49 protein-coding genes and 1 pseudogene (1 of these 50 running past the window's edge) are annotated in these 57,671 nt (G+C 71.7%); 15 read left to right on the top strand and 35 right to left on the bottom strand.

Features of this window, described 5'->3' with window-relative positions:
- The 10 genes from ACGF12_RS21485 to ACGF12_RS21440 all read left to right on the top strand — a co-directional run.
- Positions 1 to 108, top strand: partial view of an SCO family protein gene (locus ACGF12_RS21485; RefSeq protein WP_393032226.1) — the final stretch only. Its footprint begins 579 nt before the window's first position; 108 of the gene's 687 nt are visible here — the last part of the coding sequence; its start codon lies beyond the left edge, outside the window; its stop codon occupies positions 106 to 108.
- Positions 105 to 641, top strand: a complete 537-nt coding sequence (locus ACGF12_RS21480; RefSeq protein WP_393032223.1) for a copper chaperone PCu(A)C — start codon at positions 105 to 107, stop codon at positions 639 to 641. The genes ACGF12_RS21485 and ACGF12_RS21480 overlap by 4 nt, the downstream gene beginning before the upstream one ends.
- A 13-nt stretch (positions 642 to 654) precedes the next feature.
- Complete coding sequence (locus ACGF12_RS21475; RefSeq protein ID WP_393032220.1) at positions 655 to 2,664, top strand: FixH family protein; 2,010 nt, start codon at positions 655 to 657, stop codon at positions 2,662 to 2,664.
- Positions 2,661 to 3,932, top strand: coding sequence for an iron uptake transporter deferrochelatase/peroxidase subunit (gene efeB, locus ACGF12_RS21470; protein ID WP_393032217.1), 1,272 nt, complete (start codon positions 2,661 to 2,663; stop codon positions 3,930 to 3,932). The genes ACGF12_RS21475 and efeB overlap by 4 nt, the downstream gene beginning before the upstream one ends.
- 132 nt (positions 3,933 to 4,064) lie before the next feature.
- Positions 4,065 to 5,000, top strand: coding sequence for a prephenate dehydratase (gene pheA, locus ACGF12_RS21465; RefSeq protein ID WP_393032214.1), 936 nt, complete (start codon positions 4,065 to 4,067; stop codon positions 4,998 to 5,000).
- A 521-nt stretch (positions 5,001 to 5,521) separates the two neighbouring features.
- Positions 5,522 to 6,796, top strand: coding sequence for a serine--tRNA ligase (gene serS / locus ACGF12_RS21460; RefSeq protein WP_393032211.1), 1,275 nt, complete (start codon positions 5,522 to 5,524; stop codon positions 6,794 to 6,796).
- Complete coding sequence (locus ACGF12_RS21455) at positions 6,793 to 7,629, top strand: HAD family hydrolase (protein ID WP_393032208.1); 837 nt, start codon at positions 6,793 to 6,795, stop codon at positions 7,627 to 7,629. Before serS ends, ACGF12_RS21455 begins: the two co-directional genes overlap by 4 nt.
- Before the next feature lie 44 nt (positions 7,630 to 7,673).
- Positions 7,674 to 8,324: a hypothetical protein gene (locus ACGF12_RS21450; protein ID WP_393032205.1), complete on the top strand. Its 651-nt coding sequence runs from the start codon at positions 7,674 to 7,676 to the stop codon at positions 8,322 to 8,324.
- 91 nt (positions 8,325 to 8,415) lie between these two features.
- Positions 8,416 to 9,147, top strand: coding sequence for a FadR/GntR family transcriptional regulator (locus ACGF12_RS21445; RefSeq protein ID WP_393032202.1), 732 nt, complete (start codon positions 8,416 to 8,418; stop codon positions 9,145 to 9,147).
- Between the two features lie 96 nt (positions 9,148 to 9,243).
- On the top strand, positions 9,244 to 10,482 hold the full coding sequence (locus tag ACGF12_RS21440; protein ID WP_393032199.1) for a CynX/NimT family MFS transporter: 1,239 nt from the start codon (positions 9,244 to 9,246) through the stop codon (positions 10,480 to 10,482).
- 4 nt (positions 10,483 to 10,486) lie between these two features.
- On the opposite strand, the gene ACGF12_RS21435 is transcribed toward ACGF12_RS21440, so the two are convergent.
- The 7 genes and pseudogenes from ACGF12_RS21435 to ACGF12_RS21405 form a co-directional block, all read right to left on the bottom strand.
- Positions 10,487 to 11,203: an ABC transporter permease gene (locus ACGF12_RS21435; RefSeq protein WP_393032196.1), complete on the bottom strand. Its 717-nt coding sequence runs from the start codon at positions 11,201 to 11,203 to the stop codon at positions 10,487 to 10,489.
- A 79-nt stretch (positions 11,204 to 11,282) separates the two neighbouring features.
- Positions 11,283 to 12,200 carry an ABC transporter ATP-binding protein gene (locus tag ACGF12_RS21430; RefSeq protein ID WP_387618980.1) on the bottom strand — a complete coding sequence of 306 codons (918 nt, stop codon included), beginning with the start codon at positions 12,198 to 12,200 and terminating at the stop codon, positions 11,283 to 11,285.
- Positions 12,201 to 12,254: 54 nt separating this feature from the next.
- Positions 12,255 to 13,154, bottom strand: coding sequence for an ABC transporter permease (locus tag ACGF12_RS21425; RefSeq protein WP_393032192.1), 900 nt, complete (start codon positions 13,152 to 13,154; stop codon positions 12,255 to 12,257).
- On the bottom strand, positions 13,138 to 14,163 hold the full coding sequence (locus ACGF12_RS21420) for an ABC transporter ATP-binding protein (protein WP_393032189.1): 1,026 nt from the start codon (positions 14,161 to 14,163) through the stop codon (positions 13,138 to 13,140). Before ACGF12_RS21420 ends, ACGF12_RS21425 begins: the two co-directional genes overlap by 17 nt.
- Before the next feature lie 413 nt (positions 14,164 to 14,576).
- Complete coding sequence (locus tag ACGF12_RS21415; protein WP_393032187.1) at positions 14,577 to 15,158, bottom strand: hypothetical protein; 582 nt, start codon at positions 15,156 to 15,158, stop codon at positions 14,577 to 14,579.
- A 397-nt stretch (positions 15,159 to 15,555) separates the two neighbouring features.
- On the bottom strand, positions 15,556 to 15,711 hold the full coding sequence (locus tag ACGF12_RS21410) for a hypothetical protein (protein ID WP_393032290.1): 156 nt from the start codon (positions 15,709 to 15,711) through the stop codon (positions 15,556 to 15,558).
- Between the two features lie 109 nt (positions 15,712 to 15,820).
- Positions 15,821 to 16,201 (bottom strand): annotated as a pseudogene (locus ACGF12_RS21405) (SIMPL domain-containing protein); the annotation flags it as partial.
- Between the two features lie 63 nt (positions 16,202 to 16,264).
- Between ACGF12_RS21405 and ACGF12_RS21400 the strand changes: the two are divergent.
- On the top strand, positions 16,265 to 16,627 hold the full coding sequence (locus ACGF12_RS21400; RefSeq protein WP_393032184.1) for a hypothetical protein: 363 nt from the start codon (positions 16,265 to 16,267) through the stop codon (positions 16,625 to 16,627).
- Here ACGF12_RS21400 and ACGF12_RS21395 read toward each other — a convergent pair whose 3' ends face one another.
- The 3 genes from ACGF12_RS21395 to ACGF12_RS21385 form a co-directional block, all read right to left on the bottom strand.
- The gene (locus tag ACGF12_RS21395; RefSeq protein ID WP_393032181.1) at positions 16,628 to 21,547 is read right to left on the bottom strand and encodes a DUF3320 domain-containing protein; all 4,920 of its coding nucleotides are present in this window, start codon (positions 21,545 to 21,547) and stop codon (positions 16,628 to 16,630) included.
- Positions 21,548 to 21,817: 270 nt separating this feature from the next.
- A complete protein-coding gene (locus ACGF12_RS21390; RefSeq protein ID WP_393032178.1) occupies positions 21,818 to 23,053 on the bottom strand; it encodes a hypothetical protein in 1,236 nt (411 codons plus the stop codon).
- A 53-nt stretch (positions 23,054 to 23,106) separates the two neighbouring features.
- Positions 23,107 to 23,418: a hypothetical protein gene (locus ACGF12_RS21385; RefSeq protein ID WP_393032175.1), complete on the bottom strand. Its 312-nt coding sequence runs from the start codon at positions 23,416 to 23,418 to the stop codon at positions 23,107 to 23,109.
- A gap of 84 nt (positions 23,419 to 23,502) precedes the next feature.
- On the opposite strand from ACGF12_RS21385, the gene ACGF12_RS21380 reads away from it, so the two are divergent.
- A complete protein-coding gene (locus ACGF12_RS21380; RefSeq protein WP_393032172.1) occupies positions 23,503 to 24,390 on the top strand; it encodes an LLM class flavin-dependent oxidoreductase in 888 nt (295 codons plus the stop codon).
- Positions 24,391 to 24,620: 230 nt separating this feature from the next.
- Positions 24,621 to 25,349: a class II aldolase/adducin family protein gene (locus tag ACGF12_RS21375; RefSeq protein WP_393032169.1), complete on the top strand. Its 729-nt coding sequence runs from the start codon at positions 24,621 to 24,623 to the stop codon at positions 25,347 to 25,349.
- A 6-nt stretch (positions 25,350 to 25,355) separates the two neighbouring features.
- Here ACGF12_RS21375 and ACGF12_RS21370 read toward each other — a convergent pair whose 3' ends face one another.
- Complete coding sequence (locus ACGF12_RS21370) at positions 25,356 to 25,586, bottom strand: hypothetical protein (protein ID WP_393032166.1); 231 nt, start codon at positions 25,584 to 25,586, stop codon at positions 25,356 to 25,358.
- 164 nt (positions 25,587 to 25,750) lie between these two features.
- On the opposite strand from ACGF12_RS21370, the gene ACGF12_RS21365 reads away from it, so the two are divergent.
- Positions 25,751 to 26,593 carry an HAD family hydrolase gene (locus ACGF12_RS21365; protein ID WP_393032287.1) on the top strand — a complete coding sequence of 281 codons (843 nt, stop codon included), beginning with the start codon at positions 25,751 to 25,753 and terminating at the stop codon, positions 26,591 to 26,593.
- A 40-nt stretch (positions 26,594 to 26,633) separates the two neighbouring features.
- Here the strand turns inward: ACGF12_RS21365 and ACGF12_RS21360 are convergent, their stop codons facing one another.
- From ACGF12_RS21360 to ACGF12_RS21250, 23 genes are all read right to left on the bottom strand, one after another.
- The gene (locus tag ACGF12_RS21360; protein WP_393032163.1) at positions 26,634 to 27,542 is read right to left on the bottom strand and encodes a phosphate ABC transporter ATP-binding protein; all 909 of its coding nucleotides are present in this window, start codon (positions 27,540 to 27,542) and stop codon (positions 26,634 to 26,636) included.
- A gap of 23 nt (positions 27,543 to 27,565) precedes the next feature.
- Positions 27,566 to 28,462 (bottom strand): class E sortase, encoded by an 897-nt coding sequence (locus ACGF12_RS21355; RefSeq protein WP_393032160.1) that lies wholly within the window; start codon positions 28,460 to 28,462, stop codon positions 27,566 to 27,568.
- On the bottom strand, positions 28,459 to 30,303 hold the full coding sequence (locus tag ACGF12_RS21350) for a substrate-binding domain-containing protein (protein ID WP_393032157.1): 1,845 nt from the start codon (positions 30,301 to 30,303) through the stop codon (positions 28,459 to 28,461). The genes ACGF12_RS21355 and ACGF12_RS21350 overlap by 4 nt, the downstream gene beginning before the upstream one ends.
- A 38-nt stretch (positions 30,304 to 30,341) precedes the next feature.
- On the bottom strand, positions 30,342 to 31,622 hold the full coding sequence (gene pstA / locus ACGF12_RS21345) for a phosphate ABC transporter permease PstA (protein ID WP_393032154.1): 1,281 nt from the start codon (positions 31,620 to 31,622) through the stop codon (positions 30,342 to 30,344).
- A gap of 55 nt (positions 31,623 to 31,677) precedes the next feature.
- Complete coding sequence (gene pstC / locus ACGF12_RS21340) at positions 31,678 to 32,709, bottom strand: phosphate ABC transporter permease subunit PstC (protein ID WP_393032150.1); 1,032 nt, start codon at positions 32,707 to 32,709, stop codon at positions 31,678 to 31,680.
- 409 nt (positions 32,710 to 33,118) lie between these two features.
- Positions 33,119 to 35,698 (bottom strand): hypothetical protein, encoded by a 2,580-nt coding sequence (locus ACGF12_RS21335; RefSeq protein WP_393032147.1) that lies wholly within the window; start codon positions 35,696 to 35,698, stop codon positions 33,119 to 33,121.
- Positions 35,699 to 35,981: 283 nt separating this feature from the next.
- On the bottom strand, positions 35,982 to 36,572 hold the full coding sequence (locus ACGF12_RS21330; protein ID WP_393032144.1) for a hypothetical protein: 591 nt from the start codon (positions 36,570 to 36,572) through the stop codon (positions 35,982 to 35,984).
- Between the two features lie 93 nt (positions 36,573 to 36,665).
- Positions 36,666 to 36,917: a hypothetical protein gene (locus tag ACGF12_RS21325; protein ID WP_393032141.1), complete on the bottom strand. Its 252-nt coding sequence runs from the start codon at positions 36,915 to 36,917 to the stop codon at positions 36,666 to 36,668.
- The gene (locus ACGF12_RS21320; protein WP_393032139.1) at positions 36,899 to 37,030 is read right to left on the bottom strand and encodes a hypothetical protein; all 132 of its coding nucleotides are present in this window, start codon (positions 37,028 to 37,030) and stop codon (positions 36,899 to 36,901) included. The genes ACGF12_RS21325 and ACGF12_RS21320 overlap by 19 nt, the downstream gene beginning before the upstream one ends.
- A gap of 13 nt (positions 37,031 to 37,043) precedes the next feature.
- Entirely contained in the window at positions 37,044 to 38,075 is a 1,032-nt protein-coding gene (locus tag ACGF12_RS21315; protein WP_393032136.1) for a PstS family phosphate ABC transporter substrate-binding protein, read from the bottom strand.
- An 83-nt stretch (positions 38,076 to 38,158) separates the two neighbouring features.
- Positions 38,159 to 39,199 carry a PstS family phosphate ABC transporter substrate-binding protein gene (locus tag ACGF12_RS21310; protein ID WP_393032134.1) on the bottom strand — a complete coding sequence of 347 codons (1,041 nt, stop codon included), beginning with the start codon at positions 39,197 to 39,199 and terminating at the stop codon, positions 38,159 to 38,161.
- A 319-nt stretch (positions 39,200 to 39,518) separates the two neighbouring features.
- Positions 39,519 to 39,923, bottom strand: a complete 405-nt coding sequence (locus ACGF12_RS21305) for a hypothetical protein (protein ID WP_393032131.1) — start codon at positions 39,921 to 39,923, stop codon at positions 39,519 to 39,521.
- Positions 39,913 to 40,326, bottom strand: coding sequence for a hypothetical protein (locus tag ACGF12_RS21300; protein WP_393032128.1), 414 nt, complete (start codon positions 40,324 to 40,326; stop codon positions 39,913 to 39,915). Before ACGF12_RS21300 ends, ACGF12_RS21305 begins: the two co-directional genes overlap by 11 nt.
- 145 nt (positions 40,327 to 40,471) lie before the next feature.
- The gene (locus ACGF12_RS21295) at positions 40,472 to 42,280 is read right to left on the bottom strand and encodes a GAF domain-containing protein (RefSeq protein ID WP_393032125.1); all 1,809 of its coding nucleotides are present in this window, start codon (positions 42,278 to 42,280) and stop codon (positions 40,472 to 40,474) included.
- A gap of 61 nt (positions 42,281 to 42,341) precedes the next feature.
- Positions 42,342 to 45,992 (bottom strand): thiol reductant ABC exporter subunit CydD, encoded by a 3,651-nt coding sequence (gene cydD / locus ACGF12_RS21290; RefSeq protein WP_393032122.1) that lies wholly within the window; start codon positions 45,990 to 45,992, stop codon positions 42,342 to 42,344.
- A gap of 4 nt (positions 45,993 to 45,996) precedes the next feature.
- Complete coding sequence (gene cydB, locus ACGF12_RS21285; protein WP_393032119.1) at positions 45,997 to 47,040, bottom strand: cytochrome d ubiquinol oxidase subunit II; 1,044 nt, start codon at positions 47,038 to 47,040, stop codon at positions 45,997 to 45,999.
- Positions 47,041 to 47,078: 38 nt separating this feature from the next.
- Complete coding sequence (locus ACGF12_RS21280) at positions 47,079 to 48,623, bottom strand: cytochrome ubiquinol oxidase subunit I (protein ID WP_393032116.1); 1,545 nt, start codon at positions 48,621 to 48,623, stop codon at positions 47,079 to 47,081.
- A 355-nt stretch (positions 48,624 to 48,978) separates the two neighbouring features.
- Positions 48,979 to 50,340, bottom strand: coding sequence for an oxygenase MpaB family protein (locus tag ACGF12_RS21275; RefSeq protein WP_393032112.1), 1,362 nt, complete (start codon positions 50,338 to 50,340; stop codon positions 48,979 to 48,981).
- A complete protein-coding gene (locus ACGF12_RS21270; RefSeq protein ID WP_393032109.1) occupies positions 50,333 to 50,944 on the bottom strand; it encodes a Uma2 family endonuclease in 612 nt (203 codons plus the stop codon). The genes ACGF12_RS21275 and ACGF12_RS21270 overlap by 8 nt, the downstream gene beginning before the upstream one ends.
- Positions 50,945 to 51,043: 99 nt before the next feature.
- A complete protein-coding gene (locus ACGF12_RS21265) occupies positions 51,044 to 52,249 on the bottom strand; it encodes an RNA-guided endonuclease InsQ/TnpB family protein (RefSeq protein ID WP_393032106.1) in 1,206 nt (401 codons plus the stop codon).
- Between the two features lie 132 nt (positions 52,250 to 52,381).
- Positions 52,382 to 53,893 carry a sensor histidine kinase gene (locus ACGF12_RS21260; RefSeq protein ID WP_393032103.1) on the bottom strand — a complete coding sequence of 504 codons (1,512 nt, stop codon included), beginning with the start codon at positions 53,891 to 53,893 and terminating at the stop codon, positions 52,382 to 52,384.
- Between the two features lie 12 nt (positions 53,894 to 53,905).
- On the bottom strand, positions 53,906 to 54,733 hold the full coding sequence (locus ACGF12_RS21255; RefSeq protein WP_393032101.1) for a response regulator transcription factor: 828 nt from the start codon (positions 54,731 to 54,733) through the stop codon (positions 53,906 to 53,908).
- A 204-nt stretch (positions 54,734 to 54,937) separates the two neighbouring features.
- A complete protein-coding gene (locus ACGF12_RS21250; RefSeq protein WP_393032097.1) occupies positions 54,938 to 55,432 on the bottom strand; it encodes a carboxymuconolactone decarboxylase family protein in 495 nt (164 codons plus the stop codon).
- 223 nt (positions 55,433 to 55,655) lie between these two features.
- Between ACGF12_RS21250 and ACGF12_RS21245 the strand changes: the two genes are divergently transcribed.
- Positions 55,656 to 56,714, top strand: coding sequence for an LUD domain-containing protein (locus tag ACGF12_RS21245; protein WP_393032092.1), 1,059 nt, complete (start codon positions 55,656 to 55,658; stop codon positions 56,712 to 56,714).
- A 27-nt stretch (positions 56,715 to 56,741) separates the two neighbouring features.
- On the opposite strand, the gene ACGF12_RS21240 is transcribed toward ACGF12_RS21245, so the two are convergent.
- Positions 56,742 to 57,476 (bottom strand): helix-turn-helix domain-containing protein, encoded by a 735-nt coding sequence (locus ACGF12_RS21240; protein WP_393032089.1) that lies wholly within the window; start codon positions 57,474 to 57,476, stop codon positions 56,742 to 56,744.
- Positions 57,477 to 57,671: the final 195 nt, after the last annotated feature.

Here is a 57,671-nt window from a genome sequence, read left to right as displayed (position 1 = left end):
GCCTTCCTCCCCTCGGACGACAAGGCGCACGTGCTCTACATGAGCGGCACCGAGGAGAAGACCTACGAGCACGACCTGCCGCTGCTCGCCAAGGGGGTCTCGGCGTGACCGAGCGAAGCGAGGTCACCATCGAGAGGAGCGTGTCGACGACGGGCAGCCGACGGTTCCGCCGGTCGGCCCTGCTGGGCGCCGTGGTCGCCACCGCCCTCGGCGGCGGCGCCATCCTGGCCGCCTGCGGGACGGGCGGCCAGGGCAGCGCCGGCGACGCGGGCCCGGCGAAGCTGAGCGTGGCCGACTCCTACATCCCGCTGCCCCCGGCCGGCGGGATGGGCGCCGGCTACCTGACCGTCCGCAACGACGGCGGGCCGGACCAGCTGGTCAAGGTGACCAGCCCGGCCGCCGACTCGGTCACCATGCACCGCTCGACCACGTCGACCATGGAGCAGGTGAACAGCCTGGACGTGCCCGCGCACGGCGCGTTGCAGCTCGCCCGCGGCGGCACCCACCTGATGATCATGGGGTGGCAGAAGGCGCCCGCCCTGGGCGACGAGCTGGAGCTCGACCTCACCTTCGCCAAGTCCGGCACCATCTCGGTCAAGGTGCCGGTCAAGGAGCTCACCTACCGGCCCGGCCAGAGTTAGGGAATCCGCCAGCATGCAGAAGGCCTCGCACCGCCGGACCGCCCCCCTACGCATCGCCCCCCGACGCATCGTCGGAGCGCTCGGAACGCTCGGCGTGCTGCTCGCGCTGATGCTCGCCGGCGCCGGGCCGGCCTCCGCGCACGCCACCCTGGACTCCACCGACCCGCGGCAGAACTCGGTGGTCGCCACCGCCCCGCAGGCGGTCACACTGACCTTCAGCGAGACGGTGTCGCTGTCCAGCGACTCGGTCCGGGTGCTGGACCCGGCCGGCAAGGCCGTGGACGCCGGCAACCCGGCGCACGCCGACGGCCAGGGCAACACCGCCCGGGTCGCGCTGAACAGCGGGCTCGCCAACGGCACGTACACGGTGGCCTGGCGGGCCGTCTCGGAGGACTCGCACCCGGTCGGCGGGGCGTTCACCTTCTCCATCGGTGCCCCCTCGGACACCTCGGTGTCCGCCACCGCGCTGCAGGGCGCCAAGGCAGACGGCCTGGTCTCCGCGCTGTACGGCACCGGGCGCACCGTCGCGTACGCGGCGTTCGCGCTGCTCGCCGGGGTGGCCGCGTTCGTACTGATCTGCTGGCCGGCCGGCGCGACCCGGCGTCCGGTGCAGCGACTGCTGATGACCGGCTGGACGGCGCTGCTGGCCTCGACCGTCGCGGTGCTGATGCTGCGCGGCCCGTACGAGCGCGGCTCGGGCATCGGGAAGGCGCTCGACCTGTCGCTGGTGCGCGCCACGCTGGACGAGCGGATCGGCACCGCGCTGGCCGCCCGGCTGCTGCTGCTCGCGGCGGGCGGGATCTTCCTGTCGCTGCTGGTCGGGCAGTTGGGGCTGCCGCAACGGCCCGCCCCCGCGAAGGCCGGGGAACCCGACGAGGACGCCGAAGCCGCCGAGCTGCGCGAGCTGGAGCAGCGGGCCGCCGAGCGCCCGCAGCGCGAGGCCCGGCTGGGCCTGGGCGTGGCCGGGCTGGTGCTGGCGGTCGCCCTCGCGGCGACCTGGGTCGGCGCCGACCACGCCTCGGTGGGCATCCAGATCTGGCTGGCGCTGCCGTTCGGCGTCCTGCACCTGATCGCGATGGCGCTCTGGCTGGGCGGGCTGGCCTCGCTGCTGGTCGGGCTGCGCGAGGGCGTCGGCGCCGAGGTGGTGGACCGCTTCTCGAAGGTCGCCTTCGGCTCGGTGGCCGTGCTGGTCGTCACCGGGATCTACCAGTCCTGGCGGGGCCTGGGCAGCTGGGGCGCGCTGACCGGCACCGAGTACGGGAAGCTGCTGCTGGTGAAAACCGGCTGCGTGGTCGTCATGCTCGGCGTCGCCTGGATCTCCCGCACCTGGCTGGCCCGGCTGCGCTCGGCCCCGGCCGAGGCGGCGGAGGTCGAGCGGGCCGAGGTGCGCGAGCCGGTCGACGTCGCGGCGCACAACGGGGACCCGGTCCGGCAGGCGCAGCTGGCCCGGCAGCAGGCCGCCCGGGCGAGCGCCGGACGCGACCGCGGGCTGACCCCGACCCGGGCCGGGCTGCGCCGCTCGGTGCTGGTCGAGGCGCTGGCCGCGGTGGCGGTGCTGGTGGTCACCACGATGCTCACCAACTCCCCGCCCGGGCGGGTGGCGGGCGAGATCAAGGCGGCCGGGAACGCCGCCCCGGTGGCCGGCGGATCCGCGGCGGCTCCGCAGACCGAGCCGGGCCGCACGGTGGAGCTCAAGCTGCCGTACGACACCAAGGGCCGGACGCCGAACGCCAAGGGCACCGCGACGGTCACCCTGAACCCGGCCAGGACCGGCCCGAACGAGGTGAAGCTCGCGCTGGACGGCACGGACGGGAAGCCGGTGGACGTCCCGGAGGTGCAGCTCGCCTTCACCCTGCCGGACCGCGACCTGGGCCCGCTGCCGGTGGCGCTGACCCCGGAGGGCACCGGCCGCTGGAGCGGCACCACGCAGCTGCCGCTGGCCGGCACCTGGGTGGTCTCGGTGCAGATCCGCTCCTCGGACATCGACCAGACCACCCCGACCCAGCAGTTCAAGGTCGGGTGAGCGCGGTGGACCAGAAGGAGAAGGGCCCGGCGGGCTTCACCCGCCGGGCGCTGCTCGGCACGGCCGGCGCCGGACTGCTGGTCGGCGCCGGGGCCGGGGCGGCCGGGGCGGCCTACGACCGCCCGTCCGACGACCGGGCGGGCCGGGCCGGCCAGGGCGGCACGCTCGGCGCGGGCCGGGTGCCGTTCCGCGGCGAGCACCAGGCCGGCATCCTCGAACCGCAGCAGACCAGGGTCCAGCTGGCCGCCTTCGACCTGGCCGACGGGGCCGGCCGGGACGGGCTGCGCACCCTGCTGCAACGCTGGACCAAGGCGGTGGACCGGCTGACCGCCGGGGAGCCGGCCGAGGAGTTCGACAACCAGGTCGCGCTCGATGCCGGGCCCTGCTCGCTCACCGTCACGGTCGGCTTCGGCGCCGCGCTGTTCGACAAGGCCGGGCTGTCCGACCGCCGCCCGGCGGCGCTGGAACCGCTGCCCGCCTTCACCGGCGACGCGCTGGACCCGGCGCGCGGCGACGGCGACCTGTTCGTCCAGATCGGCGCCGACGACGCCCTGGTGGCGGTGCACGCGCTGCGGACGCTGCAGAAGCTGGCGGCCGGGACGGCCGCGCTGCGCTGGCAGGCGGCCGGCTTCGCCCGGACCCCCGGGGCCACCGCGCGGCCGATGACCGGACGCAACCTGATGGGCCAGATCGACGGCACCAACAACCCCAAGCCGGACGAGGACGGTTTCGCCGGCAAGGTGTTCTGCGCGGCCGGCGGGGACCAGCCGGCCTGGCTGGCCGGGGGCTCGTACCTGGTGTTCCGGCGGATCCGGATGCTGCTGGACCACTGGGAGGAGCTGCCGGTGGAGCGGCAGGAGCGGGTGATCGGGCGGCGCAAGGCGGACGGTTCGCCGTTGAGCGCTCCGGCCGGCTCCGGCGAGGGCACCGCGGTGGACCTCTCCGCACAGGGCCAGGACGGCGCTCTGGCGATCCCCTCCGACGCCCACGTGCGGGTCGCGGCCCCGGCCGGCAACGGCGGGGCGGCGATGCTGCGGCGCGGCTTCTCGTACCACGACGGTCTGCTGCCGGACGGCTCGCCGGACGCCGGGCTGCTCTTCCTCGCCTTCCAGGCCGACCCGCGCAAGGGCTTCACCCCGGTGCAGCGCAAGCTCTCCCGGGGCGACGGGCTCTCCCGCTTCCTGCGGCACGAGGCGAGCGGGCTGTACGCGGTGCCGCCGGGCGTGCCGGCCGGAGGTTACCTCGGGCAGCAGCTGCTGGAGGGGTAGTTCGGCAACTACGGTCCCGGCCACTGAAACGCTTTCATGCCGGGGCCGCGGAATCGTTATGGTGACTGTTTCGGCGAACCCCGCTCATGCGGCACCCCGCTCAGGAACCGTCCCACTGGCAACGGAGGCGTCATGTCGGCCACCCGCTACACCTACCTCGGCCCGGCCGGCACCTTCACCGAGGCGGCTCTGCACACGCTGCCCGAGGCGGCGACCCGGGAGCTGGTGCCGCTGTCCTCGGTGGCGCTGGCGCTGGACGCGGTGCGCGGCGGGGAGGCGTCCGGGGCGTTCGTGCCGATCGAGAACTCGGTGGAGGGCGCGGTCACCGCGACCAACGACGAACTGGCCGCCGGCGCGCCGCTGATGATCTACCGCGAGGTGCTGCTGCCGATCTCCTTCGCGCTACTGGTGCGGCCGGGCACCGAGCTGTCCGGGATCAAGACGGTGACCAGCCACCCGGTGGCCCAGCCGCAGGTGCGCCGCTGGCTGGCGGCCAACCTCCCGGACGCCACGTGGGAGTCGGCCGCCTCCAACGCGGACGGCGCCCGACTGGTCGCCGAGGGCCGGTACGACGGGGCGTTCGCGGGCGAGTTCGCGGCGCCGATCTACGGGCTGGACCCGCTGGTCAAGGAGATCGCGGACGCGCAGAGCGCGACCACCCGGTTCGTGCTGGTCGGCCGCCCGGGGCGGGTCTCCTCGCCGACCGGCGCGGACAAGACCTCGATGGTGGTCTGGCTGCCGGACGACCACCCGGGTGCGCTGCTGGAGCTGCTGCAGGAGTTCGCGGTGCGCGGGGTGAACCTGATGCGGATCGAGTCCCGGCCGACCGGCGAGGGACTGGGCAACTACTGCTTCCTGATCGACTGCGAGGGCCACCTGTCCGAACGCCGGGTGGCCGAGGCGATGATGGGCCTCAAGCGGATCAGCCCGCAGGTGCGGTTCCTCGGTTCCTATCCGCGCGCCGACCGCCAGGTGTCCAAGCACCGGCGGCCGGGGACCTCGGACGAGGATTTCGCCGCGGCGGCGGACTGGCTCTCCCGCGCGCTCGACGGGCGCGGGGACATCTGAGCCCGGACATCCGGGCGACATCTCTTGTCTTTCTGACCTTTTCCGACTGTTATCGACCGGGCCGATCAGCCGGGGCGGGTGACCGTTCCCGTCGTCCACAGGGGCGCCCGGAGCCGGAGGCCGCTGTCCACAGGCCTCCCCACTGTCCACAGGCGAAAGTTATCCACAGGCCTGGGGATGAGTCGACAAACCGGTATAGCCATTGCCCAGAACTGGTCGGACCATCGGTTTGCGTCGCAGAGATGACTAATCGGACCAGAGTCACTCGCTTGCCCGCAAATCACCCGTCCGAGTGCTTCAATTCCCTCACCCGAGAGGGTCGAATGAGGTTTGAAACCTCAATTCCGTGGTTCCGGTGAGCGGACGCTGATCCTCCCCATCAATCCACAGCCCCGGCCCCAGAGCTGTGGATAACCGGGTCCCGGAGAGTTCCCCACAGGAGTTATCCACAGGCTCGGGCGAGTTATCCCCAGGGGGAAACCGGTACCGGTGGAGGAACGCCCGCCCGGTACGCTAGCCCTGTGATTGACCTTCGCCTGCTCCGTGAGGACCCTGACCGAGTACGCGCCTCGCAGCGCGTCCGTGGCGAGGACGTCGACGTCGTCGACGCCCTCCTCTCCGCCGACGAGCGGCGCCGGTCCTCGGGCAGCCGCTTCGACGAACTGCGCAACGAGCAGCGGGTGCTCGGCAAGCAGGTCGCCCAGGCCAAGGGCGAGGAGAAGGCCGCCCTGCTGCAGCGCACCAAGGACCTGGCCGCCGCGGTCAAGGCCGCGGACGCCGAGCAGAGCGCGGCCAAGGAGGAGGCGGACCGCCTGCTCCGCTCCCTGGCGAACCTCATCGACCCGGCCGCCCCGGTCGGCGGCGAGGAGGACTTCGTCACCCTGGAGGAGATCGGCACCCCGCGCGACTTCGCCGCCGAGGGCTTCGAGCCCCGCGACCACGTCGAGCTGGGCCAGCTGCTGGGCGCGATCGACACCGAGCGCGGCGCCAAGGTCGCCGGTGCCCGCTCCTACTACCTGACCGGCGTCGGCGCGCTGCTGGAGCTCGCCCTGGTCAACATGGCGATCTCCCAGGCCACCGCGGCCGGCTTCATCCCGATGATCACCCCGGCCCTGGTCCGCCCGGCCGCCATGGACGGCACCGGCTTCCTCGGCCAGGCCGCCGAGAACGTGTACCACCTCGGCGACGAGGACAAGTACCTGGTCGGCACCAGCGAGGTCCCGCTGGCGGCGTACCACATGGACGAGATCATCGACGCCGAGAAGCTGCCGCTGCGCTACGCCGGCTACTCGTCCTGCTTCCGCCGCGAGGCCGGCACCTACGGCAAGGACACCCGCGGCATCATCCGCGTCCACCAGTTCGAGAAGGTGGAGATGTTCGTCTTCACCACGCCCGAGGACGCGGAGAACGAGCACCGCCGCCTGCTCCAGTGGGAGAAGGACTTCCTCAACGCGCTGGAGCTGCCGTACCGGGTGATCGACGTCGCCTCCGGCGACCTCGGCTCCTCGGCCGCGCGCAAGTTCGACATCGAGGCCTGGATCCCCACCCAGGGCAAGTACCGCGAGGTCACCTCGACCTCCAACACCACCGAGTACCAGGCCCGCCGCCTGTCGATCCGGATGCGCGAGGAGGGCAAGACCCGCCCGCTCGCCACCCTGAACGGCACCCTGGTCGCCGTCCCGCGCACCATCGTGGCCATCCTGGAGAACCACCAGCAGGCCGACGGCTCGGTCGTCGTGCCCGAGGCGCTGCGGCCGTACCTCGGCGGACGCGCCGTCATCGAGCCGGTCAAGTGACCTCCAGCGCACACCCGAACGGTGGCGACCTGCCCTACCGGCTGGTCGCCACCGATCTCGACGGCACCCTGCTGACCAGCGAGGAGACCGTCTCCGAGCGCACCCGCGCCGCGCTGGCGGCGGCCGTCGGCGCGGGCGCGCTGCACATCATCGTGACCGGGCGCTCGGCCGTCTGGGCCCGCCCGGTCTTCGACGAGATCGGCTACACCGGGATAGCGGTCTGCGGCCAGGGCGCCCAGGTCTACGACGCGGGCGCGCACAAGCTGCTCACCTCGCTCACCCTGGACCGCCGGCTCGCCGCGCTCGCGATCGAGAAGATCGAGGCCGAGACCGGCCCGCTGGCCGTCGCCGCCAACCAGGACGGCCTGGACGGCCAGGTGCTGGCCGGCCCCGGCTACGAACTGCTGATCGGCTCAGACCTGCCGGTCGTCCGGGTCGAGCGCGACGAACTGCTCGCCTCCCCGGTCAGCAAGCTCTACATCCAGCACCCCGGCCTGACCGACGACGCCCTCGCCGAGGCCGCCCGGCACGCCGCAGGCGGACTGGTCGGCGTGGTGATGGCCGGAGCCGGCGTGGTCGAACTGCTGCCGCTGGGCCTGTCCAAGGCCACCGGCCTGGCCGTCGCCGCCCGCCGCCTGGGCGTGCGCGCCGCCGACACCATCGCCTTCGGCGACATGCCCAACGACGTCCCGATGTTCGGCTGGGCCGCGCACGGCGTGGCCATGGCCAACGCGCACGAGGAACTGCTCGCCGTCGCCGACGAGGTCACCGCGAGCAACGACGAGGACGGCGTCGCCGCCGTCCTGGAGCGGCTCTACTCGGCCCTGCCGTAGATCGTTCGAGGACGCTAGAATCCCGCCGGGGGGATTCCATGCTGATGTCAAGTTCCGTACGGGCCAAGACCGTTGTGGCCGCCGTCGCCGTTGCCGCGCTGTCGGCGGGGTGCACGTCGTCCGCGAAGGCCCCGGCCGCCGGCGGGTCGCCCGGCGCCCGAGGGCCGCAGCCGGCTCAGCAGTTCACGGTGCCCGCGCCGACCTGCAAACCTCCCGCGGGCGGCGCCCCCGGCGACACGGACTACACCAGCTCCACCCTCTTCATGGTGCAGAACTCCGTCACCACCTGGTCGTACCAGGAGAACCCCGCGGGCGAGAGCTCCGGTCACACCCTCACCAGCGGCGAGGAGAAGCGCGGCCGCGGGCCGGGCCTGGAGTACCGGATCGCCCACTGCGCGGACGGAGCGCCCACGGCCGCGATCATGGGCCTCCTGACGCGCGCCGCGAGCCAGGTCGACTCCCCGCCCGCGACGCTCGCCGAGTGCGCCACCCGCACCCCGGCGATGCCGTACACGAAACTGTCCACGCCCATGCCGGTCGCCGACCTGATCGGCAAGAAGCTGTGCGGCAGCGACGACCCGGACAACAACGCGTACTACTTCGCGATCGAGGCGGCCGGGCCGCCGAACGCCAACGGGGCGCCCGACCTGCGGATCACCTTCGTCGCCTACGGGACGCCATCCACCGACGACTGATCGTCCAAGGCCCGAGCAGTTGTAGGATGACCGGGCAAGTGGTTGTAGGATGACCGATGACCGATCAGTGGTGTGCGAAGGGAGGCCCGGCATGAGCGGCGACGGCACTGGACTGCAAGCCGCCGGGCGGCGTTCCCTGGTGGACACCGCGATCGACCGGCTGCGCGAGCAGCTGGCCGGCGGGGCCTGGCCGGTGGGGTCGCAGATCCCCACCGAGCACGAGCTGGCCGAGCAGCTGCAGGTCGGGCGGAACACCGTGCGGGAGGCGGTCCGGGTGCTGGTGCACGCCGGAATGCTGGTCTCCCGGCAGGGCGAGGGGACCTTCGTACGGTCCACCAGCGACCCGGCGGCGGTGCTGCGCGGCGTCCAGCGCTCGGGCATCCGGGACGTCCTGGAGGTCCGCGCCGCGCTGGAGACCGAGGGCGCCCGGCTGGCCGCGCTGCGGCACACCCCCGAGGACGTCCGGCGGATGCGGGCCGCGCTGGCCCGTGAGGCCGAGGTCTTCGCGACCCACCCCGAGCGGGCCGCCCGCGAGGCCACCGTCGAGCACGACCTGGAGTTCCACACCGCCGTCGTCGAGGCCGCGCACAACCCGGCCCTGGCCGAGGTGTACCGCTACTTCGGCGCCTCCGTGCGCGAGGCGATGACCTCCGCCTTCGGCGACCACGAGATGCCCGAGGCGTCCGTCGCCACCCACGAGGCGCTGGTGGACGCGATCGAGAGCGGCGACCCGGACCGCGCCGAGGCCGCGTGTCGGGCGCTGCTCGCCGAGCCCACCGCGGCCGTCGAACAGCTGCTCGCGGCCATCGCGGCCCGGAAGTAGGACGGCGCAAGCCCCCTTCCGTCCTCCCCGCGGCCGGCCGGGCCCCGCTCCGTCGTGCCCGCGCCGCCCCCTGATCCACGAAAGAACAGCACACCCATGGCCGTCACCCGTGCCCAGCAGCCGGTTGTCACCACTCCCGCCCCGCTCCCCGTCCGCAGCCGGCTGGCGCACCCCGCCCTGCTGCTGACCGGCATCGTGCTGGTCGCGCTGAACATGCGCGCCTGCCTCGCCGCGATCTCCCCGATGGTCGGCGAGATCCAGCGCACCTTCGGGCTGTCCACCACCGCGAGCGGGCTGATCACCACCGTCCCGGTGCTGTTCCAGGGCGTCGGCGCCCCGCTCACCCCCCGGCTGACCCGCCGCTTCGGCGCCGAACGGGTGGTGCTCGGCGCGGTGCTGGTGCTGGGCGCGGGCGTGCTGCTGCGGGTGCTGCCCTCGGTGTACGCGCTGTACGCGGGCTGCGTGGTGATCGGCGTGGCCATCGCGGTGCTGAACGTGTCGATGCCGGGCCTGGTCAAGCGGGAGTTCCCGGACCGCGCGGCGACCATGACCGGCGTCTACTCGACCACCATGCTGGTCGGCGCGACCCTCGCCGCCGGAACCTCCGTCCCGCTGGAGCACGCGCTCGGCGGCGGCTGGCGGGCCTCGCTCGGCGCCTGGTCGCTGCTCGCCCTGGTCGCGGCGGTGGCCTGGCTGCCGCAGGTGCTGCGCTCCCGGCAGGAGAAGGCGGCGGTGGCCGCGGCCACCCAGCCGGGCAAGCCGATCGAGGGCATCTGGAAGTCCCCGCTGGCCTGGCAGATCAGCCTGTTCATGGGCATCTCGTCGCTGCTGGTCTACATCCTGGTCGCCTGGATGCCGACCATCCTGGCCGACCACGGCATGGACCGTGGCCAGGCCGGCCTGGTCTTCGCCTTCTCCAACCTGCTGCAGGTGGCCGGCGCCTTCCTGGTGCCGCTGATGGCCGGCCGGATGACCAACCAGCGCGCCCTGGCGGTGACCATGGCGGCCCTGAACGGACTCGGCATCGCCATGCTGCTGGTCGCGCCGGTCTCCGCCGCCTGGGCGTCGGCGGCCGTCCTCGGCGTGGCCCAGGGCGGTTCGCTGGGCCTGGGCCTGGCGTTCATCGTGCTGCGCACCGGCACCGCGGCCGGCGCCGCCCAGCTGGGCGGGATGTCCCAGGCGATCGGCTATCTGGTCGCCGCGGCCGGCCCGGTCGGCGCCGGTGCGCTGCACCAGCTCACCGGCGGCTGGGAGGCCACGCTGATGCTGATGCTGGTGCTGGTCCTGGTGGTCGGCGCGGCCGGCTTCGGCGCCGGGCGCAACCGGACCCTCTGAACCATCACTCCTCCGCGGCGAGGGTCAGCCCGGCGAGCTTCACCGAGGCCAGCACGGCCGCCGCGACGGTGACCACCAGCAGCAGCGGCACGGCCACGCCGAACGAGACGTCGGCGCCGACCGCGGTGTCCCCGGCCACCGCCTCGGCGACCGCCCGGCCCCACTGCTGGATGCTCAGCGTCCGGGCGCCCTCGACGAAGTTGCCGATCAGCGACTCCCAGATCAGCGCGTACGCCAGCCCGGCCACCACCGCGTGCCGGGTGACCGCGCCGAGCAGCAGGAACAGCGCGCTGTACGCGACCCCGGAGACCAGCACCGCGACGGTGTAGCCGAGCGCCACGCCGTCCTTCGTGCCGTACAGCAGCAGCCCGGAGACCAGCGTCGGGACGGCGGCGAACACCCAGACGGTGCCGATCGCGACGGACAGCTTGGTGGTGACGATCTGCCGGCGCGGCAGCGGCTTGGCCAGCAGGTAGACGATCGAGCCGTCGTCGATCTCGGTGGCGATCACCCCGGTGCCGACCACCAGGCCGAGGATCGGGACGAGGGTGCCGAGGTCCAGCTGGCCGAGGATCTTCACGGTCAGGTTGTGGGCGTCGCCGCTCGACCCGGCGGCGATCGCCGAGACGATCAGCAGCAGGGCCGGGGCCACCAGCAGCAGGGCGCCGCGGCGGCGGCCGAGCAGGCCGCGCAGGGTCAGCCTGGCGACGGTCGGGTTCATGGTCGGTCGGCCCCTTCCTGGGTCCGGTTGGTGACGTGGATCAGGTGGAGGGCTCCAGCGCCGGTCTCGCTCCGCTCGCTCATGCCGAGACCAGGTACGAGAAGACGCTCTCCAGCGACTCGTCCGCCGGGGAGACGGTGTAGAGCCGGATGCCGGCCTCCCGGGCGACCCGGGGCAGCAGGGTGGTGAAGCCCTGGAAGTTCACCGCCTCGATCCGCAGCGCCCGCTCCCGCTCGTCCACCTCGATGCCGGTGGTGGAGCCGTCGGCGATCAGCGCGGCGGCGAGCCGGCGGTCGTCGCTGGAACGGACCAGGTAGCGGTGCGGGCGGTCGGTCATCAGCCGCCGGATCCGGCGGAAGTCGCCCGAGGCGGCGTGCCGCCCGGCCACCACGACCTCGATGTGCCGGGCCAGCTGCTCGACCTCCTCCAGGATGTGGGAGGAGAACAGCACCGTCCGGCCGTCCGCGCCGAAGCGGCGCAGCAGCTCCATCAGCTGGAGCCGCTGGCGCGGGTCCATGCCGTTGAAGGGCTCGTCCAGCAGCAGCACGGCCGGGTCGTGGACGAGGGCCGAGGCCATCTTGACCCGCTGCTTCATGCCCTTGGAGTACGTCCCGGTGCGGCGGTCCTTGGCGGAGGCCATCTCGACCAGGTCCAGGGCGCGCCGGGCGGCGGCGCCGGGCTGGGGCAGGCCGTGCAGCTCGGCGTTGGCGAGGACGAACTCCCAGCCGGTCAGGTAGTCGTACATCGACTCCCGTTCCGGGACCAGACCGATCTGCCGGTACACCTGCTGGTTGCGCCAGATCGGCGCGCCGTCCAGGGTGACCGCGCCGCTGGACGGGGCGAGGAAACCGCTCATCATGTGGATGAGGGTGGACTTGCCCGCGCCGTTGGGCCCGAGCAGGCCGGTGATGCCGGGGCCGATCGACATGGTGATGTCGTTGACCGCGACCACGTTCCCGAACCAGCGGGAGACCTTGTCGATGCTGATGGTGGCCATGCCGCCCTCTCAGACGTTCCTGCTCGGACGTTCCTGCTCAGACACTGCGGTTAATCAGACGCGGCTGTAGCGGCGCAGCAGGAGGCGGTACGAGCCGACCACCATCGCCACCGCGACCAGCGCGAACACCACCAGGCCCAGCCCGCCCGGGGCGTGCCGGCGGTCGAGTCCGGTGCCGAGGTCGAACACCTCGTTGACCACGGCCTCCACCAGGCCGTTGGGCGAGATCAGCGCGGTCCACTGGGCGGCGTCCGAGCTGCCGGGAGTCGGGTTGCTGATGCCCACCGCGATCGCGGCCACCGCCGAACTGACCGCCAGGTAGCCCATGATGGCCGCCACCCCGAAGCCCCGGCGCGGGGTGCTCGCCGCGATCACCAGCGCGACGGAGGTCGGCACCAGGGCGTACAGCGCGGCCGCCGCCAGGCCGTACAGGAAGTGGCCGGTGTTGTGCGCGAAGTCCATCCCGCCGAGCAGCGCACCGATGTACAGCACCAGCAACGGTGCCGCCATCAGCAGGAGTTGGGCGCAGGCCATGGCGGCGAACTTGGCCCGGACGTAGTCGGTGCGGGTGATCGGGCGGGAGAAGTAGAGCGGGACGGTGTGGTACCGGAGGTCCCGGGAGAGCAGCACCGGCGCCTGGGAGGCCAGGAAGACCGAGACCACCAGGCCGAGGCTGGAGAGGTAGCCGGCGTACTCGACCGGGAGTTCGTCCCGCTTCATGGAGAGCGCGACCGCCACGAAGATCACCGCGGGGACGGTGACCACGCCGAGCATCAGCATCGGCAGCACCTTGGACCTGCCGGAACGGCCGAGGCCGTAGGCGGCACGCAGACTCTGGGTGAAGAGCGCGCGGGTCGCGTAGGCGCGGCCGAGCCGGGGGCCGGTGTAGCCGCGGTAGCCGATGTCGTGGATGACACCGGTGTCGGCGGGCCTGGTGTCAGGAGGCTGCGGCATCGTCCGTCCCTCCCCTGCTGTCCTGGTCCTGCTGGGTGTCGGTGAAGAGTTCGGCGACCCGGTGGCGGCGCTGCTCCAACCGGACCAGGCCCAGGCCCAGTTCGGCGACGGTGTCGCGGATGATGTCGTAGGTGTTCTCACCGGCCAGCCGGACCAGCAGCAGGTGCGAGCCCTCGGACTGGACGGTGAGGCCAGCCGCGGCGAGGCGTTCGCGGACCTCGGTGCCGGGCTCGGTGCCGGGCTCGGTGCCGGCGTACTCCGGGGCGTCGGTGACCTCGACCGCAAGGACGGCCGTCGCCTCGGTGAAGGAGGCGGTGGAGGAGGAGCGCAGCAGCTTGCCGCCGTCGATGACGACCAGGTGGTCGCAGGTGCGCTCCAGCTCGCCGAGCAGGTGGGTGGTGACCAGCACCGAGATCCCGAAGTCGGTGTGCACCCGGCGGATCAGCCCCAGCATCTCGTCCCGGCCGGCCGGATCGAGGCCGTTGGTCGGCTCGTCCAGCAGCACCAGCCTGGGGTCGTGCACCAGCGCCTGGGCGAGCTTGACCCGCTGCTTCATGCCGGTCGAGTAGCCGCCCATCGGGCGGTACCGCTCCTCGTACAGGCCGACGTGCCGCAGGGTGTCCGCGGTGCGCTCACGGGCGGCGGTGGCGGGCAGTCCCGCCATCCGGGCCATGTGCACCACGAACTCGGTCGCGGAGACGTCCGGTGGCAGACAGTCGTGCTCCGGCATGTAACCGACCCGCTCGCGGATCTCGGAGCCCTGGGTGGCGACGTCCAGGCCGAGCACCTCGCCGCGGCCGGAGGTCGCCGGGGCGAGCCCGAGCAGGATCTTGATCAGGGTGGACTTGCCCGCCCCGTTGGCCCCGACCAGCCCGACGACCCCGGGCTGCACCTCGACGGTCAGCTGGTCGAGGGCGGTGACCCGGGGGAACCTCTTGGTCAGACCCTCGGTCTTGATGACAGCAGTGGACACACGCTCAACGTAACGGTCTTGCGCCGCAAGGGCCATGAGCGTGAATGACGAACCCTCCTGCTCCTGCGGTATGACACCGGGCCGGATCTCCCCTAGGGGGCGCGGACTCGGAACCGACCTGTACTCTTGTCGAACTCTTTAGACTTACCTGCCAATTCCTTTACCAGCGGGGGTCTCGGCTCGGCATGCCGGCACGGAGGGGGACCGATCGACGTGTCTGATCGGGCGACCGCGTTCGACCGGATGCTGAACCCATGGGCCTACGACGTCCTACCGGGCCGCTGTCAGGTTCGGACGCGACTTCCCCAGGGAGAACATCCCTGACCGGGAACACCTGACCGAGCTCGTCACCGGCTTCGCCAAGCGCGCCGCCGAGAAGCTCGGCTGCGCCAACGGCGCCGAGTCGCTCACCGTGCAGTGAGCGCCCCGGCGCCGCACCCGACGTCGCGTCAGGAGCTCGGACGCTCCCACATCTCGACGACCTTGCCGGAAGCGTCGATCGCCACCTTGTAGGCGCCGGCCGAGCAGGGGTACGAGCCCTTCTGGTTGCCCGGGGTGGCGATGCACTCGTTGATGTGCTTCGCCAGGTCGGCCGCGTTGACGTCCTTCGGCGCGGCCACGACGGACTTGAGGTGGCCCTTGGCGGTGGGCGCGAACGACGCGGTCTTCTCGGCGCCCACCGCCTCGAAGTTGACGTCGTCGATGCCGCAGGCGTCCTTGGTGTCCTTGTAGGCCAGCGTCGTCGCGCTGGTGCCCTTCACCGGGATGATCCACTTCTGCCCGGCGGGCAGCGGGGCGCTGGTGCAGAAGCCCTCCGGGCCTCCGTCGGTGGGCTTGCCGGTCGGGGCCGGCTTTGCCGTGCCGGTGGCGGGGGCGGCGGTCGGCGAGGCGGCGCCGCCGGTGGCGGGCGCGGCGGTGGCGGTGGTGCCGCCCGCGCCCTGGTCCGACGAGTCGTCCGGGCCGCAGGCCGCCAGGGCGAACGCGGCGGTGGTGACCAGAGCGGCGGCGAGCAGCCTCCTGGAAGCAGACATGACGAAAGAACCCCCGTTTAACGCATGATCAGATGCAGGTGCGGCGGACAGACTAGCGCCTCACCCCGACGGCCCCCGGAGATCACCGTCCGGCCGGGAGCCCGCTGGCGCGGACCGTCGACATGGCGACCTGCCCGGGCACCGTCTACCTCGACACCGACGACCCGGGCGCCCTGGAGGCCGACTACCGGGCGCTCCGCGAGCTGGAACTCGCCGGGCTGTACGGCTGAGCCGACGGGCCTGCTGGCGTCCGGGCCGGTGCGGTTGCGCCCGCACCGGCCCGGGCGCTCGGGCGCTCAGCCGCGCGTGCGGACCTCGTTCCGGATGGTCAGGATGCCGCTCTCGTCCTCGTAGGAGACCTGCGCCGTCATCGAGGCGATCCGGCCGAGCACCAGCTCTACGAGGCTGCGATCGCGAATCCCAGCACCACCGCAGCCGAGACCACCACGGCGCCGGGCGCGAGGTCCGCCTCCGAGACACTGGCCGGGTCGCCGTGTCCCCGGTAGCGGCCCGCACCGATGCTCTCGGGATCGACATCCTCGATGTGGACCACCGCGCCCAGCCTGACGCCCGCAGCCGTGGCGTACAGCTCGGCCCTTCGCCCTGGCGGCGCGCACGGCGTTCTCGCGGGCCTTGGCTCTCAGCTCGGGCTTGTTCCGCACATCGAAGTCAACGCCTTCCAGTTGGTTCGCTCCGGCATCGACCGCAGCGATCAGAAACGGTTCGAGGGAATCGAGGTCGTGGTACTCGATGGCGAACGCGGCCTGGCAGCGGTAGCCGAGGAACTTCCGGTCCGCACCGTAGCCGCTCCACGCGGTCTGGAGGTCCAGCCGTGACGCCGACACCTGCGCATCCGGCACATCATGCGTCCGGACTGCTTCGCGCAGGTTGGATATCGCGGCGCGAGCGGCGGCGAAGGCCTCTTGCGGCGTCGATTCGGTCCGTTCCACGCCGAGCCGGATCCGGGCGAGATCCGGCGCGGCCTGCACACTTGCCGCACCGTAGCCGGTGACTCCCCACGGAGACTTGATCGTTGTCTGCATGGCCCGCAGTCAACCATGAAGCCGCCTGTAGGGTAGGCGAGTTGTCGGACACAGGGGGCTGGGATGAGGCAGGGCGACGCCGAGTACCTGGCCGCGCTCGACGAGACGGTGGAGATCCTCCGGCGTTGGGCGCGGGAGGGCCGCTCCGACGGCTGGTACAAGTCCCTCAGCGAGGAGCTGAAGGCGAATGGGCATGGCGTCCACTACCGCGGCCCGATCATCAGCCTCCTACTGGGAGACGCTTGCCGCAGTGACAGTCAGGGCCGTGATCCCATGCTCTCCGCCATCGTGATCCTCAAGGCAACCGGCAGGCCCGCCGGCCAGTTCTTCGAGCTCGCCAAGGGAGCCCCGTTCCACCGCACGGCAGCGGACTGGACTTGGGAGCAGGAGCGGGCCCGGGTCTTCGCGCGCTACCGGGAGAGCTGATCACGCCTCCTGTCCCGTGGTCGCGATGTGTCCGGAGGACACGTCGAAGACGCCCTGCGCACGCAGGTTCGCGATATCGGCCTCCAGACCGGCCCGGGTCTCCTTGGTCACCCGCTGCCAGCCGAAGAACTCGCATGCCCGACGCACCAGTTCGTCCTGGGACATACCAGGGCACTCGTTGGCCAGCTCCACCAGCGCACGCCACCGTTCCCTGGGGGCGACGTGGACGAGCTTCCGCGCCGCGTGGCGCCCTGGACGGCGCGCCGCCGGGTCGCCATCACGCACCAGGTCGACGAAGTCACCGTCCAGCGTGGCTCGGCCCGATCGGACCAACCGGTCGCGTACGACACGGATGTTGTCCCGGATGCGCGAACCCGCCCGCCCGACTCCCCAGGCCTCGCGCACGCGCTGCACCAGGATCTCCTCGTGGATCGGCCCTTCCTGCTCGATGATCGCGAGCAGGACGCGTTCGACGGCGGGTCGGGCTTCCGGGGTGTGCAGGTCGTACGACGAGGTGGCCGAGACCTGGTAGATCTCGTAGGGCGCGCTCCACTCGCGGTCCGGGGCGGCGACCGGCACCCGCTCGTGCTCGACCGGTGCCGGAGGTTGCGGGGGAACGTGGTCGAGTCGCTGACCGTCCGGGTGGGCCCCCTCCGTTCGATGCTCGCCCGATGGCTGCGCACCGGTCGCCGCGACACCGGAAGTCGAGTGGTCCCCCCGGGCCGGCGCATTCAGCGACGCCAGTACGACGGCCTGCTCCACCGCCTCGCGCAGCCGTGACTCGGCCGCGGCGCGCCCTCGGTACCAGTCCGTCCCCCAGATCCGGTGCAGCCGCCAGCCCAGCCCCGCAAGCACCTCCTCACGCAGGCGGTCCCGGTCGCGTGCCACCCGAGAAGAGTGGTACATCGCGCCGTCGCACTCGATCCCGAGGGCGTACGCACCAGGAGCGTCCGGCCGGCGGACGCCAAGGTCGATCCGGTAGCCGGCGACACCGACCTGTGGCTGCACCTGGTAGCCCCAGCCGCGCAGGACCTGTAGGACGGACTCCTCGAACGGGCTGTCCGGTTCGGCCTGCTCCTGGACGAGATCGCGGGCGAGGACGGCCGGACCGTGCTCGGCGTAGTCGAGGTATCGCTTCAGGTGCTGGACACTCGGGTTCGGGCTGTCGGACAGGTGGGAACTCCGGAAGGAGGCAATCACCTCCATCCGGTACCGGGCCCGGGTCACCGCCACGTTCAGACGGCGCCAGCCACCGTCCTTGTTGATCGGACCGAAGTTCAGACCGACTGGCTTGCCGTGCTCGTCCGGCCCGTATCCGATCGACATGATCATCACGTCGCGCTCGTCGCCCTGGACCGATTCGAGATTCTTGACGAAGAAGCCGTCGAGCCGGTCCTCAGTGAAGTGGCCGTTCAGGTCGGGTCGTCGCAGGCGCGCCTGCTGGACGGCCTCGTCGATCGCCGCCGCCTGGGCCTGGGAGAGCGCGACCACGCCGAGAGTGCGACCCGGGCGGGTGTCGAAGTGGTGGATCACTCGCTGCGCGACGAACTCGGCCTCCGTCCGGTTGTCGCGACGGCCGCCCCGATCGTAGCGGCCCTGAGCGTCGAAGAACTCGACGCCAACGTCGTTCCCCGCCTCCACGGCTCCGGGGAACGTCACCATGGAGTTCTGGTAGAAGGAGCGGTTGCTGAAAGTGATCAGATCCTCGTGTCGACTGCGGTAGTGCCACCGCAGCGGCAGCTCCCGCATGGCACCGGCCTTGCAAGCGTCCAGCAGCGACTCGAACGAGTCCGGCACGTCCTCGTCGTACTCGTCGGATTCCTCCTCCACGGAGGAGTCGAAGAACGAGGTGGGAGGAAGCTGCTTGGCGTCACCCGCCACAACCAGGGAGTCGCCGCGGTAGATGCAGTTGATCGCGTCACCCGGACGCACCTGCGACGCCTCATCGAAGATGACGACGTCGAAGTGGTAGTCGGCCGGCAGGTACTGGCTGACGGTCAACGGGCTCATCATGAAGCACGGCTTGACGGAGGGAACGACCTGCCGCGACCGTCCGAGCAGGTCGCGCACCGGCATGTGGCGGGTCTTCAGCTCGGCCTGCCGGACGATCACCGCGGCCGCTCCACTCGCCAGCTGCCGCGGCCTGCGCTTGTTGCAGGCCTCGATCACGGCACCGGCCGCGGCGGCGACCAGCCGGCGGTCGGCGTCCCGGAAGTCCGCGACCCTGGCATCCAGGTCGGCCGAGCGGGTGGTACGGAGCCGGGGATCGGTCGACAGTACGTCGTCCGCCCAAACCTTGAGCACGGCCTGCTCGACGACATCGGGCAGCTGCCCGGGAAGCCCGCCGCGCTCGGCCGTCCTGGCCACCAGGTCATCAGCGCCGTGGCGTGCCAGCACGGCGAGGCCATCCCGGCAGGCCCGCCACTCCTCGGGGCCGTCCCGGTCGGCGAGCAGTGCGTCCACCACCGTCCGGGCCTGGTCGAGCGAGCTCGACAACTGGAGCGACAGTTCGATCTGCCGCGAGTTGTCGAAGAGGCCAAGCAGCGCTGCGAACGCCCTGGACCAGCGAGTGACCCGTTCCTGCGTCGCCTCGCACCAGTCGGTGAGCGCCTCCCGGGCGGCCCGGGCCGCGATTCGCGCCAGCTCGCTCGACTGGGCCCCGTCGGCGAGCTGCGCGACCGACCGGTCCCGGTACTCGGCACCGTGGGTCAACTCACCGATGCGGGCGGCGGTGGCCAGCGCCCCACGAAGCGCCGGCTGGTCGCCCGGCACACGGGGCGTGTACCGGCCCAGCAGCGCACCGTGGAGCCGGGCGAGCCGTTCGACCTCAACTGAGGCCGAGTACCAGGCCAGTGCCTGGGGCAGGCGCCCGATGCCCGTCCGGGCCGGGACCCCGTCATGGACGAGCTCGCTCACGGCTGCCCGATCGGCCTTGTACTGGGCGGAGAACCGGCCCATCAGACCGCGGTGCTCCTCCGCGAAGCGCCGGACCAGCTGCGGCAGCTCGGTGGCGGTGAGGACCTGCTCCCCGAAGACGTCCTCGGCGACGCTGCGGGCGTGCGCCGCTGCGGTGATCGCGGCGTCGAGCTCCTGCTCGGCCTGCTGCGCCTGCTGCAGGGTCATGGCGTCGAACCACTCCCGCAGCGGGCGGTGTGCCGCAGAGGCGAGATCGGCCAGCTCAAGGAGCGCGAAGGCGGCTCCGGGTGTGGCCGGCTCGGGCATCCCGAGAAGACCGGCCAGTTGAGCCAGCGCTGCGGAGCATGCGGAAGGCAGAGCGGTGCCGGCGCTGGAAGCCCGGTCCGGCAGACCGGCTCGCACCTCCCCAACAAGCTGGTGCAGCGCATCGGGCGTCTGCGGTTCCGGGACGGTCGTCGCGAACGGCCGGCACGCGGAGGCCGCACCGATGCTGGTCAGCGCGTCGGCGGCCTCCTCCGCGGCGGCCAGCGCCGCCGCCCCGATCAGCCCGCGCCATGCGAACGACTCGCCTTCGGCAACCGGACGCCAGGCCCGGCCGATGGCCTCGGCGGCGGCCAGCATGGCCTGGAGGGCCCCCGCTTCCAGCGCACGCACGGAGCCGACGTTCCCGGCGTTCAGCGGTACCTGCGGTGCACCGGCTTGCTCCAGGAGAACCAACCGGCCGAGGACGTCGTGCAGGGACCGCTGGAGCGGCCCACGGGTCTGGTTCATGGCCGCGGCGTAGGCGGACAGCTCCTCGCGCAGTTGCCGGGCCCGGTCCAGCTCGTACTCGGCCGCGCCCGTCACCCGTGCCTCGGTGGTCAGTACCCTGGCGAGCTCCACCGCCACGGCTTTACGGGAGGTGTCGCCGCTGTGCAGGGACAGCACGAAGTCGCCGAGGCCGACGCCGCGCAGGCGGTTCCGCACCACGTCGAGTGCCGCCGCCTTCTCACTGACGAACAGGACACTGCGCCCCGCGTGGATCAGGGCGGCGATCATGTTGGTAATGGTCTGGCTCTTGCCCGTACCGGGCGGGCCGCTCATGACGAATGAACGACCCTCCAGTGCGGCGGCGATGCACTGGCGCTGCGAGGCATCGGCGTCCAGGACCAGCGGCGTCCGCTCGGGGAGCTGAAGCTCGTCGATTCGGTCCAGGTCCGCCGGTGTGAAGTCGATCAGTTCGGGGGGCAGGCCGGAGTCCGGACCCAGCGCGACAGACCGCACCAGAGGGTGGGCGAGGATCTGGGCCTCGTTCTGCTGGAGGTCCTGGTACATCGCCTCCTTGTACGAGGCGAACAAGCCGAGGACCAGCCGCTCCTCGACCTGCCAGCCCTCGCGCTCAGCGGCGATTCGCCGTGCCTCGGCCAGCACGGCACCCGGATCGCCCACCTCGGTGACGGTCACGGGGCTCCAGTCGATGCCCATGCGCTCAAGCCGCACCGAAAGCGCCGGGTTGTGGATCCTGTCCTGGTCCTCCCCCAGCCAGAGCTGGACCCGTCCTCGACCGTCCCGGCGCAGTTCGACGGGAACGAGCAGCAGGGGTGCCGAACTCGTCTCGCTCGCCCCGTCCTCACACCAGTCCAGCATCCCGACGCCGAGCCAGAGCACCCACAGGCCGTAGTCGTTGAACATCTGCTGGGACTTGCCGCGCAGTTGGTGGAGTGCGCCGTCGAGCGACCTCTGAGTGGCCTTCTGCGTGACCAGTCCGGGGACCGCGTCGGCTGGTACGCGCACCGCCGATTCCTCCGCCGCGGCCTCATCGTCGACCGGCGCGAAGTCCCACCCCTTGGCCAGCCCGGCCAGCACGGCGGAGACATCCGGGGACAGCAGTTCGAGAGTGGACGACCTTGTGTGCCGGAAGTTGAGCAATCGATTGCGCCCGCCCATGTCGAGCAGCGAGTTCCGCCAACTCCCCAGCACTGTCTTCAGCCGGTCCAGGCCTGGGTCGCCGGGCTTGGTGGGCACGGAACGCGATGTCGACCGGTCCTGCATGCTCGGCAATACCTCCGTAGGCCGGACACGCCACCTGCTCAAGCCCGCCAGCCAGGTGGTTTATGTGAAGGATGCACACAGTTAATACCAGGCATCGCCGACATCCCGCACCAGGTTGGATGCATTGCCATCGAATTGAGATGAGCGGGTCCGACTGTTCCTCAGAGTCCCGTCGACCAGGCAATCATCGATTTGACCGAGAAAGCGATCCCGTACATGGGGGGCTGACTGCCGGCGCCTACCTTAGGCGCGTCGCGCTCTCGTGAAACTTCGCCGTCGGCCGCCCGCAGCAAGCTCGCTGAGGCGCTCGCCGATCACGGAGACGCCGGGGCGGGGCTCGTTCTCGTAGTACCAGGGCTTGCGTCGGCGCAGCAGCTCCTCGCCGTGCTCGCTCCAGGTGAATCCGGGTTTCCGCAGCAGCTTCCGGAAAACCGTGTCGACTGTCTCCGGGTGGGCGGCGGCCAGGCGACGGATCGGCAGTGGCGCGATCGACTCCTCGCGCAGGTACACGCGCAGCAGGTCCTGGTGCTGCCTGCGGCCCGTGAGGGCGGGATCCGCGAAGAGATCTCGCAGCATCCCGTAGTCGGGGTAGAAGTTGAGCCCGTCGACTTCGTCGTAGACAACGCCGACTGTGTCCGATTCCGCGAGTCCTCGCGGTAGTTCGAAGGCCGGGAAAGCCAGGCCGGGGAGCCGCCTGCCCCGGGCTCGGTCGGGATGCCCGGCGACGGCCGCCTCCTGCCGGTGCCGGTAGTAGGCGTTGAGCCGGTCCTCGACTTCGGCAGGGGGAAGGATCAGTTCGTCGCTGCCGCAGAACTCGATGAACGCGGCCCGGTCCTCCCGCATCGAGCGCCATCCCTGCGCGATCTTCTCGGGGTTGCGGAAGACCAGTTCGGGTTGGCTGGTGGCCAGTTGGAGCGCGGCCCGGGCGATCTCGGTGGCGCTGGACTTCGGATAGGACGACATCGCTCCGGAGATCAGCCACGCCCCGTCGGCCGAGTAAACGGGCACCAGGCAGGTGAGAAGGAACTCTCCTTTGGACACTCCGCGGAAAGCCGCCCGCCCGACGTTCGAGTACGTGCGGTACTCCAGGTCGTCGACCAGGTTCAGCAGGACGACGGCATCCCCTTCCTTGCGCCGGATCTCGAAGATGCCCTCGACCGGGTCACGCCAGCCGAGCAGCATCTCCCGGTCGACGTCGGACAGGTCCCGCCGTGCGGCGACGAACCGGTCCACCACGGTCGAGCCGTCCGGCAGGCGGTACCGCAGGATGAAGTGGTCGGTGATCCGGATCGCTTCGCTCTCCTCCAGCCGCCGCTCGGGGCCGGCTGCCTCCAGCAGGGCCGGAGTCAACCACCGGTCGAAGTGCGCGCTCCGCCCGAAGGTGACCAGCTCGCCCTTCAACTCGGCGCTGCGTTCGATGAGATCAGCGAGCGAACGCTCACTACTGCCACGATCCGCGTCCGGTACGGCGATCGCCACGTTCTGCCTTTCCGTACAAGCCAGTTCCGAAGTGACGTACGAGCTGCTCGACGTCAGCCGGCCCAGTGCCGGTAGGCCTCGACCCACTCGGCACCGTCCGGGGCAGGTGTCGGCATCGGCAGCTCCAGGATCTCGATCTTCTGTCGGACGGGGCCGCGAGAGCACACTGCGACGATCCGGCCGTCCAGCGTGAGGTCGATGCCGCGCACGGTCACCTCGACTCCGAGGACCGTCGTGCTGAACGGCACCGCGAGGTGCTCCTCGATCATGGTGAACAGGCCCGTCAGCTCCTCGTCCTCGCCGTAGGCGTCGACGGTGGCCTCATCGATCATGGCCTCAAGCTCGGCCTTGCCCAGTACACCCATGGCGCCACGTTATCGGGAGTGCGGGTGTCGTCGCTGCGGGTGGGCCAGAACCTCACCTGCCGGTGTACGCGTAGGGTCGGTGCCATGCGCTTGAGTACGGTGATCCTCCCCATCCACCGGTGGAGCGAGGGCCAGAAGATCTGGCGGCGGGCCGAGGACCTCGGCTTCCACGCCGCCTACACCTACGACCACCTGTCCTGGCGGAGCTTCCGGGACGAGCCCTGGTTCGGCTCGATCCCCACGCTGACGGCCGCGGCGACCGCCACCGAGCGGCTGCGGTTGGGAACGCTCGTAACCTCGCCGAACTTCCGCCACCCGGTGACGCTGGCGAAGGAGCTGATCACGCTGGACGACGTGTCCGGCGGGCGGCTGACGCTCGGCATCGGCGCCGGCGGCACCGGCTTCGACGCGACGGCGATGGGCCAGGAGGCCTGGTCGCCGAAGGAGCGGGCGGACCGGTTCGGCGAGTTCCTGCCGCTGCTGGACGAGCTGCTGCTGAGTGACGCCACCACCCGCGAGGGCACCTACTACTCGGCGGTCGAGGCCCGGAACATCCCCGGCTGCGTGCAGACCCCGCGGGTGCCGTTCTACGTCGCCGCGACCGGCCCGCGCGGGCTGAAGCTGGCCGCCGAGTACGGGCAGGGCTGGGTGACGTACGGCGACCCGCGCGGCCCGGCGGACGTGCCGGTGGAGCAGGCGCCCGGGGTGATCGCCCAGCAGATCGGGAAGCTGACGGCGGCCTGCGAGGCGAAGGGCAGGGACGTGGCGACGCTGGAGAAGATGCTGCTCCAGGGCTCCACGGCGGAGAAGCCGCTGCAGTCGCTCGGCGCCTTCGTGGACTGGGCCGGGACGTACCGGGAGCTGGGCATCACCGAGCTCGTGATCCACTGGCCGATCCCGGACTCGATCTTCGAGAACGACCTCGCCGTCTTCGAGCAGATCGCCACCGAGGGCCTCGCCCAGCTGGGGTGATCGCGGCCACCACGGCCGACCGGTCCTGACAGAGCCCTGTGCGGCCGTGCCGACGGCCCGCACGGGGCTCTGTCGGATCCCCGCCGGAGCGGTTCGGTACGGGCGCACCGAGGTGGATTTCTCCGGGCGAACGTTGCACTTGCGCTGTCCGAGCTGTCCGTCGACCGCCCTGCGCGCCTAGGTTCGTGATGCGAGCAGTGGACGCCGGAGCGAGCGAACCGGGAGCATCCATGAACGTCGACACCGCCACCGCGCTGATCCCCGCCACCGGCGGGGAGGCGGCGGCCCTGGCCGCGCTCGGCAGCCGGGTGCTCGCCGAGGCGGGGCAGGGGGACATGGTCTGGGGCCATCTGGCGGTCCGCGACCCGGAGGGGCGCGGGGTCTGGATGAAGGCCTCGGGGTGGGGCCTGGAGGAGGTCGGCCCGGACCGGGTGCTGCTGGTCTCCTGGGACGGCGAGGCGCTCGCGGGCAGCGGACGGGTGCACCTGGAGTACCACATCCACACCGAGCTGATGCGGGCCCGCCCGGACGTCGGGGTCTCGCTGCACACCCACTCGGCCACCGCGAACGCCTTCAGCGCCCTCGGGGTGCCGCTGCGGGCGCTGAGCCACGACGCGGTGGTCTTCGCCGAGCACGGCCTGCCGAACTTCCGCGCGACCGCCGGCCTGGTCCGCACCGGGGAGCTCGGGCGGGCGCTGGCCGCCGACCTCGGCGGGGCCAGGGCCTGCCTGATGCCGCAGCACGGACTGCTCGCGGCGGGCCGGGACATCGCCCACGCGGTGATGTACGCCGTGCTGCTGGAACGGGCCTGCGGCGTGCAGTTGAGCGCCCAGGCGGCGGGCGGGATCCGACACTGGACCGGCCACCGGGAGAGCCTGGAGAAGGACGCCACGGTGTGGCCGCCGAGCCAGATCGAGGCCGGCTGGCGCTACTGGGTACGGCGCACCGAGCGGTCGTGACGACGGCTACGGGTGCGGGCGGGTGCGCTGGGCGGGGAGGGCGGGGGCCGGATCCGGGGTGCGGCGGGCGAGTTCGGCGAGGGTGTGGAAGAGGACCTCACCGAGCAGGACCGGCTCGCGGGAGGCGACGGGCACGACCGGCTCGTCGGGCTCGTCGGGTACGTCCGGCTCGTCCGGGAAGGCGGCGGTGGAGCGGCGGGTCGGGGACGTCTCGTCTCGGAGCTGGCTTGTGGGCATGGCTCTTCCTGCCGACGGGGTGACCGGGATCAGTCCTGCCCGTTCGGCCCGCACCGACACCCCGGACGGGGGCGGATCGGCCGGAAACGGCGTGTGAAGGGCCGGAACCCGTCCGTACGGTCAGGGCTGTGGCCCCCGCCCTGGGCGGTGACCCGGCGGCACCGATGGGCGAAGATGGACCGGTGACCGAACCCCGCACCGCTCCCCGCCTCATCGCCACCGACCTGGACGGCACCCTGCTCTGCGCCGGCGGCACCGTCAGCGATCGCACCGCGGCGGCCCTGGCGGCGGCCGAGGCGGCCGGGATCCAGGTGGTGTTCGTGACCGGGCGGCCGCCGCGCTGGATGCAGCAGGTGAGCCCGCACATCGGCGGCCACGGGGTGGCGATCTGCTCGAACGGCGGCGCGATCGTGGACGTGCGGCGCGGCGAGCTGGTGGAGTACTTCCCGATGGCGGCCGGGACCACGCTGGCGGTGGTGGAGGCGCTGCGCGCCAAGCTGCCCGGCACCGCCTTCGCCTTCGAGCACGCGGACGGGTGGGCCCGCGAGCCCGAGTACGAGGTGCTCATGTGGGGCGACGACATGGTCTGCGAGGTCGGCCCGGCCGAGGAGCTGCTCGGGGACGGCGGCCCGGTGCGGGGCCTGTTCAAGCTGCTGGCCAAGCACCCGGACCTCGACCCGGACACCTTCCTCGCCGAGGCCCGGACGGCCGCCGGGCACCTGGCCGAGATCACCCGCTCCTCGCCGATCCCGCTGCTGGAGATCAGTGCGCCCGGCGTCACCAAGGCCAGCACGCTGGCCCGTTGGTGCGCCGAGCACGGGATCGACCGCAGTGAGGTGGTGGCCTTCGGCGACATGCCGAACGACCTGGAGATGCTGGCCTGGGCAGGCACCGCGTACGCCGTCGCCAACGCGCACCCGGCGGTGCTGGCGGCAGTGCCGCTGCACACCGTGAGCAACGACCGGGACGGCGTCGCGGCGGTGCTGGAGGAGTTCCTGCCCCGGTAGCACCCGGTGACGGCACCCGCCGACCGGCCCGGTAACCGCCTTAACCGAAGCGGCCGTTGACGTAGTCCGAGGTCCGCTGGTCGCGCGGGTGCCCGAAGATCTGCCCGGTCGGCCCGGCCTCGACGATCCGGCCCGGGGTGTCGTGGGTGGCCAGGAAGAACGCGCAGCTCTGCGAGACGCGCTGGGCCTGCTGCATGTTGTGGGTGACGATCACGATGGTGAGCCGCCCGCGCAGTTCGGCGATGGTCTCCTCGACCCGGCGGGTGGAGGTCGGGTCGAGCGCGGAGCACGGCTCGTCCATCAACAGGATGTCCGGCGAGACGGCCAACGACCGTGCGATGCACAGGCGTTGCTGCTGGCCGCCGGAGAGCGCGCCGCCCGGGGTGTGCAGCCGGGCGGACACCTCGTCCCAGAGCCCGGCCCGGCGCAGGCTGGTCTCCACCAGGTGCTGGCGCTCCTCCTTGGACACCTTGATCCCGGCCAGCTTGAGCCCGCTGGAGACGTTGTCCTGGATGGACATCGCCGGGAACGGGTTGGGCCGCTGGAACACCATGCCGATCCGGCGCCGCACCTCGGCGGGGCGCCGCCCGGGCCGGTAGACGTCGTCCCCGTCCAGCAGCACCTCACCGGCCAGCGCGGCGCCGCGCACCATCTCGTGCATCCGGTTGAGGATCCGCAGGTAGGTGGACTTGCCGCAGCCGGAGGGGCCGATCAGCGCGGTGACCTCGCCGGCCGGCATCGCCAGCGAGACCCGCTCCAGCACCTTGCGGCTGCCGAACCAGGCGGAGACGTCCCGGGTCTCCAGCCCGGCCAGCGGGCCGTCGCCGGGCCGACCGTCTCCGGGGTGGCCACCGCCGGGGCCCGGCGCGGCGGTGACCGGCGGGAGGGTGAGGGAGTCGGCGGCCGGGTCGGCCGCCGCGTCGTACGGCTGCTGGGTGGTGTCGGTCATCGGTACGGTCCTCCGGGCGCGCGTCAGTAGAGGTTGGGCAGCAGGGCGGCGGCGTTCTCGTAGACCGCCCAGATCAGCGCGCCGACCACCGGCGCGAGGCTCAGGTAGACGGCCGACGGCCGCCAGTACCGGGCCAGCAGCAGCGCGCCGACCACCGCGCCCAGCAGCCCGAGCGACCACAGCTGCAGCGTGGCCAGCGCGCCCTTGTCCGCGGCCAGCGCCTTGTCGTACGCGACGGTGACGGGGCGGCCGCCGGGGTTCTGGTCGGGGTCGCCCTCAAGGCGGGCGCCGATCATCACGGTGGAGCCGGGGATCCAGTCGGAGTCGCCGGTGACCAGGACCAGCCGGTTGCGGGCCGGGTCGGTGATCGGGTGGTCGCCGTCGCCGTACACGTTGACGGTGTAGGTGTACTTGCCCTGCCCGGTGGTGGCCTCGATCCTGTCGCCGACCCGGAGCTTGGACAGCTCGGCGAAGGGCGCGCCGAAGGTGGCGCCACGGCCGAACACCACCGCGACCCCGCCCTGGCCGGGCAGCGCGGTGTCCCGGCGGTGGCCGGGGCCGCGCATCAGGTCCCGGCCGGTGGTGCCCTCGACCACCACGGTCTGGTGCAGGCCGATCGCCGGGATGTCCAGCAGCGCCACCGGGTCGCCGTCGTCGGCCGAGCCGGTCGGGGCGACGGCCCGGGCGAGCTGGTCCTTGAAGGTCTTGTACGCGGACGACTGGTAGTGCCGCTCCTGGACGTGCGAGAGCGTGAACAGGTAGCCGACGAAGCCCAGCACCAGCGCGGCCAGCAGGCTGACCACCCAGGCTCCCTGGAGGAACCGCCGCCGCGCGGGCGTGACGGCGGGACGGGCCGGGGACTCCTCGACCAGGGGCGCCGACGGTTCGGTCACCGGCTTCTCCAGGACCGGTGCGGTCACGAGGCACCGCCCGATCCCTTGCGCCGGCGCAGCAGCCGGCGGCCGAGCAGCGGCGGGACGAGCACCACGGCGAGCAGCTCCACCGCGGTGAGGGTGGAGAGCGTCCAGTCCTCGGGCTTGCCGCTCACCTCGACCACGTTGGCCGCGACCTCGGTGGAGCCGCCGCCGCGGCCGCGGGCGACCACCTGCCCGGTCTGCGGGTCGACCACGTCCTCGGTCGATCCGTCGCCCCCGCCGCCGGCCGCGTTCGGGTCCCCGGCGGCCGCGCCGCCACCCGCGTTCGGGTCGCCGCCGGCCGCGCCGCCACCGGCACCGCCCGCGTCCCCGCCACCGCCGGCGCCGCCTCCGGAGGAGCCGTTGCCGCCGTGACCGTTGCCGCCGGAGCCGCCATTGCCACCGGCACCGCCGGAACCACCGGCCGCGCCGCCGCCACTGGAACCACCGGAACCACCGGAGCCGCCCGAACCGGTCTTGACCGGCTTGCCGTCCTGCACGGTGCAGTCCAGCGGCGCGTCCTGCTTGTCGCAGGGGCTGGGCATCGGCGCGTTCTTGAGGACGGTCAGCTCACCGGCCGAGTTGAAGGTCGGGTTGGCGCAGTTGGACAGGGTGTCCGGGTCGACCGGGCTGGCGTTGCCGGGAATGGACTTGGTCTGCAGCAGCCCACCGCGGACCAGGCCGCGCGGGATCGGTGAGTAGCCGAGACCGTCGGCCTCGCCCTGGCCCTCGCAGAGCACGTACGCGAGGAAGCGGCTGAGCGCGCCGCCCTTGTCGTTGTTGAAACGGCCCGGCGGGGGCAGCGGGGCACCGGCGCGCGGCACGATCACGTAGCTGTAGCTGGAGATCGGGTACGCGCGCGGGTCGTCCATGGTGTAGACGCCGTCGAGGTTCTGCTGCAGGTAGTCCGGGTCGGTGGCCGGGGTGCTGTCGTCCACACCGCGGATCTTGGCGGCGGTGAGCGCCACGGCGACGTTGGAGGCGGTCGGCAGCGAGTAGTAGCCGGCCTGGTTGAGGACCTTCACGACCGGCCAGTTGCTGCGCTTGGCGAAGGCGTACTCGTCGTAGCCGATGGTGCCGAGACCGGAGGGCGCCTTGATGTAGCCGGCCACCACGTCCGAACCGTTCTGGGCGACCATCCGGCCGGACGGCGGGAAGAACTCGGTGTAGTCACCGCAGGGGACGCTGTTGACGGAGGAGCAGTAGGCGTCCCACTGATCCCTGTGGGTGTGCTCCATCCAGCGGGTGAACTGCGCGGTGGCGCCGGAGCCGTCCGAGCGGACCACCGGGGTGATCGGCAGGTTGGGCAGCGTCTTGCCGTAGTCGGCGGTGATCTTCGGGTCGTTCCAGTTGGTGATCTTGTCGGTGAAGATGTCCACGATGGTCTGCGGGGACAGTCGCAGGTCACGGACCTGCTTGCCGCCGACCACCAGGTTGTACATGAAGGTGGTGCCGCCGGCGGTGATCGGGATGTAGGAGAAGCCGTAGTTGGGCTTCTCCGCGCCACCCGTGCCGTTGCGGTGGCCCGCCGCGTTCACACCGGAGTCGTCGGTGGTGCGGAACGGGACGTCGGAGGCGGTGAAGTCGTCCTGCCCGAGGCTCCACGAGTTGCGGCCGGCCGCCGAGCCGATCGGGTTGAAGTTGATCTGGATGCCCTGCGGCCCGACGTCCTGGCGCCACTGGTCGATGGCCGGACCGGCCCAGCTGGAGCCGTCGGCACTCAGCGCGACGCTCGCCGCGAACGCCCTCGAACCCGGCCCCAGCATCGGGGCGGCCGCGAGCAGGAACAGCGACATCAGCAGGGCGAGCGCGCGGGCCACGGGGCGGCTTGCGGCCTCCCACGACATGAGAACTCCTCTGGGACGGAGGGTGGTTGGGTGAGTCATCAGCTGTTCCCCGGGAGCGGGACGGTGGGGTGCGCGGGTGCGGACGCGGTACGCGCCATCGCCGGGCCGACGGCTCCGGCCGGCCGAGCGGCCCGTGCGCCCGCCTCGGCGCGGCGCGCCTCACGGTCGATCCGGCGCTTCTGGCGCCTCGTCAACTCGCCCGGCTTGCGGCCGCCGAGCACCCGTGCGGTGACGAACAGGATCAGCACGATGACCATCAGGCTCAGGCCGGCCGCGAAGGCACGGGCGACCATCGCGTCGTAGGGCTGCTTGACGTAGTTCCAGATGTACAGCGGCAGCGACACCTGGTGCTCGTGGAACGGGTCGCCGTTGAACTGGGAGGTGAAGCCCGAGGTCAGCAGCACCGGGGAGGTCTCGCCCACGCCGCGCGCCATGCCGAGCACCACCGCCGTCATCAGGCCGGGCCGGGCGGTCGGCAGCACCACGTTCCACACCGTCCGCCACTGGCTGCCGCCCAGCGCGTACGAGGCCTCGCGCAGGGTGCCCGGCACCAGTCGGATGACCACCTCGGCGGCCCGGGTCACGATCGGCATCATCATCACGGTCAGGGCCAGTGACGCCGCGAAGCCGCTCTTGTCGAAGCCGAAGGTGATGATGAAGATCCCGAGGATGAACAGACCGGCCACGATGGACGGCAGCGCGGTCATCGCCTCGACCAGCGTCCGCACCGGCTTGGCCATCCGGCCGCCGACCTCGGACATGAAGACCGCCGCCGCGACGCCCAGCGGCACCGCGAACAGCGTGGCCAGGCCCAGCTGTTCGAGCGATCCGACGATCGCGTTGAGCGCGCCGCCGGAGGTGATCGGGGAGAGCGCGGCGGTCCGCTCCATCGACTCGGTGAAGAAGTTGACGTGCTGGGCGGCCTCCCAGCCTTGGATGGCCACGTACCAGATCTGGTCGCTGATCAGCGCGACCACCAGCAGCCCGGAACTCCAGGCGACCACGGACACCAGCCGGTCGCGCACCATGAGCTTGCCCCACTGGAGCAGGCCGAGAGCGAAGTAGCCGCCCAGGAACAGGACGTACCAGCAGACCAGGAAGCCGAACACGCCGCTGAACGGCAGCACCCGCTCGTACAGCATCCAGTTCAGCGCCAGCGAGCCGACCAGCGCTCCGGCCACGGTGAAGACGTCCTCCGGGGTGACGCCGCCGAGCCGCACCTTTGTCTCGGGGCGCGGCGCGGCGGTGTCGGCGGCCGGGGCGGCGGGAGTTGTCGCCGGCTCGGACGCGGCGACCGGCGGGCGGTCGAGCGTGGTCATCGGGTGGTTCCCTTCGACGGGGTCTCTGCGGGGCCGGCCATGTCGGTGCGCCGCCTCAGTCCGCGGTGGAGGCCCCGGAGCGGGACCGGTTGATCACGAAGCCGGCCGCCACGTTGACCAGCAAGGTCAGCGCGAACAGCACAAGGCCGGCCGCCATCAGCGCGGAGAGCGAGAGCGAGTCCGACTCGCCGAAGCGCAGGGCGATCAGCGCCGAGATCGAGTTGGCGCCGTTCTCCAGGATGTGCGAGATGGCCTTGAAGTTCGGCGAGATGATCAGCGCGACCGCGATCGTCTCGCCCATCGCCCGGCCGAAGCCCAGCATGATCGCGCCGATCACACCGCCCTTGCCGAACGGCAGCACCACCGTGCGCACCATCCCCCAGCGGGTCGAGCCCAGCGCGTAGGCGCCCTCCCGCTCGCCCTGCGGGGCCTGGGAGAACACCTCCCGGCTGAGCGAGGTCACGATCGGGATGATCATCAGCGAGACGACCACACCCGCGATGAACGTGGACGAGGTGTAGGAGGTGCCGATGTCCCCGGTGCGCACCTTCAGGAAGGGGATCGCGTCGCCCAAGTGGTTGGAGAGCCAGCGGCTGAAGCCGACCATCCGCGGCTGGAGGAAGAGCATCCCCCACAGGCCGTAGATGATGCTGGGGATCGCCGCCATCAGGTCGACCAGCGAGATCAGCGCCGCACGCAGCCGGACCGGCGCGTACTCGGAGATGAAGATCGCGGTGAAGAGCGCCACCGGCACGGCGATCACCAGCGCGATCACGGCGATCAGCAGGCCGTTCGGGAGCACGGCGGCGATGCCGAAGTTGTGCGCGGCGGTCTGCCACCTCTGCTCGGTCAGGAAGGACCAGCCGACGGCGCGCAACGCGTCCGTACCGCGGAGGATCAGGAAGAAGGCGATCAGTCCCATGATCGCGAAGACCGACAGCCCGGCGATCCGCAGCACCCCGCGGAACACCCGGTCGCCCGGGGTCGCAGGACTGGTGATCGCGCGCGGGACGTCCCGGTCGGGCCCGTGGTCGGGTCGGCCTGGCGCCCCGGCGTACGGTGCCGCGGGGTCGGCGGCGGATGTCATGGTCTGCTCTCCGTACTCGGCGGCGGGGGACGGACGGATCCGGTGCGTACCCATTCGGCCAGTCGGAGGTGGCCGGATCGGGTCGGCCGTGTGTACGAGGGCCCAACGCGGCGACTCTGTAGCGGAGTTGGGAACTCCAGATGGCTTCACATGGCCAGTGGATGGCATGTTCGCAGCGGTGCGCGCGCTCAACTCGCTTGAAGGGACGGCGATTTGAGTGCGATCGAGCGTGGTCGGACCGCTGGCCGGTTTCGCCCCAACGATCAACGCGCGTTGACGCCCGGCCGCTTGGCGCATGCGAAAACGACTCGGCGGGGCCGGAACGGCGGCCCCGCCGAGTCGCTCGGGTGGTGCGAGTGGTGCGAGTGGTGCGAGTGGTGCGAGTGGTGCGAGTGGTGCGGTCAGTGCGTCACGGGCGGCGGCGCACCCGCGCCCAGCCCTGCCGCAGCCCGGTCAGCGCCCGCGCCCCGGCGGGCGTACCGCCCAGGACCAGGGCCGCCGGACCGCCGACCAGCAGCACCCCGCCACCGATCAGCGCGATGGGCAGCAGCAGCCGGGCCATGCCGGAGCGGTCCGCCGCCGGAGTCCCGGCGGCGACAGGCGCGGCGGCAAGCGACTTGCCGGGCGCGCTCGGGGTGGCGCCGGGCTTGGCTCCCGGGGCTGGCGCAGCGGGCGCACCGGCACCGCCGGCCGCGGTACCGGCACCTGTACCGCTGCCGGACAGGCCACTGGCGGAGTTGGAGCCGGAGCCGCCGGTCGAGGAGTCCCCGGAGCCACCGGAGGACCCGCCGCCCTCGCCGACCTGGGTCACCGAAGCGACGTTCGGGGCGGTGCTCCCGCCCCCGCCACCGCCGGCGGCCGGGGTCGAGCCGTCACCACCGGTCGCGGGCGGGTTCGGCGGCGCGGCCTGGTTGCCGGGCAGCTTGGCGTCCTGCGCCTCCAGGTGGCTGATGGCGTCGGCCGCCTGGGTCCGCTGGGCTGCGGTGAGGGCGAGGAAGCCGGGCGCGAGGTGGCCGGGCTCGTGGCCGTAGACCTGGCCGGTAGTGGTGATCGCATGCATGAACTTGCTCATCGCCGCCACCTTGTCGGCCGCGACGTCCTTGGTCGGGAGCATCGCGTACTGCACCGTGGTCAGCGGGTAGGCCTTCTGGTCCCGGGAGAACGCCGTGTCGGACGTGCCGTACGGCAGCGACTGCGTGCCGGTCGCCTGGTCGACGGTCATGTCGGCGACGGCAGCCTGGAAGCCCGGCGCGTCCGGGGAGGCGAAACCGCCGGCCGGGTTGAGCAGTTGGGCCTCGGGCAGCGAGTAGGCCTTGGCCTCACCGCTGTCCATGATCGCGAACAGCATCCGCTGGCCGACCTTCTGTGCCGGGCACTGGTCGTGGGAGCCGTCCGTCTTCGTGTCCGTACTGACGCAGTTGGGCTGGTTCCAGAGCACCTTGCGCACCACGTCGTTCAGCCCGGTCGCGATCGGGTTCCACTCGAACTGCTTCCAGTGGGCCTTCGCGTTGTCGGTCGAGTCCGCGACGCCCGAGGAGTCCTGCCGCACGAACGAGTCGACCGGGTAGCCGGAGAAGCCCGGGCGCTCGTAGTACGTGTCCACGTGCATGCCCCACGGATCGGCTTCGCCGTCCAGGAACCTCACCGCGTCGGGGTCCGAGGCGATCCACGAGGTCAGCTGGTAGGTCATGTCAGCCGTGCCGCCGAACACCGTCGGGCTGAAGTCGGAGTAGGAGCACCCGGTCGGCCACGTCAACTTGCTGTCGGCGGGCAACGGGTTCAGCTTCTGGAACTCCTGATCGTCGAAGATGCAGGTGGGGTTGCCCTGGACCGACTTGACGTCAGTACCCGGAGAACCGTACGACTGCGTCAGCAGCTTCGCCATCAGCCTGGCGTTGAGCTTCATGCTCCTGATCTGACGGCCGGTGCCAGGCGCATCCACGACGAACACCACGGAGATCCCCGACGAGGTGATCGGCGCGTACACGTAGGGCCTCGGAGGTGGCGACTGGGTGTCCGGACGGGCCGTCAGAGCCATGTCCTTGGCACCCGCCAGGAAGTCCGAGCGTGCCTGTGCGTCACCGTTCGCGAAGCCGTAGTTCAGCGACATCGGCTCCGTACCCGTGCACAACCCCGCCTGCCACTGCTCCATCGCCCGCTTCGCCGGTTCGAGGCCGGACACGGTGAAGGCCGAGTTCTGACCGGGGCAGGCCTTCGCCGTGGCCGCGAACTGCAACGGGATGACCGTGCGGCGGCCCCAGGAGCACTGCTCGGAGGTCTTCAGCTTCGTCCACTTGTTCAGACCGGCCTCCAACGTCAGGTCGGAGGGCAGGTCGACGGCGAGATCCAGCGTGTGGTCGTCGCAGTTGACCACACCCTTCTTCGTCTTGTCCGTGTAGCCGAGCGAGTCGCCACCATAGTTGGGCTCCACGACGATCGAGCACGCGTGCTTGTCGTCGCAGCCCAGCGTGGGGCTCTGGTCCGCCGTGAAGAGCTCGATGTCCGCGGAACCCGAGCCGTCCGAACCCGTGACCGCCACGACCATGTTGGACGGGAAGTCGGGGAAGGTCGAACCCGGGGCCGGCTGCTTCTGCTGGAACCCCGCCGCCGGGTCCGCGTTGTACAGGGTGCTGTCGTAGCAGTCGGTGATCTGCGGATCTTCGCCCCGACACTGGTACACGCGCACCTGGTAGTACGGCAGGCGGGCGCGTCGGGCCGGCCCGTTCTGCCAGGGAAGCCCACTGGCGGCGGCGGAGGGGGTGAACCCCGTCCAGCTGACGTGGACCACCTGGTTGACCAGGTCCTTCGTCTGCGCGACGGTGACGCTGCCCTGAGTCGTACCGTAGACCTTGCCCTTGGGGTCCCAGATCGTCGGCCCCGTCTTGGTCACGGCGGAGTCCTCGGCCGCGGCACGCGGCACGGCACCCAACCCGATCGGCACCACACCGATCGCCACCACCACCGACCACACCAACGCGATCGCCGGCATCCGACGACGCCACCATCCCGGATGTCTCCGGTCGGGCAGGCGGATTCTCATGGCGGGCACCTCCGTACGATTGCGCGCCGCTCGGAAGCGCGGCGCGAGGGGATCAGGCAGCGAGCGGCCAACGATTCCGGTACACATCCATTCGGCCAGTCACAGGTGGCCGGATCCGGTCGTGCATGTGTACGGGACCCCAACGCGGCAACTCTGTAGCGGAGTTGACCCCTCCACGCGACCAGGCCCGCGCCTCCCGGCGCGGGCCTGCCGCTCAATCGGCCGACAGTGCTCAGCCGTTGAAGGTGAACGAGAAGGAGCCGACACCCTGGCCCGCCGTGAAGAAGCCGGTGTTCAGCTGAGTGTCGAGGTACTGGGCCCCGGTGGCGTCCAGCGTGAGGGCGGACGCGGTCAGGGTCTGGGTGGTGCCGCTCTGGCTGCTGTGCTGGATGCCGGTCGGGCGCAGCAGCGAGACCGGCGCGGTGCCGCCGACCGGCACACCGGTGACGCGCCAGCGGTCGGCGCTGAACGCGAGCTGGTTGAAGAGCACGCTCTTGCCGGTCTGGACGTCGACGAACAGCAGGCTGCCGTCGAGGGTCACGTTGCCGTAGTAGCCGCGCAGGTTGACGCTGCCACCGGTCACCGGAAGGCTGGTCGACAGGCCCGTGGTGCTGTCGTAGGCGACGCTGGCGTTCGGCAGCGGAACGATGAACACGCCGCTGGTGGCCGCGTTCTGAAGGAACGTGTTGTTCTCGACCACAACGGCGCTACCGGTGGGGGTGGCAGCGGGGGTGGTGTCGGCCGCGGCGACGCCGCTGAAACCGGTCGCGGCGAGAACGACCGCGACGCCGCCGGCGAGGAACCGGGCGGTGGTACGGGACATGCTGGTCTCCTTGGGAGAGGAAGGTGTCGCGTTGGGGGTGGAGCACCGGCCCGAGGACCGGCCGACGGCTGCGGCCGCTGCCGCGTCCGTGGTTCAGGGGTGCGACATGAAGCCGCAGTTGAGGACCGCTGGATACCGGTAGTTCGCCGGATCGGCGGCCGCGACCGGGTCGTTGCAGACCCGGCCGTTCGGGCCGAGGACCGTCTGCATCGCCGTCGCCTTCGCCGTACCCGCCTCCGGGTCGCCCTCTCGGACGACGGTCGACACGGGGTGGCCGAACTGCGAGTTGGCGAAAACCGGATCGATCTGGCTGTTGGTGACCGGGTTCAGGATCGCGCCGTCCACGCTGATGTCGCGCAGGGCCCGGCCCCCGGATCGGCCGTCGCGGCGCCGCCGAACAGCGGCAGCGCGGGGGCGCCGATCGCGATGACGAGAGCCTTGGCGGTGATCGCGCGCACGGTCCCGCTCCTCTCAGGTGAGGGTCTCGACGCCGCAGGCCGGGGTCGTCAGGTAGCCGTAGCTCTGGATGTCCGCAGCGGCGACGGGGTCATTGCAGATCCAGCCGTCGGGTCCGAAGATCGCCTGAAGCGCCTGCCCGTGGGCGTCGTTCGCGGACCACTCGCCGTCCCGGACGACGTCGTAGATCACCCGACCGAACGCCGAATTGGCGAGGTCCACATTGATCCGGTTGTTGCTGACCGGTGCCAGCGTGACAGTGCCGTACACGATGCTCCGCAGACTCAGACTGCCGGGTGCATCGCCCTGGGTGCTGTGGCCGCCGACGGTCTGCCCCAGGTAGTGACCGACGGAATAGGGGAACACCACATCCGGGTCACCGAGCCCGGAGTCCGTGCCCTGGTTCTCCTCCGGACCGGTCGTGACGCACTGACCCGGGGCCGTGACGCCGATCGCGGCCAGGAAGAACGCTCGCGTACCGGAGTTGACCTGCGGCAGGAACGGCTTGATGGTGGCGTCGGGCAGGCTCGGGTCGATCCAGCTCCAGTTGGTGATTTCGCAGCGGTAGATCGCGGCCAGCTGGTCGACGGTCAACTGCGTCGGGGCGTTGCCGTTCACCTGGGCGGACCAGGTCACCGCGTCCCTCGCCAACGGGACGAAGTCCAGGCCGTGGGGATCGGTCGGCAACGGAGCCCGATCCGACCGGGCGAAGTCGACCGTCGCACCGGCATTGCCGGCCAGGGCCCGCACACCGGCGCCGGCGCCGTCGGGCCGCAGGATCGTCGTCGCTCCGGTCTTGGTGGTGATCGGGGAAGTGCCGGTCGCGTCCCAGCTGTACAGGTGCGGCGCGGTGGAGCCGGTACCCAGGGATGCGTTGTAGTCGATCGCGAGCTGGTTCAGGAGCCCCTGGGAGGTCTGCGCCCCCACACCCACGAGGTCCTGCGCCTGGGGGGAGACCATCGGATCGGCCGTGGCACTCCCTACCGACAGCGATACTGCCAACGCGGCCGCCGCGCAGACCGCGCGCAGCCTGGATCCGATCCGCAAGACCCCACCCCTCAGATTGATCCAGCCGTTGGGCCGGCGGCCACGGGCAGGACGCCCGTGGCCGCCGGATGGTGCGAGATGGATCAGGTGAGGTTGGCGACACCACAGGCCGGGGTGGCCAGGAAGCCGTAGCTCGCCAGGTCGGCGGCGGCGGTCGGGTCGTTGCAGATCCAGCCGTTCGAGCCGAAGATCGCCTGCAGGGCCTGGGCGTGGGCGTCGGTGCCGCTCCACTCGGAGTCACGGAAGACGTTGTAGACCACGCGACCGAACTGCGAGTTGGAGAAGTCGGTGTCGATCTGGTTGTTGGTGATGGGGGTCAGGGTGACACCGCCCGCCACGACGTTACGCAGGGACAGGTTGCCCGGCGCGTCGGTGGTGGTGCCGTGGCCGCCGACCGTCTGGCCGATGTAGTGGGCGACGGAGTAGGGGAAGACCACGTTCGGGTCGGTCAGGTTGGTGTCGGTGCCCTCGTTCTCCTCCGGGCCGCTGGTGACGCAGCTGCCCGGGGTGGCGACGTTGATCGCGCTGAGGAAGAAGGAGCGCGTGCCGGAGTCGGCCTGCGGCAGGAACGGCTTGATGGCGGCGTTCGGCAGGCTGCTGTTGATCTGCTGCCAGTTGGTGATGGTGCACTTGTAGATGCCGGTCAGCTGGTCAGCGGTCAGCTGCGCCGGGGCGTTGCCGTTCGCCTGCGCGGACCAGGTCACCGCGTCCTTGGCCAGCGTGACGAAGTCCAGGCCGTGGGCGTCGGTGGCCGCCGGGCCGCGGGAGGAGCGGGCGAAGTCCACGGTCGCGCTGGTGTTGGCGACCAGGGCCTTGATGCCGGCGCCGGAGCCGTTCGGGCGGGCGATCGAGGTGGCACCGGTCTTGGTGGTGATCGGCGAGGTGCCGGTCGCGTCCCAGCTGTACAGGTGCGGCGCGGTGGAGCCGGCGCCCAGGGAGGCGTTGTAGTCGGCCGAGAACTGGTTCAGGACGGACTGGATGGTGTCCGAGCCGACGCCGACGATGTCCTGGGCGGCCGGGGTGACGCCGGCGGCCGGGTCGGCGACAGCGGCGCCCGAGGCGATGGTGACCAGCGAGGTCGCCAGGGCGGCGGCGGTGAGCAGCTTGGCAGCGGTCTTACGCATGTTCCTCTTCCTTCGGTGGGAGAGACCTACATCGCGTGAACCCGTGCTCCGGGGGGAGTCCGGGAGCCGGTGGCCGCGTCCGCTGCGGCCGCTCCGGCAGTGCAGATCCTGTCCGGCCGGGAGGTTCCGCCGGAAGGGTGGTCGGGTCCGACTCGGGAATGTCGACTCATCGGTTCGACGAGGTTTAGGCACTGGTCAGCCTGGCCGTGACAGGGGCGAAACAACCAGCTCAGAAGCCGTGGACGTTCTTCTCCAGGTGGCTGCTCGGGGTGTTGCCGGAAACCTGTGCTTCACCGGAACAGCACGTACGGCCGACCGGTCACAGCGGCCGGCGGCCGTCCCGCCCGCCCCGCCGCAGCTCCTGCCCCACCCACTGCAGTCCGGCCAGGAAGCCCTCGACGCCCGCCTGGCACTGGTCGCGCCGCAGGTACCCGCGCGCACTGCGGGCCACCGGCACGGAAGCGGCCGCCCCGGGCCGGGTGCTGCGCACCGGCAGGTAGGCGGACCACACCCACTGCCGCCCCTCGGACTGCGTGACGGAACACCGAAGGGCGGCCCGCTCGATGATCAACTCACGCACCGCATCGGCGAGTTCCCCCTCGCTCCGGTAGGTGCGCACGCCGACCCCGAGCGGCCGCCCGTTGGCGGCCCGCAGCGCCCAGCCCACACAGCGGTCGGCCGCGGGCACGATCAGCAGCCGCGGTCCGCGCCGCTCAGCGGCCATCGGGACGTCTCAACGACACGGCTCTCTCGGGCAGTTCGCGCGCCGGCTGTTTGGCGAGCAGCACCACGAAGCGCCGAAAGGCGTTCTGGCAGGTCGCGTACCGCTCGTAGGCACGGCTGGACCGCACCTCGGGCAGACCGCGCGATCCGGGGATGACCCAGATCCACCCGATCCCGTCGCGGACATGGGTGATCCGCGCGGTCAGTTCGGCGGCACCCACGCGCAGGCCGTCGAAGCCCCGCTCGGCCTCGCCGGGCGTCTCGAACAGCGCGGGGGTGATCGCGACCACCCGGCCGTTGGGCGCCTTCAGCTGCCAGCGGTAGCGCCCGTCCGGAGCACGCTCGGCCCGGAACCCCCCTCGACTTGCCCCTGCTGCGGTGTTGCCGCGGCCGGAAGCGTTCACTGCCCCTCCGTCCGGTTTCCCCTCCGAGACGGATGACAAGCTATGTGTGCACACGGAAGCGCCGATAGCCCAGAACGTTCACAACTTGCGCCGTTGGTCGGGAAGTTCTCCCTCGTTCAGCTTTCACCTAACGCTTGTCACGCACCTACAGCCGGGCCGTCCAACGCACCGTCGTCCCCTTCCGGTAGGGCCCGCACTCGTGCCAGGCGGCCCCGCCGAGCGCCTCCGCCCGGCGGGTCAGGTTGAGCAGTCCGCTGCGCCGCCCGCCCGCCGGGATGCCCACCCCGTCGTCGGTCACGGTGAGCAGCACGCCGGGCCGTCCACCGCGGTCCAGCGACTCGGGGTCGCCACCGACCGGCCGGCCGCCGTCGTCCAGGTGGACGGTGGCGTCGATCTCCACGCCGACCCGGGAGGCCCGCGCGTGCCGGGCCGTGTTGGAGAGCATCTCCCGCAGCGCGGCCAGGAGTTGGCGACCGGTGTTCTCGCCGACCAGGCTCTCCACCGGCCCGACGAAGCTCACCGAGGGCTTGAAGCCGAGCGCCGCCGCGGCCTGGCTGGCCTCCCGCAGGACGCGGGTGCGCAGGGTGTCGGGGGCGTCGCCGTGGTTGTCGTGCTGGAGGGCGTAGATGGTGGTGCGGACCTCCTGGATGGTGGCGTCCAGTTCGTCCACCGCGTTGCCGATGCCGACCTTCACCTCGGGGACGACGGCGCGCCGGGCCGCGCTCTCCAGCATCATCCCGGTGGCGAACAGCCGCTGGATCACCAGGTCGTGGAGGTCGCGGGCGATCCGGTCGCGGTCCTGGAAGACGGCGAGGCGCTGCTGGTCGCGCTGGCCCTCGGCGAGGCGCAGGGCGAGGGCGGCCTGCGAGGCGAAGGTCTCGGCGAGCTGCTTCTCGGAGTCGGTGAACGGCAGCGCGCCGCGCGGGCGCCAGACGCAGAGCCCACCGAGCACCCGCCCGGCGGCGACCATCGGGACGGCCATGGACGGGCCGAAGCTGCGGGCGAGCCGGATCACCACGGTCGGGTCGCTGGACATGTCGTCCAGGTGGACGCTCTCCCCGGCCAGCAGCCGGGCCGCGAAACTGTCCTTGGGGAGCAGCTCGCCACGGACGAACTCGGCGGCCTCGCCGGAGGCGTGGGCGACCCGCATCTGCCCGTCGCTCTCGCCGACGGGGCCGGTGGGCAGCAGGATCATGCCGAGCGCGGCGTCCGCCAACTCCCGCACCTGCTCGGCGGCCACGGTCAGCGCGCCCTCGGCCTGCTCGGTGGAGAGCAGCGCGGTGGTGACGGCGGCGGCGCCGGCGATCCAGCGTTCGCGGCGGCGCCCCTCCTCGTACAGCCGGGAGTTCTCGATCGCCACGCCGGCGGCCGCGGCGAGCGCGTGCACCACCTGCTCGTCCTCGGGGGTGAAGGCTCCGCCGCCCTTCTTCTCGGTGAGGTAGAGGTTGCCGAAGACCTCCTCGCGGACCCGGATCGGCACGCCCAGGAAGGTGACCATCTGCGGGTGGTGCGGCGGGAAGCCGGAGGAACGCGGGTCGGCGCCGAGGTCGGCCAGCCGCAGCGGCTCGGGGCGGTCGATGAGCGCGCCGAGGATGCCGCGCCCGGCGGGCAGTTCGCCGATCTCGGCGGCGGTCTCGTCGTCGATGCCGACGTGGATGAAGTCGGCCAGGCCGTGCCCGCCGGGGGCGATCACGCCGAGCGCCGCGTACCGGGCGTCGACCAGTTCGGCGGCGCCGGTGGCGATCCGGTGCAGGGTGGCGTGCAGGTCGAGCCCGGCGCCGATGGAGACCACCGCCTCCAGCAGGCGCTGCATCCGGTCGGTGACCGCGGCGGCCGACTGCAGGCGCTCCGCGACCTCGGTGACCAGGGTGTCCAGCCCGAGCGAGGCGATCTCGGGCACCCGATGGGGTGTCGGCTCGGGGGCGGCCTCGGGAAGGTCCGGCGTGGGGTCCATGAAGAAAGCCTAGTTTGTACGGTTTTCAGCCGAAGGGAGACGCGGCTTTTGCACGTGGCCGTCAGCGGCCCACCGGCTCCAGCAGCAGCCCGTCCGCCTCCCGCTCCCGGCGCCACATCGCGTGCAACCGCCCGTCCGGGTCGGCGACCAGCTCGGACCAGCGGCCGCGCTCGGCGACCCGGCCGCCGTCCAGCACCAGCACCTCGTCCACGGCGGCGTCGTCCAGCCCGGCGAGCCGGTGGGTGATCAGCACGGTGGTGCGGCCCTCGGTGGCGGCCAGCAGGTCGGCGGTGAGGGCGTCGGCGGTGGGCAGGTCGAGGTGCTCGGCGGGCTCGTCCAGGACCAGCACCGGGAAGTCCGCGAGCAGCGCCCGGGCGAGCGCGAGCCGCTGCCGCTGGCCGCCGGAGAGGCGGGCGCCGTGCTCGCCGACCATGGTGTCCAGGCCCTCCGGCAGGCCGTCCGTCCAGTCCAGCAGCCGGGCGGCGGCGAGCGCGGCGCGCAGTTCGGCCTCGTCCGCGCCCGGGCGGGCCAGCCGCAGGTTCTCCCGCAGGGAGCTGTCGAAGACATGGGCGTCCTGGGCGCAGAGGCCGATCACCCGGCGGACGTCCTCGCCCGCGAGCGCGCGGCTGTCCACAGCCTGTGGACGACCGGCGGCGAAGGTGACGGACCCGGCGCCCGGCTCCAGGAAGCGCAGCAGCGCCAGGGCGAGGGTGGTCTTGCCGGAGCCGGACGGGCCGACCACGGCGATCCGGCGGCCGGGGGCGAGGTCGAGGTCCAGCCCGGTGAGCGCGTCCACGGCCTGCCCGGGGTGCCGTACGGTCAGCCCGCGCACCGCGACGGGCAGCGGCTGCTCGGGCAGTTCCAGGGGCTCGGCGGGCTCGGCGACGGGCTCCGGCGCGAGGAGCAGCTCGTCCAGCCGGGCCCGGGCGGCGCGGCTGCGCTGGCGGGCCTGGACGGCGAGCGGCATCCCGGTGACGGCCTCGAAGGCGGCCAGCGGGGTCAGCACCACCAGCGCCAGGCAGACCGGGGCGAGCGCCCCGTCGCGCACCCCCTGGATGCCGACGGCCGCCGCGCCCACCACCGTCAGCCCGGTGAGCAGCGCGATCAGCCCGGTGCCGAGCGCGGTGGTGGCGGCCGAGCGGGCGGCCAACCGGGTCAGCGCGGCGTCGGCGGTGCGGACGACGGCCAGCCGGCCGGGCAGCGCGCCGGCCACGGTGAGCTCGGCGGTTCCGGTGAAGGCGTCCACCACGGCGGTGGACAGGTGTCCGCGGGCCGGGGCCTGGCGCCGCTCGGCGCCGGCCGACCAGCGGCCGGCCAGCGCGGGCACCAGCACGCCGGCGAGCAGCAGCCCGAGGCCGAGCACCAGCCCGGCGGCGGGCAGGAAGACGCCCAGCGCCACCGCCGAGCCCAGCGCGACCACGCCGGCGACGGCGGCGGGCAGCCGCCAGCGCAGGTAGTGGTCCTGGATCGCGTCGACGTCGGCGACCAGCCGGGAGAGCAGGTCCCCGCGCCGGAAGGCGGGCAGTCCGGCCGGGGCGAGCCCGGTCAGCCGCCGGTAGACGGCGGCCCGCAGGGTGCCGAGGGTGCGCAGCACGGCGTCGTGCGAGACCAGCCGCTCGGTGTAGCGGAAGAAGCTGCGGCCGATGCCGAAGGCGCGGACCGCGGTGACGGCCATCATCAGGTAGAGCACCGGGGGCATCTGGGAGGCCCGGGAGATCAGGTAGCCGGAGGTTGCCATCAGGGCGACGGCGCAGCCGAGGGCGAGCGAGCCGAGCAGCACGGACAGTGCCAGCCGGGGGGCGGCGGGCTCGCTCGCGGGCTCCTCGGGCACGGCGGGGGCGTCGGTCGGCCGCCCGCTGTGGACGAGCGGGGCTGTGATTCGCCCGCTCGCTGTGACTCGCTCGCTCGCCTCCGGGCGCTCCGACCCGGCGCCGACGCTCCTTGCTCCGGCACTCCCTCCTTCGTCGGTCGCTTGTCGCTCGTCACTTTCGGCACCGGCGCGCCCTTCGGCTCGGGGCGGGACTCGCTCGCTCGCCTCCGGGCGCTCCGACCCTGCGACTCGGGGCGGGTCCAGCCGTACCCGCTCGTCCGCGGCCGCCAGCAGCGCGGGCCGGTGGGCGACGATCAGCACGGTGCGCGCCGGGTCCTCGGCGAGCGTGCGGACGGCGGCCACGACGGCGGCCTCGGAGGCGCCGTCCAGGTTGGCGGTGGGCTCGTCCAGCAGCACCAGCGGCCGGTCGTCGGCGAGCAGCACCCGGGCGAGCGCGAGGCGCTGGCGCTGTCCGGCGGAGAGCCCGGCGCCGTCCTCCCCCAGCTCGGCGTCCAGGTCGGTGACGAAGTCGAGCGCGTGGGCGGCCCGCAGCGCCGTCCACAGCTGCTCGTCGCCCGCGTCCGGCCGGTAGAGCCGCAGGTTCTCGGCGACCGTCCCGGCGAACAGGTGGGGGTGCTGCGGCACCCAGGCGATCTGCCGCCGCCAACCGGCCGGTTCCAGCTCGGCGAGGTCGTACGAACGCCCGTCGGCGGCGGTGATCCGGACGGTGCCGGCCTCGGGGGCGGTGAGGCCGAGCAGCACCGACAGCAGCGTGGACTTGCCGGCCCCGCTCGGGCCGGTGAGGGCGGTGCTGGAGCCCGGACGCAGGGAGAGCGCGGCGCCGTCCAGCGCGGGCACGGCGCGCCCGGGGTGGCGTACGGTCAGCCCCTCGACGGTGATCGTGGCGCCGGTGAGGTCCGGCGTCTCGAGCGTCCCGGCGGCGGGCAGCGGGGTCTCCAGCACCTGGAAGATCTCGTCGGCGGCGGTCAGCCCTTCGACGCTGGAGTGGTAGAGCGCGCCGACCTGGCGGATCGGGAAGTACACCTCTGGGGCGAGGACGAGGATCAGCAGCCCGGTCTCCAGGTCGAGCGAGCCGTCCACCAGCCGGAAGCCGATGGTGACCGCGACCAGCGCGACGGACAGGGTGGAGAGCAGCTCCAGCGCGAAGGAGGAGATGAAGGCGATCCGCAGGGTGCGCAGGGTCGCCCGGCGGTAGTCGGCGGTGATCCGGGCGATGGTGGCGGCCTGGGCGCGGGCCCGGTTGAACACCTTGAGGGTGGGCAGGCCGGCGACCACGTCGAGGAAGTGGTGGGAGAGCCGGGCCAGGGTGTCCCACTGGCGGTCCATCTTCGACTGGGTGGCCATCCCGATCAGCACCATGAACAGCGGGATCAGCGGCAGCGTCCCGGCGATGATCGCGGCCGAGGTGAGGTCGGCGCCGACGATCCGCAGCAGCACGATCACCGGGACGACCACGGCCAGCGCCAGTTGCGGGAGGTAGCGGGCGAAGTAGTCGTCCAGCGCGTCGATGCCGCGGGTGGCGAGGGTGGTGAGTTCGCCGGTGCGCCGGCCCGCCAGGTAGGACGGGCCGAGTGTGGTGGCGTGGTCGAGCAGCCGCAGCCGCAGGGTGGACTTCACCCGGGCGACGGAGCGGTGCGCGGTGAGCTCGGTGAGCCAGCCGACCAGCCCGCGGCCGACGGCCGTCAGGGCGAGCAGCGCCAGCGGTGTGGTCAGTTCGCCGAGGGTGGCGCCGCGCTGGAAGCCGCGGACGACGATCTCGGCGATCAGGCCGGCTTGGGCGACCACCAGGGCCGCGCCCGCCCCGCCGAGGAGCACGGATCCGGCGAGGAAGGCACGGGTGGTGCGGGCGTACCCGAGGAGTCGGGGATCGACGGGCTTCACGGCGTCAGGCCTGGTCGCGCGGGGCGGCCGGGAACTGACCGTTGTGCCCGGTGCGGCCGGGGATGTGCTGGACGCCGATCCGCTTGCGGAACACCCAGTAGGTCCAGCCCTGGTAGAGCAGCACCAGCGGGGTGAACACGGCCGCCACGACGGTCATCAGCTTGAGCGTGTACGGCGCGGAGGCCGCGTTGCCGACGGTCAGGCTCCAGCCGGGGTTCAGCGTGGACGGCATGACGTTCGGGAAGAGCGCCAGGAAGAGCATCGCGACCGCGGCCACGACGGTCGCGCCGGAGAGGACGAACGCCCAGCCCTCGCGGCCGCGCTGGTTGGCCGCCAGCGCGCCGACCAGGGCCAGCCCGGCGATCACCATCGCGACCAGGCTCCTGGCGTTGCCGCTGTGCGCCTGGGTCCAGACCAGGAAGCCGAGGGTGAGCACGGCGGTCGCCAGGCCCGCCTGCAGCGCGGCCCTGCGAGCCCGCTCGCGGATCTCGCCGACCGTCTTGAGCGCCGCGAACACCGCGCCGTGGAAGGTGAACAGGGCGAGCGTCACCAGGCCGCCGAGCAGGGCGTACGGGTTGAACAGGTCCCAGACGGTGCCGACGTAGTTCTTCTGCGCGTCGATGTCCACGCCGCGCACGATGTTGGCGAAGGTCACGCCCCACAGGAAGGCCGGGATGAGGGAGGTCCAGAAGATGGCCTCCTCCCAGTTGCGCTGCCAGCGGGCACCGTCGCGCTTGGCCCGGTACTCGAAGGCCACGCCGCGGACGATCAGGCAGACCAGGATGACCAGCAGCGGGATGTAGAAGCCGCTGAAGAGGGTCGCGTACCAGTCCGGGAAGGCGGCGAAGGTGGCGCCGGCGGCGGTCAGCAGCCAGACCTCGTTGCCGTCCCAGACCGGGCCGATGGTGTTGATCAGCACCCGGCGCTCGGTGGTGTCGCGGGCGAGCGGCTTGGTGAGGACACCGATCCCGAAGTCGAAGCCCTCCAGGAAGAAGTAGCCGATCCACAGGACCGCGATCAGCACGAACCAGACGTCGTGGAGTTGCATGTCAGATCCTCAGTTCCACGGTGGGGTGCGTCAGTGCGTCAGTACGCGAAGGCGAGCGGCTTGTCGGCTTCCTCGTCCGCGGACGGGCCGCGCAGCGTCGGGTCCTTGGCCGGGGGCCGCTCGGTCACCACCGGGCCGGCCTTGGCGTAGGTGACCAGCAGCCGGACCTCGATCACGGCGAGGATCGCGTACAGCACGGTGAAGGTGACCAGCGCGCCGATCTGGGTGCCGACGCCGACGTTGGGGGAGACGGAGCTCGCCGTGGTCATCAGGCCGAACACGGCCCAGGGCTGACGGCCCATCTCGGTGAAGATCCAGCCGAAGCTGTTGGCGATCAGCGGGAAGCCCATGGTCAGGATGCCGATCCGCCAGCCCCACTTGGTGAGCAGCGGGCTCAACTCCCGCTTCGGGGTGAGCATCAGCCGGGGAACCTCGGTCTCGCCGGTGCGGAACTCGGGGCGCAGGAAGAGCTTCCTGCGGGTGGTCCAGAGGCCGACCAGGCCGGCCATGAAGGAGGTCATCCCGAAGCCGATCATGAAGCGGAAGCCCCAGTAGGTCATGAAGACGTTCGGGATGTAGTCCTTGGGGTCGCCGCCGTGCGCGGCGGCCTCGGCGGCGGCGGTGTCGTTGATGCCGGGGACGGCGGAGCTGAAGTCGCTCTTGGCGAGGAAGGAGAGGACCCCGGGGACCTGCAGCTCGACCGAGTTGCGGCCCTTCCCGACGTCGCCGACCGCGAAGATCGAGAACGGCGCGGGCGCCTGGGTGTCCCACAGCGCCTCGGCGGCGGCCATCTTCATCGGCTGCTGCTCGAACATGACCTTGCCGAGGGTGTCGCCGCTGAGCGCGGTGCCGGCGCCGAAGACGACCGCGAGCACCAGGCCGAGCCGCAGCGAGGTGCGCATCACGGCGGTCTTCTTCGGGTCGGCGGTCTCGGGCCTGCGCTTGGCCTTCCAGAGGTGGAAGGAGGCGATGCCGACCATGAAGGCGGCGCCGGTGAGGAAGGCGGCCGTCAGGGTGTGGAAGACGACGGTGAGGGTGGTGTTCTGGAACAGCACCTTGGTGATGTCGGTGAGCTGCGCCTTGCCGGTGGCCGGGTCGATCGCGTAGCCGGTCGGGTGCTGCATCCAGGAGTTGGCGGCCAGGATGAAGTAGGCGGAGAGCACGGTGCCCAGCGAGACCATCCACATGCAGGCACAGTGGATCTTCTTCGGCAGCTTGTCCCAGCCGAAGATCCACAGGCCTATGAAGGTGGACTCGAAGAAGAAGGCGATCAGCGCCTCCATCGCGAGCGGGGCACCGAAGACGTCACCGACGAAGCGGGAGTAGTCGGACCAGTTCATGCCGAACTGGAATTCCTGCACGATTCCGGTGACGACACCCATCGCGATGTTGATGAGGAAGAGCTTTCCCCAGAACTTCGTCGCGTGGAAGTACTTCTCCTTGTTCGTGCGCACCCAGGCGGTCTCCAGCCCGGCCACGATCGCGGCGAGGCTGATGGTGAGCGGCACGAAGAGGAAGTGGTAGACGGTGGTGATGCCGAATTGCCATCGCGCAATGGTCTCGTGAGCGATTGCCAGTTCCACGTCGGCCTCTCTCCAACCGGCCCCTCAGGGCGCTTTCGGACAAACTTCGCCTATAGCCGTAGACCGCTGCTCAAGCACACAAGCTTGTCCGCTTGTGAACGTGAACACGTTCACAAGGCCCAGTATCCATCATCCTTACGGCGGAACCGCAGGTGGGGTGGGGTTGACAGTCGTGTGCCATGCGTCACGGTTTGCGCTGCGGTCCGCACAGTCTGCGGATCGGGCGGGGGCCGGGGCAACGAACGACCGGGCGGACTGCGCGCGGCTCTTGGCCGAACCGGCGCTTGACAGGCTCGCGCCCCGCTCGCTTCGGCGAGCGGGGCGTGCTAGGCGGACTCCCGGTGACGGGCGGCGACTACGGACGGCCCAGGAGCTGAGCGCCCGAGGTGGAGTCGGCGCGGGCCGTGAAGAACTCGGTGAAGCCGCCCAGGAACTCCTCCACCGTGATCCGCCCGTCCCCGTCGGTGTCCAACTGGCGGAAACCGTGCGACAGTTCGGCCGGGTGGACGCGCGGCCCGCCGAACACAACGCGGTACTCGTCGAACTCCAGGAAGCCACTGCCGTCGGTGTCGGCCGCGGTGAACACCGCGCGCAGAGCGGGAAGCAGGCCCTGCTCCAGATAGGCCTCGCCCCGGTCGCAGCCCGCCAGGGTGGCCGCGGTGAACTCCTCCCGGCTGACCTTGCCGTCCCCGTTGGCGTCCATCACCGCACGCAGCTGCTCCCACCAGCCCTCGAACGCCTCGTACACCCGCGCCTCGGCGGCCTCGTCCAGCTCCAGCTGCCAGCACACGTTGTGCGCCATCGCCCGCAGGTCGTGCACGGTGATGTAGCCGTCGCCGGTCTGGTCGAGCACCTCCCGGAAGAACCGGTCCACCCGGGGCCCGCGCGCGTCCCGACCCGGCCGGAACCGGCGCGGCGGGCGCCCCTCCGCCGGGGAGCGGTAGCGCAGCCGGTCCGGGAGGAGCGGGACGACGGCCCCGGCGCCGCGGTGCACCAGGGCGGACAGCAGCGCGCCACGCCGACTGCGGGCCACCCCGAACCGCTCCCGCACCGCCGACGGCAGGTCCGCCACGGTCAGCTCCCGGATCACCCGGGCGACGACCACCCGGGTGATCCGCCACCCGGCGTCCCCGAGGAACCAGAGCCGGCGGGGGCGGGGCGCCTCGCGCAGGATGTCGTCCAGCAGGTAGCGGGCGGCCTCGGTGAGCTCCAGCCGCTCACGGGCGTACCGGGCGAAGTAGGCGGGCAAGTCTGCGGCGCTCTTGGGCAGTTGCCCCTCCGGAAGGCCGAAGGCCGTGATGGCCTCCTTGAACTCGCCGTACAACAGCTCCAGTTGCCCGGCATCGTACGGGTCCCCACCCAGGCGCCGCATCGCGACCACGCACTCGAACAGCGTCAGCAGCACCCACACCCGGGTCGCCGCGTCCCGGGCATCGTACGGCTGCCCGTCCGGCGTCTCCCCCCGGATCCGCTTGTGCGCCCGGTCCAGCCGCGCGACCTCCCGCCGCAGCGCCTCCGCGTCCTGGTAGAACAGCCGCCGACCACTCCCGAGCGTGTGCTCGATCCGCCGCCACGGATGCGCCCGGTACGTCGAGTGCTCCTCCATCCCGGCCGCCACCACCGGATCCGCCGCCTGCAACACCAGCAGGCGCCAGGCGACGAGGGCGACCCGCCACTCGGACAGGTCGCGCTTGAACGACACGGCGGGGTCAGGCACGTCGCACTCCAGTGATTTCGGGGCCGATCACGAAGCCCTTGGCGGGGCCCTCCGGGATGACGGCCTCCTCGCCGTACGGAGTCCGGGCCGAATACTCGTAGGCGCGGCGCTCGCGGTCCGGCCCGGTGAGGATGGTCACCGTGCCACCGTCGTCGTAGTCATCGATGATCACGTACACCGGGATACCGGCGCGGGCATAGGCACGGTGCTTGAGGACATGGTCGCGCGTCCGAGCCTCTGCGTCTGGCGAGACTGTCTCGACCGCTAGCGCGATTCCGGAGGCCAGCAGGCCCAGTCCTTCCGGGTGGTCGATCTGCTCGACATCTCTCGGGCCGACGAAGGCGTCCGGGATGAGCACCTTGAGCCCATGAATGATGTTGCAGCCATTTCCTGACACCCAGCCACTTCCCCGCAGGTGGTCATACAGGCCATGGAGCACCTGCCTGTTGACAATGAAGTGCCGGGTTCCGCCGGTGGGCGACAACGTGATCGCCCCCTCGATGATCTCCGCGTGAAAGCCCTCGGGCGCATCCATGGACTTCCATGCTTGCCAGAGCACCTGGTCCAGGTTTACGACGGTCGCCTCAGCAACGAGCGCACTCATTGGGACACCCTTTCCCGTCCAGTTTGACTGCTCCCCCGCCTGAAGGCAGGGGAGTCCGCCTTCGTCTGGAGGATTTCTGACTCGTGCTGCATGGTTGCCCTACGGACAGCCATGTCTTACGCCCTCAACGTCAGCCGGGTTCAGACCTGCCCGGACGAGCATCACGCGGGCGGAGTTCTTGTCCCTGGGGGAGGAGACTCCGCAGGCGGTGCAGGTGTAGGAGCGCATCCCCAGCGGCAGTGCGTGCTTGGCTCTCGCTCCGCAGTGCGCGCAGTCCATCGTGGTGTGCGCGGGGTGGACGAGCCGGACATCCCGGCCGTGCTTGCGGCCCATCTCGATCAGGGTCGTCTTGGTTGCGCCGATGGCGGCGTCAGCGGCCTTCCTGGCCATGGTGGTCTTGGCGAGGAACTTCGGCTTGAAGTCCTCCACGGCTATGCGGTCGTGGTCGCGGACCACCTGCTTGGCCCACTTGCGGGCGGTGTCCTGGCGCTGACGGACAACCTTCTTGTGCTGTTTCGCGGCCTGCCGCTGCGCCTTGCGGTAACCCTTGGTCTGGGCCTTGCCCTTGGGCTGGCGGCGGCGCGCCATCTGCCGCTGGTAGTGCGCGAGACGCTGGGCGGCTTTCTTCCCGTGCTCGGCGTGCGGAAGATCGTGGTCTTCCGATGTCGTGGTGGCAGTCTCCTTGACGCCCCAGTCGATGCCTATCACGCGGCCGGTGGCGGGCATCGGCTCAAGGACGATGGGGACGACGAACGAGCAGTACCAATGGCCGATGCCGTCCTGGTACACGCGCACCGAGGACGGGTCGGCGGGCAGGTCCCGCGACCACACCACCGTCAGCGCGATACCGCCCGCGAGGTGCAGGCGGCCTTTCTTGATCCGAAAGCCGCGCCGAGTGTAGTTCAGCGATGGCCGGGAGTCCTTGAGCTTCTTGTGCCCGGGCATCCCGGCCCGGCGGTGCACCGGAATCTTCTCCCGGATGTCCTTCTGCGCCTTGGCGCGGGACTTACCGAAATCTCGGATGATCTGCTGCTGAGGGACCGAAGACCCATCACGCAGCCAGGCGTTGCGGGTTCGGGCCTCGGTCAGCATCTTGTCGAGCTGCGCCGGACCGCAGGTGTTCTTCTCCCCGGTAACTTTGTTGCGCTGGTGCACGGCCCTGGACTTGGCCACGGCCTCGTTCCATATCCACCGGCACTTGCCCCACTCCGACATGAGCTGGGCTTCGGTGGTGGCCGACACGCGGAGCCGGAACGTCCACCGGGCATGCCCGGTGCCGGTCCCGGCTTCCTGCAGCGTCATCATGATTCGTTTCGCTCTCCGACTTCCCGAAGACTTGCACCCCCGATGGCAGCACGGTCGCACACGACTGAGGGGCCGAGAGAGTGAACGACAGCAGGTTCACCCGATCGAGGGGCTTGGCGAGTCGATAGACGCTCAGGAGACCCGGTCACCATTCGTGGGCAGTTCGACCCGGAACGTGGCGCCCGCGCCCGGTGCGGTGTCCAGGGTGAGGGTGCCGCCGTGCGCTCGGGTGAGGGCGGTCGCGATGGCGAGGCCGAGTCCGCCGCCGCCGCCGTTGTCGCGGCTGCGGGAGGCGTCGACGCGGTAGAAGCGGTCGAAGACGCGCTGGGCCTGTTCCTCGGTGAGGCCGGGGCCGGCGTCGACGACCTCCAGCAGGCAGACCCCGTCGGCCCCGCCGCCGACCCCGATCCGCACCGGGGTGCCGGGCGGGGTGTGCTTGACCGCGTTGCCGACCAGGTTGGTGACCACCTGCCGCAGCCGCGCCTCGTCGCCGAGGACGGGCGCCGCGCCGGGGGCGCCGGTGCCGGAGGGCCCGGTGAGGGCGACGGGGCGGCTCGGGTCGAGGGCGGTGAGGTCGTGCAGCGCGTCGGCGGCGAGGGTGCGCAGGTCCATCGGGGCGAGGTCGAGTGGGCGTTCCTCGTCCAGCCGGGCGAGCACCAGCAGGTCCTCGACCAGGGTGCCCATCCGGACGGCCTCACTCTCGATCCGGGTCATGGTCCGCTTGACGTCCGCGTCGGTGGGCAGCGCGCCCATCCGGTACAGCTCGGCGAAGCCGCGGATGCCGGCCAGCGGGGTGCGCAGCTCGTGCGATGCGTCGGCGACGAAGGCCCGCATCCGGGCCTCGGACTCGGCGCGGGCGGCGAAGGCCGCCTCGATCTGGGTGAGCATGCCGTTGAGCGCGATCGACAGCCGGCCGACCTCGGTGCCCGGCCAGAGTTCGGGCATCCGGTGGGAGAGTTCGCCGGCCGCGATCCGGGCCGCGCCCTCCTCGATCCGGCGCAGCGGCCGCAGTCCGGCCCGGACGGCGAAGAAGCCGAGTGCGGCGATCAGCAGCAGCACGGCGCCGCCGATCGCCAGGAAGGAGGTGCGCAGCTTGCCGATGGTGGCGTCGATGTCCTCGCGGGAGACGGCCACCATGACGTAGGTCGGGGTGGTGGTCGGCGAGGCGTAGGCGCCGATGCCGGGGGTGGGGGTGCGGGGTGCCCGCAGCGGCAGCACCAGCACCCGCCAGCTGTGGTGGCCCCGCTGGTCGGGCAGGTCGAAGGGGACGTCCGGGGCGGTCCGGGTCGGGTCCAGCCCGGCCAGTTGGGGTGCCGGGTCGCTGTCCGAGACGGGCTGGACCATGAGCGCCTGGACCTTGCCGTCCGAGGACAGGTACTGCACCAGGTACTGGCTGGGCAGGCTGATCCGGCGCCCGGTGACGGCGGGCTTGCCGGCGTCCGGTGTGGTGAGCCGGCCGGGGGGTTTGCGGGACAGCGGCAGCCCGTAGCGCTGGAGCTGTTCGTCCAGCTGCTCCACCAGCTGTGTCCGCACGATGCCGAGCACGAAGGTGTCGCTGACCGCGAGTCCGGTGGTGACCAGCGCGAGCGCGAGGACCAGTAGCCGGGCGCGCAGCGACAACCTGGAGGAGAACCGGGCGAACACGGGCGGGTCCGGTCAGCCCTGCGGGGGGCGGCGCAGCGCGTAGCCGATGCCGCGGACGGTGTGGATCAGCTTGGGGCCGTGGGCCGGGCCGGAGTCGAGCTTGCGGCGCAGGTAGGAGATGTAGGACTCGACGATGGAGAGGTCGCCGCCGAAGTCGTAGGCCCAGACGTGGTCGAGGATCTGCGACTTGGACACCACCCGGCCGACGTTGGCCATCAGGTAGTGCAGCAGCTTGAACTCGGTCGGGGAGAGCGAGACGGGGGTGCCGGCCCGGGTGACCTCGTGGGCGACCGGGTCGAGGCTGAGGTCGGCGACCATCAGCCGGCCGTCCTCGGCGGGCCCGCCTGCCCGGCGCAGGATCGCGCGGATGCGGGCGATCAGTTCTTCCAGGCTGAAGGGCTTGGTGACGTAGTCGTCCGCGCCGGCGGCCAGGCCCTGCACCTTGTCGCCGACGCCGTCCTTGGCGGTGAGGAACAGCACCGGCAGGTGGTCGCCGGGGTGCCCGTGCGCGGGGCCGGCGATCTGGCCGCGGGTGGTGCGCTCGCGCAGCTTCTCGACGACGGTGAAGCCGTCGAGGTCGGGCAGCATGACGTCGAGGACCACCAGGTCCGGTCGCTCGACGGCGATCAGCTCCAGTGCCTCGGTCCCGCTCGCTGCGGAGGCGACCCGGAACCCGGAGAAGCGCAGCGAGGCGGCGAGCAGCTCGCGGATGTTCGGCTCGTCGTCCACGACGAGGAGGAAGGCCTCGCCCTGGCCCCCGGCCACGGCGGAGCCGCCCGGTGTGGTGACAGTGCCTTGCACGGGGGTTTCGCCTCCCGGTCGGACGATGACGTTCAGCATGAGGCTAGCTCTCGGAGGCTATGCGGCATGGATGAATGTTGGATTAACACCTTATCGGTCGGTTTTTGAGCGACAAGCCCGCAGGGGCGGGCTCGGTGGTGTGCGCACGGGCCCCGGGGGCGCGCACCGGCTTCGGGGGCTCGCGGGGAAGCCTACGGCCGGGGAGAGGGACCCCCGGCCGTAGGCTTCCCCGCGCTCAGCGGCTCAGTCGCTCAGCTGCGCGGCGGCGTGAACGTGCTGCCCGGCCTGGTAGCTGCCACCGGGCTGGCGGATCATGACGTTGGCGCGGTTGAACGCGTTGATCAGGGCGATGAGGCAGACCAGCGCCGCGAGCTGCTCCTCGTCGTAGTGCTTCGCCGCGTTCTCCCACACCTCGTCCGTCACCCCGCCCCCGTCGGCCAGTCGGCTGCCCTGCTCCGCCAGCTCCAGGGCGGCCCGCTCGGCGTCCGTGAACACCGTCGCCTCCCGCCAGACCGCCACCAGGTTCAGCCTGGTCGCCTCCTCCCCCGCGAACACGGCCTCCTTGAAGTGCATGTCCACACAGGCCCCGCACCCGTTGATCTGGCTGGCCCGCAGCCGCACCAGCTCCTGGGTCGCGTACGGCACGGTCGAGTCGGCGATCGGCTTGTTGGCCGCTATGAGGTGCTTGAAGACCTTGCCCATGACCGGGCTGGCGAAGGCGTTCAGGCGGGCTTCCATGGTGTACTCCCTCGGGATCGAGCTTTCCGTTGCTGTCCCTTGAGACAGGGCAGCCGGGCGGCCCGTGACAGCCGCCGGTGTGTCCCGCGTCACTCCGCCCAGGGGCGGAGCTTCTCCGGGTCGCGCACCGGGCAGCGCGCCGGGACGAGAGGCGACGGCGGCGGACGTCACAGTCCGGCGCGCGGTCCTGTCGTACTCGGCAGGACCGAACGGAGGAACCCCCGTGAACGACTTCCAGGCGATCGCCGACCGCGTCGAGATCCAGGCGCTGCAGGCCGAGTTCACCGACGCGGTGATGATGCGCGACCGTGCCCGCCTCTCGAAACTCTTCACGCCGGACGGCGTGCTGCGGATGCCCGACATCCCCGTCGAGTTCATCGGCATCGAGCAGATCCGGGTCGGCGGCGAGAAGCTCCAGGAGCAGTGGGACTTCTTCGTGCAGAACACCCACCCGGGCGTGATCGAGATCAACGGCGACACCGCGAGCGGCCGCGCGTACATGCACGAGACCGTCCGGCTGAAGAACGGCTTCCAGGGGATCAACTACGCGATCTACCACGACCGTTACCGTCGAACGGCGGAGGGCTGGCGGTTCGCCGAGCGGGTCTACGAGATCCGCTACCTGGACACCTCCCCGCTGACCGGCTCGGCCCCGGGTGCGGCGCAGGCGCGTCCGCCGTTCACCGACCCGACCCCCGCGGACCGGCTGGAGCGGGCAGCCGCCGCGCTGGCGGAGCACGGCTTCACCGTCGAGGTCCTCGACGACGCCGCCGCCGCGCGCACCCGGGTCCACGAGCTGATCCCGGCGGGAGCGAGTGTGTTCACCGGGACCAGCGAGACCCTGCGACTGTCCGGCCTCGACGAGGACATCAACACCGGCGACCGCTACCGGTCCATCAGGACCAGGGCGCTGAGCATGGACCAGCCCACCGAGGCCGATCACCTCCGGCGTCTGACCGCCACCCCCGACGTCGTCGTGGGCAGCGTCGCCGCCGTCACCGAGACCGGCTCCCTGGTCATCGCCTCGGGCACCGGCAGCCGGCTGCCCGGCTGCGTCGGAGGCGCCGGGCGGGCGATCTGGGTCGTCGGCGCGCAGAAGGTGGTCCCCGACCTGCCCACCGCCCTGCGCCGGGTCCAGGAGCACGCCCTGCCACTGGAGGACGCCCGCACCCGAGCCGCGGACGAGCAGCCCAGCGCCGTCAACCAGCTGCTGGTCCTCAACGCGCCGGCCCGGCTCACCCCTGGCACCGTCCTGCTGCTCCGCGAGGCCGTCGGGCTCTGAGGCCTGCGGATTCTCAGGCCTGCGGGCTCAGTCGGCCCCGCCCGAGGCCGGTTCGGGCTTGCTGTGGAGGATTTCACGGGCCTGCTCGGCGGCGCGGGCGATGCTCTCGGAGACGAAGTCCATGAAGCGGGCGACGTTCTCCAGCCGGACGCCGGCCGGGGTGGCGGGGCCGAGGACCCCGGCGCCCTGTCGGGCGATCTGGACGAACTGGGCGTTGGCGCGGGCCGTGGACATCATCGACTGGTACCAGACGTCGTCGTCGACCACGTAGCGCTCACGGCGGCGGTCGTCGCGCTCCCGGCGGACCAGGCTCTGGCTCTCCAGGAACGCGATCGCCTTGGAGACGGACGCCGGGCTGATCTGGAGGCGCTGGACGAGTTGGGAGGCGGTGAGGCTGCCCTCGTCGGTGGTGAAGAAGCAGGCCAGCACCCGGGCCGTCATCTTGGGCAGGCCCGACTGGATGAAGACGGAGGCGAACATCTCCTCGTACTCGCGCACGGCCTCGACGTCACGCCCGTGCTCCGGCGAGGGCCCGCCCGCCTTCCGGGGCGCGGGCTGCCGGCGGCGCTGGGCGCGCTGTTCGGTGGCGCGGTGGGCGAGTTCGGCGCGGTAGCCGGTGGGGCCGCCGTTGCGCATCACCTCGCGCGTGACGGTCGAGGTCGGGCGTTCCAGGCGGCGGGCGATCTCCGCGTAGGCGAGGCCGTCGGCCAGGCCCAGCGCGATCTGCTGGCGTTCCTGCTGGGTGAGTCTGCCTCCCGGCATCGAGGCCTCCTTCGTGGCGTCCGTGGATGGTTTCAGCATAGCGTTCATTTCACATTCATTGCAACGAGGCAACCAGCGGTTGTTGCATTCGATTCACGATCACTGCAACGATTTCACCGCATCCACCTGCGGTGATGGCGTTTTGACGCAACGCGGATGTTGCCAGATGTGCGAACGCAACGTAGCTTTTCCGTT

It is taken from the genome of Kitasatospora sp. NPDC048296 (assembly GCF_043201815.1).
In the GTDB taxonomy this organism is placed as follows: domain Bacteria; phylum Actinomycetota; class Actinomycetes; order Streptomycetales; family Streptomycetaceae; genus Kitasatospora.
Note: the sequence above shows the minus strand (reverse complement) of the source record. Positions and strands in the feature narration are given on the sequence as shown.

Excerpts from the sequence above, each read along its gene's own strand:
- ACGF12_RS21350 (WP_393032157.1), bottom strand. The coding sequence starts at position 30,303 with ATGTCGTGGGAGGCCGCAAGCCGCCCCGTGGCCCGCGCGCTCGCCCTG.
- ACGF12_RS21265 (WP_393032106.1), bottom strand. The coding sequence starts at position 52,249 with ATGATGACGCTGCAGGAAGCCGGGACCGGCACCGGGCATGCCCGGTGG.
- pstC (WP_393032150.1), bottom strand. The coding sequence starts at position 32,709 with ATGACATCCGCCGCCGACCCCGCGGCACCGTACGCCGGGGCGCCAGGC.
- ACGF12_RS21375 (WP_393032169.1), top strand. The coding sequence starts at position 24,621 with ATGAACGTCGACACCGCCACCGCGCTGATCCCCGCCACCGGCGGGGAG.
- ACGF12_RS21425 (WP_393032192.1), bottom strand. The coding sequence starts at position 13,154 with ATGCCGCAGCCTCCTGACACCAGGCCCGCCGACACCGGTGTCATCCAC.
- ACGF12_RS21475 (WP_393032220.1), top strand. The coding sequence starts at position 655 with ATGCAGAAGGCCTCGCACCGCCGGACCGCCCCCCTACGCATCGCCCCC.
- pstA (WP_393032154.1), bottom strand. The coding sequence starts at position 31,622 with ATGACCACGCTCGACCGCCCGCCGGTCGCCGCGTCCGAGCCGGCGACA.
- ACGF12_RS21380 (WP_393032172.1), top strand. The coding sequence starts at position 23,503 with ATGCGCTTGAGTACGGTGATCCTCCCCATCCACCGGTGGAGCGAGGGC.
- ACGF12_RS21435 (WP_393032196.1), bottom strand. The coding sequence starts at position 11,203 with ATGAACCCGACCGTCGCCAGGCTGACCCTGCGCGGCCTGCTCGGCCGC.
- ACGF12_RS21335 (WP_393032147.1), bottom strand. The coding sequence starts at position 35,698 with ATGCCGGCGATCGCGTTGGTGTGGTCGGTGGTGGTGGCGATCGGTGTG.
- ACGF12_RS21420 (WP_393032189.1), bottom strand. The coding sequence starts at position 14,163 with ATGGCCCTTGCGGCGCAAGACCGTTACGTTGAGCGTGTGTCCACTGCT.
- ACGF12_RS21440 (WP_393032199.1), top strand. The coding sequence starts at position 9,244 with ATGGCCGTCACCCGTGCCCAGCAGCCGGTTGTCACCACTCCCGCCCCG.
- ACGF12_RS21445 (WP_393032202.1), top strand. The coding sequence starts at position 8,416 with ATGAGCGGCGACGGCACTGGACTGCAAGCCGCCGGGCGGCGTTCCCTG.
- ACGF12_RS21240 (WP_393032089.1), bottom strand. The coding sequence starts at position 57,476 with ATGCCGGGAGGCAGACTCACCCAGCAGGAACGCCAGCAGATCGCGCTG.
- ACGF12_RS21400 (WP_393032184.1), top strand. The coding sequence starts at position 16,265 with ATGAGGCAGGGCGACGCCGAGTACCTGGCCGCGCTCGACGAGACGGTG.
- pheA (WP_393032214.1), top strand. The coding sequence starts at position 4,065 with ATGTCGGCCACCCGCTACACCTACCTCGGCCCGGCCGGCACCTTCACC.
- ACGF12_RS21385 (WP_393032175.1), bottom strand. The coding sequence starts at position 23,418 with ATGGGTGTACTGGGCAAGGCCGAGCTTGAGGCCATGATCGATGAGGCC.
- cydB (WP_393032119.1), bottom strand. The coding sequence starts at position 47,040 with ATGCAACTCCACGACGTCTGGTTCGTGCTGATCGCGGTCCTGTGGATC.
- ACGF12_RS21250 (WP_393032097.1), bottom strand. The coding sequence starts at position 55,432 with ATGGAAGCCCGCCTGAACGCCTTCGCCAGCCCGGTCATGGGCAAGGTC.
- ACGF12_RS21415 (WP_393032187.1), bottom strand. The coding sequence starts at position 15,158 with ATGTCTGCTTCCAGGAGGCTGCTCGCCGCCGCTCTGGTCACCACCGCC.
- ACGF12_RS21450 (WP_393032205.1), top strand. The coding sequence starts at position 7,674 with ATGTCAAGTTCCGTACGGGCCAAGACCGTTGTGGCCGCCGTCGCCGTT.
- ACGF12_RS21360 (WP_393032163.1), bottom strand. The coding sequence starts at position 27,542 with ATGACCGACACCACCCAGCAGCCGTACGACGCGGCGGCCGACCCGGCC.
- ACGF12_RS21270 (WP_393032109.1), bottom strand. The coding sequence starts at position 50,944 with ATGAGTGCGCTCGTTGCTGAGGCGACCGTCGTAAACCTGGACCAGGTG.
- ACGF12_RS21255 (WP_393032101.1), bottom strand. The coding sequence starts at position 54,733 with ATGCTGAACGTCATCGTCCGACCGGGAGGCGAAACCCCCGTGCAAGGC.
- ACGF12_RS21330 (WP_393032144.1), bottom strand. The coding sequence starts at position 36,572 with ATGTCCCGTACCACCGCCCGGTTCCTCGCCGGCGGCGTCGCGGTCGTT.
- ACGF12_RS21295 (WP_393032125.1), bottom strand. The coding sequence starts at position 42,280 with ATGGACCCCACGCCGGACCTTCCCGAGGCCGCCCCCGAGCCGACACCC.
- ACGF12_RS21310 (WP_393032134.1), bottom strand. The coding sequence starts at position 39,199 with ATGCGTAAGACCGCTGCCAAGCTGCTCACCGCCGCCGCCCTGGCGACC.
- ACGF12_RS21305 (WP_393032131.1), bottom strand. The coding sequence starts at position 39,923 with ATGGCCGCTGAGCGGCGCGGACCGCGGCTGCTGATCGTGCCCGCGGCC.
- ACGF12_RS21365 (WP_393032287.1), top strand. The coding sequence starts at position 25,751 with ATGGGCGAAGATGGACCGGTGACCGAACCCCGCACCGCTCCCCGCCTC.
- ACGF12_RS21430 (WP_387618980.1), bottom strand. The coding sequence starts at position 12,200 with ATGGCCACCATCAGCATCGACAAGGTCTCCCGCTGGTTCGGGAACGTG.
- ACGF12_RS21370 (WP_393032166.1), bottom strand. The coding sequence starts at position 25,586 with ATGCCCACAAGCCAGCTCCGAGACGAGACGTCCCCGACCCGCCGCTCC.